Source organism: Clostridium sp. D53t1_180928_C8, assembly GCF_015667795.1.
GTDB lineage: Bacteria > Bacillota > Clostridia > Clostridiales > Clostridiaceae > Clostridium.
This window is the reverse complement of record NZ_JADPEL010000003.1, coordinates 135,193-192,863: the sequence shown is the minus strand read 5'-3', so window position 1 is coordinate 192,863 and position 57,671 is coordinate 135,193. Positions and strand designations below refer to the sequence as shown.

General features: G+C 28.3%; 65 protein-coding genes and 1 riboswitch (1 of these 66 running past the window's edge). Of the genes, 61 read left to right on the top strand and 4 right to left on the bottom strand.

The features are described from left to right. Positions 1-111: 111 nt before the first annotated feature. The 10 genes from I4V51_RS03665 (at position 112) to I4V51_RS03620 (ending at position 8,726) form a co-directional block, all read left to right on the top strand. Entirely contained in the window at positions 112-954 is an 843-nt protein-coding gene (locus I4V51_RS03665) for an energy-coupling factor transporter ATPase (protein WP_195986979.1), read from the top strand. Then, on the top strand, positions 939-1,793 hold the full coding sequence (locus tag I4V51_RS03660) for an energy-coupling factor transporter ATPase (RefSeq protein WP_195986978.1): 855 nt from the start codon (positions 939-941) through the stop codon (positions 1,791-1,793). Before I4V51_RS03665 ends, I4V51_RS03660 begins: the two co-directional genes overlap by 16 nt. 57 nt (positions 1,794-1,850) lie before the next feature. Beyond that, entirely contained in the window at positions 1,851-2,648 is a 798-nt protein-coding gene (locus tag I4V51_RS03655; protein ID WP_195986977.1) for an energy-coupling factor transporter transmembrane component T, read from the top strand. 25 nt (positions 2,649-2,673) lie between these two features. Beyond that, a complete protein-coding gene (gene truA / locus I4V51_RS03650) occupies positions 2,674-3,408 on the top strand; it encodes a tRNA pseudouridine(38-40) synthase TruA (protein ID WP_195986976.1) in 735 nt (244 codons plus the stop codon). Positions 3,409-3,570: 162 nt separating this feature from the next. Then, positions 3,571-4,005, top strand: a complete 435-nt coding sequence (rplM, locus tag I4V51_RS03645) for a 50S ribosomal protein L13 (protein ID WP_195986975.1) — start codon at positions 3,571-3,573, stop codon at positions 4,003-4,005. Between the two features lie 26 nt (positions 4,006-4,031). After that, positions 4,032-4,424: a 30S ribosomal protein S9 gene (gene rpsI, locus I4V51_RS03640; protein ID WP_195986974.1), complete on the top strand. Its 393-nt coding sequence runs from the start codon at positions 4,032-4,034 to the stop codon at positions 4,422-4,424. 273 nt (positions 4,425-4,697) lie between these two features. Next, positions 4,698-6,299: a Na/Pi cotransporter family protein gene (locus tag I4V51_RS03635; RefSeq protein WP_195987029.1), complete on the top strand. Its 1,602-nt coding sequence runs from the start codon at positions 4,698-4,700 to the stop codon at positions 6,297-6,299. Positions 6,300-6,422: 123 nt separating this feature from the next. After that, the gene (cwlD, locus tag I4V51_RS03630; RefSeq protein WP_195986973.1) at positions 6,423-7,118 is read left to right on the top strand and encodes an N-acetylmuramoyl-L-alanine amidase CwlD; all 696 of its coding nucleotides are present in this window, start codon (positions 6,423-6,425) and stop codon (positions 7,116-7,118) included. Positions 7,119-7,312: 194 nt separating this feature from the next. Next, complete coding sequence (locus I4V51_RS03625) at positions 7,313-8,155, top strand: fumarate hydratase (protein WP_195986972.1); 843 nt, start codon at positions 7,313-7,315, stop codon at positions 8,153-8,155. Positions 8,156-8,168: 13 nt separating this feature from the next. Beyond that, on the top strand, positions 8,169-8,726 hold the full coding sequence (locus I4V51_RS03620) for a Fe-S-containing hydro-lyase (RefSeq protein WP_195986971.1): 558 nt from the start codon (positions 8,169-8,171) through the stop codon (positions 8,724-8,726). 27 nt (positions 8,727-8,753) lie between these two features. Here the strand turns inward: I4V51_RS03620 and I4V51_RS03615 are convergent, their stop codons facing one another. After that, the gene (locus I4V51_RS03615; protein WP_195986970.1) at positions 8,754-9,611 is read right to left on the bottom strand and encodes a YitT family protein; all 858 of its coding nucleotides are present in this window, start codon (positions 9,609-9,611) and stop codon (positions 8,754-8,756) included. A gap of 335 nt (positions 9,612-9,946) precedes the next feature. Here I4V51_RS03615 and I4V51_RS03610 point away from each other — a divergent pair, with 335 nt between their 5' ends. From I4V51_RS03610 to ptsP, 3 genes are all read left to right on the top strand, one after another. Further along, positions 9,947-12,160, top strand: a complete 2,214-nt coding sequence (locus I4V51_RS03610) for a ribonucleoside-diphosphate reductase subunit alpha (RefSeq protein ID WP_243281391.1) — start codon at positions 9,947-9,949, stop codon at positions 12,158-12,160. A gap of 108 nt (positions 12,161-12,268) precedes the next feature. Next, positions 12,269-13,303 carry a ribonucleotide-diphosphate reductase subunit beta gene (locus I4V51_RS03605; RefSeq protein WP_195986968.1) on the top strand — a complete coding sequence of 345 codons (1,035 nt, stop codon included), beginning with the start codon at positions 12,269-12,271 and terminating at the stop codon, positions 13,301-13,303. 334 nt (positions 13,304-13,637) lie between these two features. After that, positions 13,638-15,257, top strand: a complete 1,620-nt coding sequence (ptsP, locus tag I4V51_RS03600) for a phosphoenolpyruvate--protein phosphotransferase (RefSeq protein WP_195986967.1) — start codon at positions 13,638-13,640, stop codon at positions 15,255-15,257. 77 nt (positions 15,258-15,334) lie between these two features. On the opposite strand, the gene I4V51_RS03595 is transcribed toward ptsP, so the two are convergent. Next, positions 15,335-16,054, bottom strand: a complete 720-nt coding sequence (locus I4V51_RS03595; protein ID WP_195986966.1) for a helix-turn-helix transcriptional regulator — start codon at positions 16,052-16,054, stop codon at positions 15,335-15,337. Between the two features lie 294 nt (positions 16,055-16,348). Between I4V51_RS03595 and I4V51_RS03590 the strand changes: the two genes are divergently transcribed. The 3 genes from I4V51_RS03590 (at position 16,349) to iadA (ending at position 18,661) form a co-directional block, all read left to right on the top strand. Beyond that, a complete protein-coding gene (locus I4V51_RS03590) occupies positions 16,349-16,885 on the top strand; it encodes a chromate transporter (protein WP_195986965.1) in 537 nt (178 codons plus the stop codon). Continuing rightward, positions 16,885-17,409, top strand: a complete 525-nt coding sequence (locus I4V51_RS03585; protein ID WP_195986964.1) for a chromate transporter — start codon at positions 16,885-16,887, stop codon at positions 17,407-17,409. The genes I4V51_RS03590 and I4V51_RS03585 overlap by 1 nt, the downstream gene beginning before the upstream one ends. Positions 17,410-17,488: 79 nt before the next feature. Then, positions 17,489-18,661, top strand: coding sequence for a beta-aspartyl-peptidase (iadA, locus tag I4V51_RS03580; protein ID WP_195986963.1), 1,173 nt, complete (start codon positions 17,489-17,491; stop codon positions 18,659-18,661). 37 nt (positions 18,662-18,698) lie between these two features. Here the strand turns inward: iadA and I4V51_RS03575 are convergent, their stop codons facing one another. Continuing rightward, positions 18,699-19,277: a cell wall hydrolase gene (locus I4V51_RS03575; RefSeq protein ID WP_195986962.1), complete on the bottom strand. Its 579-nt coding sequence runs from the start codon at positions 19,275-19,277 to the stop codon at positions 18,699-18,701. Between the two features lie 73 nt (positions 19,278-19,350). Next, entirely contained in the window at positions 19,351-20,373 is a 1,023-nt protein-coding gene (locus I4V51_RS03570) for a hypothetical protein (RefSeq protein ID WP_195986961.1), read from the bottom strand. Between the two features lie 246 nt (positions 20,374-20,619). On the opposite strand from I4V51_RS03570, the gene cdaA reads away from it, so the two are divergent. The 45 genes from cdaA to glmM form a co-directional block, all read left to right on the top strand. Next, on the top strand, positions 20,620-21,474 hold the full coding sequence (gene cdaA / locus I4V51_RS03565; RefSeq protein WP_195986960.1) for a diadenylate cyclase CdaA: 855 nt from the start codon (positions 20,620-20,622) through the stop codon (positions 21,472-21,474). Next, on the top strand, positions 21,444-22,703 hold the full coding sequence (locus I4V51_RS21340) for a CdaR family protein (protein WP_195986959.1): 1,260 nt from the start codon (positions 21,444-21,446) through the stop codon (positions 22,701-22,703). The genes cdaA and I4V51_RS21340 overlap by 31 nt, the downstream gene beginning before the upstream one ends. Before the next feature lie 153 nt (positions 22,704-22,856). Continuing rightward, a complete protein-coding gene (locus tag I4V51_RS03555; protein WP_195986958.1) occupies positions 22,857-24,455 on the top strand; it encodes an FAD-dependent protein in 1,599 nt (532 codons plus the stop codon). A 209-nt stretch (positions 24,456-24,664) separates the two neighbouring features. Then, entirely contained in the window at positions 24,665-25,573 is a 909-nt protein-coding gene (gene ptb, locus I4V51_RS03550) for a phosphate butyryltransferase (protein WP_195986957.1), read from the top strand. 21 nt (positions 25,574-25,594) lie between these two features. After that, positions 25,595-26,662, top strand: coding sequence for a butyrate kinase (gene buk, locus I4V51_RS03545; RefSeq protein ID WP_195986956.1), 1,068 nt, complete (start codon positions 25,595-25,597; stop codon positions 26,660-26,662). A gap of 148 nt (positions 26,663-26,810) precedes the next feature. Then, complete coding sequence (locus tag I4V51_RS03540) at positions 26,811-27,554, top strand: lytic transglycosylase domain-containing protein (RefSeq protein WP_195986955.1); 744 nt, start codon at positions 26,811-26,813, stop codon at positions 27,552-27,554. Next, entirely contained in the window at positions 27,544-27,966 is a 423-nt protein-coding gene (locus I4V51_RS03535; protein ID WP_195986954.1) for a YaaR family protein, read from the top strand. Before I4V51_RS03540 ends, I4V51_RS03535 begins: the two co-directional genes overlap by 11 nt. A 12-nt stretch (positions 27,967-27,978) precedes the next feature. After that, the gene (locus I4V51_RS03530; protein ID WP_195986953.1) at positions 27,979-28,293 is read left to right on the top strand and encodes a FliM/FliN family flagellar motor switch protein; all 315 of its coding nucleotides are present in this window, start codon (positions 27,979-27,981) and stop codon (positions 28,291-28,293) included. 127 nt (positions 28,294-28,420) lie between these two features. Further along, a complete protein-coding gene (flgM, locus tag I4V51_RS03525; protein ID WP_195986952.1) occupies positions 28,421-28,699 on the top strand; it encodes a flagellar biosynthesis anti-sigma factor FlgM in 279 nt (92 codons plus the stop codon). Continuing rightward, positions 28,696-29,100, top strand: a complete 405-nt coding sequence (locus I4V51_RS03520) for a flagellar protein FlgN (RefSeq protein WP_195986951.1) — start codon at positions 28,696-28,698, stop codon at positions 29,098-29,100. The genes flgM and I4V51_RS03520 overlap by 4 nt, the downstream gene beginning before the upstream one ends. Positions 29,101-29,122: 22 nt before the next feature. Further along, positions 29,123-30,400, top strand: coding sequence for a flagellar hook-associated protein FlgK (gene flgK / locus I4V51_RS03515; RefSeq protein WP_195986950.1), 1,278 nt, complete (start codon positions 29,123-29,125; stop codon positions 30,398-30,400). Positions 30,401-30,411: 11 nt separating this feature from the next. Then, on the top strand, positions 30,412-31,326 hold the full coding sequence (locus I4V51_RS03510) for a flagellar hook-associated protein 3 (RefSeq protein WP_195986949.1): 915 nt from the start codon (positions 30,412-30,414) through the stop codon (positions 31,324-31,326). Positions 31,327-31,338: 12 nt separating this feature from the next. Beyond that, complete coding sequence (gene fliW, locus I4V51_RS03505) at positions 31,339-31,734, top strand: flagellar assembly protein FliW (RefSeq protein ID WP_195986948.1); 396 nt, start codon at positions 31,339-31,341, stop codon at positions 31,732-31,734. After that, on the top strand, positions 31,718-31,930 hold the full coding sequence (gene csrA, locus I4V51_RS03500) for a carbon storage regulator CsrA (protein ID WP_195986947.1): 213 nt from the start codon (positions 31,718-31,720) through the stop codon (positions 31,928-31,930). The genes fliW and csrA overlap by 17 nt, the downstream gene beginning before the upstream one ends. Positions 31,931-31,941: 11 nt before the next feature. Continuing rightward, positions 31,942-32,322, top strand: a complete 381-nt coding sequence (fliS, locus tag I4V51_RS03495; protein WP_195986946.1) for a flagellar export chaperone FliS — start codon at positions 31,942-31,944, stop codon at positions 32,320-32,322. A gap of 9 nt (positions 32,323-32,331) precedes the next feature. Further along, entirely contained in the window at positions 32,332-33,894 is a 1,563-nt protein-coding gene (gene fliD, locus I4V51_RS03490) for a flagellar filament capping protein FliD (protein ID WP_195986945.1), read from the top strand. Between the two features lie 10 nt (positions 33,895-33,904). Beyond that, complete coding sequence (locus tag I4V51_RS03485; protein ID WP_195986944.1) at positions 33,905-34,228, top strand: hypothetical protein; 324 nt, start codon at positions 33,905-33,907, stop codon at positions 34,226-34,228. Between the two features lie 102 nt (positions 34,229-34,330). Continuing rightward, complete coding sequence (locus I4V51_RS21335; protein ID WP_195986943.1) at positions 34,331-35,434, top strand: flagellin; 1,104 nt, start codon at positions 34,331-34,333, stop codon at positions 35,432-35,434. Between the two features lie 233 nt (positions 35,435-35,667). Further along, a riboswitch (cyclic di-GMP riboswitch) is annotated at positions 35,668-35,751 on the top strand. Between the two features lie 281 nt (positions 35,752-36,032). Further along, positions 36,033-36,356, top strand: a complete 324-nt coding sequence (locus I4V51_RS03475) for a flagellar basal body protein (RefSeq protein WP_195986942.1) — start codon at positions 36,033-36,035, stop codon at positions 36,354-36,356. An 8-nt stretch (positions 36,357-36,364) separates the two neighbouring features. Continuing rightward, positions 36,365-36,769: a flagellar basal body rod protein FlgC gene (flgC, locus tag I4V51_RS03470; protein ID WP_195986941.1), complete on the top strand. Its 405-nt coding sequence runs from the start codon at positions 36,365-36,367 to the stop codon at positions 36,767-36,769. A gap of 12 nt (positions 36,770-36,781) precedes the next feature. Continuing rightward, positions 36,782-37,081: a flagellar hook-basal body complex protein FliE gene (fliE, locus tag I4V51_RS03465; protein ID WP_195986940.1), complete on the top strand. Its 300-nt coding sequence runs from the start codon at positions 36,782-36,784 to the stop codon at positions 37,079-37,081. Between the two features lie 24 nt (positions 37,082-37,105). After that, on the top strand, positions 37,106-38,635 hold the full coding sequence (gene fliF, locus I4V51_RS03460; RefSeq protein WP_195986939.1) for a flagellar basal-body MS-ring/collar protein FliF: 1,530 nt from the start codon (positions 37,106-37,108) through the stop codon (positions 38,633-38,635). A gap of 15 nt (positions 38,636-38,650) precedes the next feature. Next, complete coding sequence (gene fliG, locus I4V51_RS03455; protein ID WP_195986938.1) at positions 38,651-39,706, top strand: flagellar motor switch protein FliG; 1,056 nt, start codon at positions 38,651-38,653, stop codon at positions 39,704-39,706. Further along, entirely contained in the window at positions 39,699-40,451 is a 753-nt protein-coding gene (locus I4V51_RS03450; protein WP_195986937.1) for a FliH/SctL family protein, read from the top strand. The genes fliG and I4V51_RS03450 overlap by 8 nt, the downstream gene beginning before the upstream one ends. A 10-nt stretch (positions 40,452-40,461) precedes the next feature. Further along, positions 40,462-41,769 carry a flagellar protein export ATPase FliI gene (fliI, locus tag I4V51_RS03445; protein ID WP_195986936.1) on the top strand — a complete coding sequence of 436 codons (1,308 nt, stop codon included), beginning with the start codon at positions 40,462-40,464 and terminating at the stop codon, positions 41,767-41,769. A gap of 12 nt (positions 41,770-41,781) precedes the next feature. Then, a complete protein-coding gene (gene fliJ, locus I4V51_RS03440; RefSeq protein WP_195986935.1) occupies positions 41,782-42,222 on the top strand; it encodes a flagellar export protein FliJ in 441 nt (146 codons plus the stop codon). Positions 42,223-42,235: 13 nt separating this feature from the next. Continuing rightward, the gene (locus tag I4V51_RS21480; protein WP_195986934.1) at positions 42,236-43,777 is read left to right on the top strand and encodes a flagellar hook-length control protein FliK; all 1,542 of its coding nucleotides are present in this window, start codon (positions 42,236-42,238) and stop codon (positions 43,775-43,777) included. A gap of 10 nt (positions 43,778-43,787) precedes the next feature. Continuing rightward, positions 43,788-44,267, top strand: a complete 480-nt coding sequence (locus tag I4V51_RS03430; protein WP_195986933.1) for a flagellar hook capping FlgD N-terminal domain-containing protein — start codon at positions 43,788-43,790, stop codon at positions 44,265-44,267. A 32-nt stretch (positions 44,268-44,299) separates the two neighbouring features. Beyond that, the gene (locus I4V51_RS03425) at positions 44,300-45,178 is read left to right on the top strand and encodes a flagellar hook-basal body complex protein (protein WP_195986932.1); all 879 of its coding nucleotides are present in this window, start codon (positions 44,300-44,302) and stop codon (positions 45,176-45,178) included. 14 nt (positions 45,179-45,192) lie between these two features. Further along, the gene (locus tag I4V51_RS03420; protein ID WP_195986931.1) at positions 45,193-46,005 is read left to right on the top strand and encodes a MotA/TolQ/ExbB proton channel family protein; all 813 of its coding nucleotides are present in this window, start codon (positions 45,193-45,195) and stop codon (positions 46,003-46,005) included. Beyond that, positions 45,980-46,705 carry an OmpA family protein gene (locus I4V51_RS03415; protein ID WP_195986930.1) on the top strand — a complete coding sequence of 242 codons (726 nt, stop codon included), beginning with the start codon at positions 45,980-45,982 and terminating at the stop codon, positions 46,703-46,705. Before I4V51_RS03420 ends, I4V51_RS03415 begins: the two co-directional genes overlap by 26 nt. Further along, the gene (locus I4V51_RS03410) at positions 46,706-47,107 is read left to right on the top strand and encodes a flagellar biosynthetic protein FliO (protein WP_195986929.1); all 402 of its coding nucleotides are present in this window, start codon (positions 46,706-46,708) and stop codon (positions 47,105-47,107) included. It begins immediately after the preceding gene. After that, the gene (gene fliP, locus I4V51_RS03405) at positions 47,079-47,747 is read left to right on the top strand and encodes a flagellar type III secretion system pore protein FliP (RefSeq protein ID WP_195986928.1); all 669 of its coding nucleotides are present in this window, start codon (positions 47,079-47,081) and stop codon (positions 47,745-47,747) included. The genes I4V51_RS03410 and fliP overlap by 29 nt, the downstream gene beginning before the upstream one ends. A 10-nt stretch (positions 47,748-47,757) precedes the next feature. Further along, positions 47,758-48,027: a flagellar biosynthesis protein FliQ gene (fliQ, locus tag I4V51_RS03400; protein WP_195986927.1), complete on the top strand. Its 270-nt coding sequence runs from the start codon at positions 47,758-47,760 to the stop codon at positions 48,025-48,027. A 2-nt stretch (positions 48,028-48,029) separates the two neighbouring features. Then, complete coding sequence (locus I4V51_RS21065; RefSeq protein WP_243281380.1) at positions 48,030-48,791, top strand: flagellar biosynthetic protein FliR; 762 nt, start codon at positions 48,030-48,032, stop codon at positions 48,789-48,791. Positions 48,792-48,828: 37 nt separating this feature from the next. Beyond that, positions 48,829-49,890 (top strand): flagellar biosynthesis protein FlhB, encoded by a 1,062-nt coding sequence (gene flhB / locus I4V51_RS21060; protein ID WP_243281379.1) that lies wholly within the window; start codon positions 48,829-48,831, stop codon positions 49,888-49,890. A gap of 12 nt (positions 49,891-49,902) precedes the next feature. Then, complete coding sequence (flhA, locus tag I4V51_RS03390) at positions 49,903-51,951, top strand: flagellar biosynthesis protein FlhA (protein ID WP_195986926.1); 2,049 nt, start codon at positions 49,903-49,905, stop codon at positions 51,949-51,951. Positions 51,952-51,966: 15 nt separating this feature from the next. After that, the gene (locus I4V51_RS03385; RefSeq protein ID WP_279325438.1) at positions 51,967-52,683 is read left to right on the top strand and encodes a FliA/WhiG family RNA polymerase sigma factor; all 717 of its coding nucleotides are present in this window, start codon (positions 51,967-51,969) and stop codon (positions 52,681-52,683) included. A gap of 11 nt (positions 52,684-52,694) precedes the next feature. After that, a complete protein-coding gene (locus I4V51_RS03380; protein ID WP_195986925.1) occupies positions 52,695-53,453 on the top strand; it encodes a flagellar hook-basal body complex protein in 759 nt (252 codons plus the stop codon). A 9-nt stretch (positions 53,454-53,462) separates the two neighbouring features. After that, positions 53,463-54,224, top strand: a complete 762-nt coding sequence (locus I4V51_RS03375) for a flagellar hook-basal body complex protein (RefSeq protein WP_243281378.1) — start codon at positions 53,463-53,465, stop codon at positions 54,222-54,224. Between the two features lie 15 nt (positions 54,225-54,239). Further along, positions 54,240-55,133: a FliM/FliN family flagellar motor switch protein gene (locus tag I4V51_RS03370; protein WP_195986924.1), complete on the top strand. Its 894-nt coding sequence runs from the start codon at positions 54,240-54,242 to the stop codon at positions 55,131-55,133. Positions 55,134-55,135: 2 nt separating this feature from the next. Beyond that, entirely contained in the window at positions 55,136-55,399 is a 264-nt protein-coding gene (gene fliN, locus I4V51_RS03365; RefSeq protein WP_195986923.1) for a flagellar motor switch protein FliN, read from the top strand. A gap of 137 nt (positions 55,400-55,536) precedes the next feature. Further along, a complete protein-coding gene (locus tag I4V51_RS03360; protein ID WP_195986922.1) occupies positions 55,537-56,310 on the top strand; it encodes an AIM24 family protein in 774 nt (257 codons plus the stop codon). Between the two features lie 82 nt (positions 56,311-56,392). After that, positions 56,393-56,695: a YerC/YecD family TrpR-related protein gene (locus tag I4V51_RS03355; RefSeq protein WP_195986921.1), complete on the top strand. Its 303-nt coding sequence runs from the start codon at positions 56,393-56,395 to the stop codon at positions 56,693-56,695. 102 nt (positions 56,696-56,797) lie between these two features. Beyond that, positions 56,798-57,671, top strand: the 5' portion of a protein-coding gene (gene glmM / locus I4V51_RS03350) for a phosphoglucosamine mutase (protein ID WP_195986920.1). 470 nt of this gene lie beyond the right edge of the window; the window shows 874 of its 1,344 coding nt (coding positions 1-874); the start codon lies at positions 56,798-56,800; the stop codon falls past the right edge of the window.

The following is a 57,671-nucleotide window of genomic DNA, read 5'->3' as shown; positions in this document are numbered from 1 at the left end:
TATGAAATACTTGTAATTAATTGATGCTTATATATAATTAAGTTATGGAAATTTATATCAAAATTTATATAACTTAGTTATATTTAATATGTTACTAAAGGAGGGATATAAATGGAGAAAATGATAGAATGTAAAAATGTAGTATTTAAATATTCTACAGGTGAAGAAGGAATAGAAAAAATAGCTATAGATGGATTAAATTTAGAAGTTAGCAATGGTGAATTTTTAGTAATATTAGGTCATAACGGATCTGGAAAATCAACAGTGGCAAAGCATATGAATGCATTATTAACACCTACTGAAGGTACAGTTATCGTTAATGGATTAGATACATGTAATGAAAATAATATATGGGATATAAGATCTACTGCTGGAATGGTATTTCAAAATCCAGATAATCAATTAGTGGCTACTATAGTAGAAGAAGATGTAGCATTTGGTCCAGAAAATTTAGGTGTTCCACCACAAGAGATTAGGCAAAGAGTTGATGATGCATTAGAAAAGGTTGGTATGAGTGAGTATAAAAGGCATGCACCTCATTTATTATCCGGTGGACAAAAACAAAGAATTGCTATTGCTGGAATACTAGCAATGCAACCTAAATGTATAATTTTTGATGAACCAACAGCAATGCTTGATCCATCAGGAAGAAAAGAAGTAATTAATAATATTAAAGAATTAAATAAAAAACATGGAATAACTATAATTTTAATAACTCATTATATGGATGAAGCAGCAGAAGCTGATAGGGTTGTAGTAATGGATAAAGGAAAAGTTATAATTGAAGGTATTCCACGTGATGTTTTTTCACATGTTGAAACTATGAAAAAAATTGGATTAGATGTTCCACAAGTAACAGAAATATGTTATGAGCTTAGAAGGGCTGGAATAAATATAGATACTAAAATTTTAAATGTGAATGAGATGGTGAGTGCATTATGTCAATTAAAATAGAAAACTTAACACATGTATATATGCCTAAAACTCCATTTGAAAAAAAGGCTTTAGATGATGTAAGCTTAGTTATTGAAGATGGAGAGTTTTTAGCTTTAATAGGTCATACTGGATCAGGAAAATCAACTCTTATACAACATTTAAATGGTTTATTAGAACCAAGCACAGGTAAAATATTAGTTGATGATATTGATATTACTAATAAAGAAACAAAGCTTACTGATATAAGAAAGAAAATAGGGTTAGTTTTTCAATATCCTGAATATCAGTTATTTGAAGAAACTATAGAAAAAGATATAGCATTTGGACCTAATAACTTAAGTTTAACTCAAGAGGAAGTTTCAAAGAGAGTTAAAAAATCAATGGAGATGGTTGGTCTAGATTATGAAACCTATAAAGATATTTCACCATTTGACTTAAGTGGAGGACAAAAGAGAAGAGTTGCTATAGCGGGTGTTATTGCTATGGAGCCAAAGGTATTAATATTAGATGAACCTACAGCAGGTTTAGATCCTAAGGGGAGAGATGATATTCTAGAGCAAATAAGAATTCTTCATCAAGAGTATAAAATGACAATTGTTTTAGTAAGTCATAGTATGGAGGATGTTGGGAAACTTGCTGAAAGAATAGTTGTAATGAATAAAGGAAAAATAGCATTAATGGGTAAACCTTCAGAGGTATTTAGAGAAGTTGAAGTATTAGAAAATATAGGTTTAGCAGTGCCACAAGTAACTTATTTAATGAGAGCTTTAAAAGAAAAAGGATTTAATGTTTCTGATGAAATATTTACTGTTGAACAAGGATATAAAGAAATATTAAGTGTTTTATTAAAGAAATAGTAGAAATATAAATATAATTTTGTTTAATTAAAAATATGTGAAAGAGAGAAGTTTAAAATGATTAAAGATATAACTATAGGTCAATATATACCAGGTGAATCTTTTATACATAAACTAGATCCAAGAACTAAAATATTGATTTCATTTTTATTTATAATAAGTTTGTTTATTGTCAATAAGTTTATTGGATATATATTTGTTGTAGCATTTTTAGCTTTAGTAGTTTATGTTGCTAAGATATCTCCAAGATATCTTTATAAAGGATTAAAGCCTGTATTCCTTTTAATAGCATTAACAGCTATATTAAATATTTTTATGCTTAGAGATGGAAGATTAATTTTTGAGCTTGGATTTATTAAAATTTATGAATCTGGAATAAGAACTGCATTTTTCATGGCAATAAGATTAATACTTCTTATAATGGGGACATCAGTTTTAACATTAACTACATCTCCTATTGAACTGACGGATGGTATAGAAAGACTATTAAAGCCTATTGGTAAGGAAATAGCACACGAATTAGCTATGATGATGACAATAGCTTTAAGATTTATACCTACACTTATTGATGAGACTGATAAGATAATGAAAGCACAAAAAGCTAGAGGTGCTGATTTTGAAAGTGGAGGATTAGTTAAGAAGGCAAAAAGCTTAATACCTTTATTAGTACCATTATTTATTAGTTCATTTAGAAGGGCAGATGAGCTTGCTATGGCTATGGAAGCAAGATGTTATAGAGGGGGAGCAGGTAGAACTAGAATGAAGGTTTTAAAATTTACTTCTAAGGATTTTGTTGCATTTGGAGTTTTTGCACTATTATTTGCAAGTACACTTATTGTGAGATTTGTAATATAATAATTTGAATTAAAAAGGTGATAAGTTGAATAATATAAAACTAACTTTAGAATATGATGGAACTGAATATTATGGTTGGCAGAAACAAAAGGAAATGAGAACAATACAAGGACAGCTAGAAGAGGCTATCTTTATTGTTACAAAGGAAGCTTGCGAAGTAACAGGAAGCTCTAGAACCGATGCAGGAGTCCATGCAAAAGGTTTTGTTGCCAATTTTAAAACAAATAGTAAGGTGCCTCCAGAAAGGTTCAGAGAGGCACTAAATGTTAAATTACCTAATGATATAGTTGTGATTAAATCGGAAAAGGTAGAAGCTGATTTTCATGCAAGATATTGTGCAAAAGGAAAAACATATGAATACTACATATTAAATGATCAAGTACCTTCAGCATTAATTAGAAATCAAGTATATCATTATAAATATGAGTTAGATATAAAAGCTATGAAGGAAGCTGCAAAGCAATTCATTGGGACTCATGATTTTGCTGCTTTTAAAACACAAGGAAGTTCTGTAAAAGGAACTATAAGGACTATTTTTGATGTAAAAGTAGAAAAAACAGAAAAAATTATAAAAATTTCTGTAAGTGGTGATGGTTTTTTATATAATATGGTTAGAATAATAGTTGGGACCTTAATAAATGTTGGAAGAGGAAAGATTCCGGCCACTTCAATAGTAGAGATAATAAACAAAAAGGATAGAACATTAGCAGGAGATTGCGTTCCACCTAATGGATTAATATTAAAAGAAGTATATTATTAAAAATTTTTTATGAAAAATTGTTGACACGCCCGTAAGCGTGTATTATAATTTATTTTGTTTGTTAGAATAATTTATGTACGAAAGACCACGAGCCCCGAGGTCTTGACATAAATGTTATACATTAGAGTATAACGATAAATGTAAGTTCAGGGAGGGAAAAACATGAAATCATACATTGCAAAACCACAAGAAGTTGAAAGAAAATGGTATGTTGTTGATGCTGCTGGTAAGCCACTAGGAAGAGTTGCTAGCCAAGTTGCTTCAATATTAAGAGGAAAGAATAAGCCAACATTTACACCAAATGTTGACTGCGGAGATTTCGTAATAGTTATCAATGCTGAAAAGGTTGTTTTAACTGGTAAGAAGTTAGATCAAAAAATGATGAGAAAGCACAGCTTATATCCAGGTGGATTAAAAGAAACTCCATATAGAGAAGTATTAGCTAAGAAACCTGAGTTCGCTTTCGAAGAAGCTGTTAGAAGAATGCTTCCAACAGGAGTATTAGGAAGAAAAATGCTTAAGAAGTTAAAAGTATACCAAGGTGCTGAGCACGAACATGCAGCTCAACAACCAGAAGTACTTGAATTAAAGTACTAATACAGGCTCGGGAGGAGGAATAAAAAATGGCAAAAGTTCAATACATGGGTACTGGAAGAAGAAAAAAATCAGTTGCAAGAGTTAGACTTGTACCAGGAAATGGTAAAGTTGTTATCAATAATAGAGAAATCGAAACTTTCTTTGGTTTAGAAACTTTAAGAATGATAGTTAACCAACCATTAGTTTTAACTGGAACTAAGGATAAGTTTGATGTATTAGTTAACGTTCACGGTGGTGGATTCACAGGTCAAGCTGGAGCTATCAGACACGGAATAACAAGAGCTTTAATTAAATCAGACGAAAACTTAAAGTCAGAATTAAAGAAAGCTGGTTTCGTAACTAGAGATTCAAGAATGAAAGAAAGAAAGAAATACGGTCTTAAGAAAGCAAGAAAAGCATCTCAATTCTCTAAGAGATAGTTTGCATTTTTCAAGCAAAGACGTATTAAAAGCTTTGGAATATTTATTCCAAAGCTTTTTTTTATATATTTAATTAAATAAAAATAATTATGGAATAAATGGGTTTAATTTACATGAGGTATAGTCATAAAAAAAGTTATATTAAATCTATGTTAAAAATTGTTGAAATCTATTAACAAATGTTAAATTTTATTGTAAACTTAACGATGTAAAAGTTTTATAAAAGTATATAAAATATACAAGAGTGAAGGAGAATAAATCTTGGATACGTTAATGACAATAATTAAGTTATTAGGTGGATTAGGACTATTTATCTACGGAATGAAGCTGATGGGGGATGGCCTTGAGAATGCTGCAGGAGAAGGATTAAAGAAGATACTAGAAAAAGTAACTAAGAATCCTATAATTGCAGTAGTTGTAGGTGCTGTAGTTACTATGGTTATTCAAAGTAGTAGTGCTACAACTGTAATGGTAGTTGGATTTGTTAATGCAGGATTAATGAATTTAGCTCAGGCGGCTGGAATTATTATGGGGGCTAATATAGGGACAACTATTACAGCTCAATTAGTTGCATTTAAATTAGATGCAATAGCGCCAGTTTTTGTTTTTGTTGGTGCTATGATGGTAATGTTTGTAAAAGGCAAGAAAAGAAGAGAGATTGGTAACATAATATTAGGTTTTGGTATATTATTTGTTGGTATGGGTACAATGAGTGGTGCAATGAAGCCATTAACAACATTACCTGTGTTCCAAGAAATACTTACAACTGTAGGACAACATTGGTATTTAGGAGTAATAGCAGGAGCTTTAATTACAGCAGTATTACAAAGTTCATCAGCTACTACTGGTATATTAGTAGCATTAGCTACGGCTGGAGCACTAAATATTAATCAAGCTTTACCAATAATTATGGGTTGTAATATAGGGACTTGTATAACTGCAATGCTTGCAACTGTAGGTACAAATAAAACAGCACACAGAGCGGCAATGCTACATTTAATATTTAATGTTGTGGGTACTTTATTATTCTTACCAATAATAATACCAGGTTTATTAGGCGATTTTGTTTCATATTTTACAGGTGATGTAAAGAGACAGATAGCTAATGCGCATACAATATTTAATGTTGTTAATACATTAATAATGGTACCTTTAATTCCACTATTGTGTAAAATAGTAGAAAAGATAATACCTGGTGAAGATGATGAAAAGGTAGGACCTAAATATATTGATGATAGATTATTAGAAACACCAGTAATTGCAGCTGGACAAGTTCTAAAAGAAACTGTTAGAATGGCTAATAAAGCTAAATTAAGCTTAGAATTAGCTATGGATGCATTCATGAAAAATGATGAAAGCTTAGCTGAAAAAGTTTATGAAAATGAAGAAATAATTAATAACCTTGAAGAATGTATAACTACATATTTAGTTAAACTTTCTAAGTGTGAATTATCAGATAAAGAAAAGAATATAGTAGCATCTACTTTCCATATAGTAAATGATATAGAAAGAATAGGAGATCATGCTGAGAACCTTGCTGATTTAACTATTCAAAAGATAAATAAAAAATTACAATATAGTGAAGAGGCTATTGGTGAAGTAACTAACATATATGAAACAACATTAAAGGCTTTAGATATATCAATCGAAAGTTATGCTGATAGAGATGTAGCTAAAGCTAATGAAATAGCAAATGTTGAAGCAGAAATAGACAAGCAAAATAAAAGATATAGAGATCTTCATATTAAGAGATTACATGAAGGTACTTGTAATGCATATGCAGGAGCAATATTCTTAGATTTATTAAGCAACTTAGAAAGAATAGGAGATCACTCTACGAATATAGCTGAAATAGTTGTAGAGAATAATGCATAAAAAGGAAGCCGTTAAGGCTTCTTTTTTTATTTTAAAATTAAAAAATGTAAAACATATCATAAGTATAATAAGTTGAAAAGTTAAACATAATAAAAATGATATTAAAATAATGGAGGATATGTCATGAGAAAAGTAATTGTTGCTATTATTACATGTCTACTTATTATTACTTATATAGTACCGGTTAATGCATCAACTATTGATAATTCAGATAAGGTAATTTTGATTGATCCTGGTCATGGAGGAATTGATGGTGGAGCAAAATCTAAAACTGGAACTATAGAAAAGGATATAAACTTACAAATTTCATTAAAACTAAGAGATAATCTAGAGGAAAAAGGGTATAAGGTTTATATGACAAGAGATAATGATGATGGGCTTTATGAAAAAGGAAATACAGTTAAGGAAAAGAAGAGAGAAGATTTAAATAGAAGAGTTGAAATGAAAAAGGAAACAGAATGTGATATATTTGTTTCGGTTCATCAAAATATGTTTCCACAAAGCAAATGTTATGGTGCACAGGTATGGTATGCATCAAATGAAAATAGTTATAACTTAGCTACAGTTGTTCAAGAATCAATAAAGCAAACTGTTAAAGATAATAATAAGAGAGTAGCTAAACCTGCAGCAGAAGCTTATTTAATTTTAAGAGATAAGCATGAAGGAGCTTCAATATTAGTAGAATGTGGATTTCTTTCAAATCCAGATGAAGAATCAAGATTAAAGAGTAATGAGCATCAAAATTTAATAGTTGAAGGAATATCTGATGGAATTGATAAATACTTTGAGGGAGATATAGATAAGGGGACGGAATCATAGTAATTTCCTAGGAAATACATAATAATTTTATAAGATAATGCGATAAATAAATAAATAAATAAATAAATAAATAAATAAATAAAGCCGGCTTATGCCGGTTTTGTAATTTATAAAAGAGTTAAAATCTTATTGTTGTAAAAAATGTAAGAAAATAATAAACTAAAATTATATTAATAAAAAGGGGGACTATCATAGTGAGAGAAATACATATATCAGAAATTATTAATACAGTAAAAGAATTATGTATAGAATCAAATTATTATTTATCAAAGGATGTAAAGGAAGCATTAACTAATGCTAAAGCAAATGAAACATGGCCATTAGCAGAAAATGTGTTGGATCAGTTAATATTAAATTCTAATATTGCACAAAATGAGAATATGCCAATATGTCAAGATACTGGGATGGCTTGTATTTTTGTAGAAATTGGACAAGAGGTACATATAGTTGGTGGATTATTAAATGATGCTATTAATGAGGGTGTAAGAAAAGGATATGATGAAGGATTTTTAAGAAAATCAGTAGTTAAAGATCCAATAAATAGAGTTAATACAAAGGATAATACACCAGCTATTATTTATTATGATATAGTTTCAGGGGATAAGCTTAAGATTACAGTAGCTCCAAAGGGATTTGGATCAGAAAATATGAGTAGAATAAAGATGCTTAAGCCTTCAGATGGATTACAGGGGGTTAAAGACTTTATAATTGAAACTGTAAAATTAGCTGGGCCAAATCCATGCCCACCAATAATTATTGGTGTTGGAATTGGCGGAACATTTGATAAGGCAGCTTATTTAGCTAAGAAAGCATTAATTAGACCAGTAAATAAAAGGAATAATGAAAAATTTTATAGTAATTTAGAGCAGGAGTTATTAGAAACAATAAATAAATTAGGTATAGGACCACAAGGCTTTGGAGGAAAGACAACAGCCTTAGGAATAAATATAGAAACATATCCAACCCATATAGCTGGTTTACCTGTAGCAGTTAATATTAATTGTCATGCAACTCGACATAAAGAGAGAGAAATATAAGGGGGGATACAATATGATTAAAAATATAAAGACACCTTTAACAAAAGATATTACTTTAGGCTTAAAAGCAGGGGATAGTATTCTTTTAACTGGAACTATATATACGGCTAGAGATGCAGCGCATGGAAGAATGATTAGTTTATTGAATGAAGGAAAAGAACTTCCTATAAATTTAGAAAATGAAATTATATATTACGTTGGACCAACTCCTGAAAAAGAAGGAGAAGTAATAGGATCAGCAGGTCCAACAACTAGTTATAGAATGGATAGTTATGCTCCAAAGCTTTTAGATTTAGGTTTAAACGGTATGATAGGAAAAGGGGCTAGAAATGAAGAGGTAATAGATTCTATAAGAAGGAATAAGGCAATATACTTTGGAGCTATAGGAGGAGCAGGTGCTCTAATAAGTAAATGTATAATAGAATGTGAAGTTATTGCATATGATGATTTAGGTGCAGAAGCTATAAGAAAGCTAGAAGTGAAGGACATGCCTTTAGTTGTGATTATTGATACTGAAGGAAATAATTTATATGAAATAGGCAAAAGAGAATATCTAGAAAAGAATAAATAAAAAAGCGGAATAAATCCGCTTTTTTATTTATATACTCTGGAACCCCTTACCTTTAACTTCAGAAACATCAATTATAGTAATAAATGCTTTAGGGTCAATTCTAAGGATTCTATTTTTTAGACTTATCATTTGTGATGTAGTTACTGCGATATATAAAAGTTTCTTTTGATTGTGAGTATATCCACCTTCAGCCATAAGAGACGTAATTCCACGATGCATATCCTTAATAACGTAAGTAATAATATCTTCCTCTTTTTCTGTTAAAACAAGTAGTAGCTTTTTACTTGTAAATCCGTTTAAGACTTTATCTAATATAGTACTTGTAATAAACATTGATAAAAGAGTATATAGAGCTTTAGGTAAACCAAAAATAAAGGCTGCTAAAGTTACTATAATTAAATTAAAACCAAAACCAACTTTACCTATATCAAGATTTGAGTATTTTTTTCTTACGACCATAGTAATTATATCAGTACCACCTATAGAACCATTTCTAAAGAATACTAAGCCATAACCAATTCCACTTAAAACACCACCATATATACAATATAATAATGTATCATCAACTTGGACTAAAGAAGATAAAGGTTTAGTTAGCATTAAGGCTGTTGAAAAAGAAATCATTCCTATAGCTGTATAAATAGTAAATCTCTTACTTAAAAATTTATAGCTAATTATAAATAAGGGAATATTGAGTATAAATACAGTAATACCAGATGGAATATTCCATAAATATTGAATAATAAGTCCTATACCTGTTACCCCACCACTTAGTAGTTTAGCATTAGATAGGAATAGATTTACTCCTAAAGATGAAATAAAACATCCTAATATAATGACTACGACATCAACATAAAAACTTTTATTTTTAAACAAATCTTTCATAATAATACCTCTGTTATAGATATATCTATAGTTATCATAAAAATTATATATTAAAAAGTAGAGTATGTTAAGCTATTTATTAAAAAGTATGCTAAATATGAAAATAAAATTATTTTTAGGAAAGATAAGGGATAATAGTTATTTATAAATAATCATTATAGATAAATAAAGAAAAAGATAGCAATTAAATGAAATAGTATTTTTTTTTTAAGTTTTTGATTTCTAATTTGTTTTACAAGAATAAATAGTAATATTATAATTAACAATATATTGTGTGAGAAAGATAAGCATGTACAACATATAGTGGAGGAATGAAAGTGATTAATTTAGATAATATGTGCCAAAAAGCAATTGAGGAAATAGATGATTTAAAAGGAATTTATGTAAAAGAGAAACTTATTGAAAGTTGTAAAAATATAATTAGAGAATCGATGGATAGTAATGGGATTAGAGATTCTATAATTCAATCAGCATTAGAATTAACTACTGAACAAGAACCTAAATGGCAATATGTTGCATCTAAGTTATATGTATATAGATTGTATGATGAAGTCAAAAGAAATAGGGAGATAAACGTAGAGGTGGAACCATATAATAATTTTTATGAATTTATTAATGAAATGACAGATAAAAATTTATATGGAAAATATATTTTAGAGAATTATACACAAGATGAAATTAAAGAGTTAGAAAAAGAAATAAAACCAGAAAGAGATTTTATTTTCACTTATAGTGGTATAGATTTACTAACAAAAAGATATTTAATTCAAGATTATAATAGAAAACCTCTTGAGCTTCCACAACAAATGTTTATGGGAATAGCAATGCATTTAGCAATTCCGGAAAAGCAAGAAGATAGAGTTATGTGGGCAAAGAGGTTTTATGATGTTTTAAGCTCGCTTAAAGCAACTATGGCAACTCCAACAATGTCAAATGCAAGAAAGCCATTTTATCAATTGAGTTCATGTTTTATTGATACAGTAGAAGATAGCTTAAAAGGAATATATAAATCTTTAGATAATTTTGCGGAAGTTTCTAAATTTGGTGGTGGAATGGGGATTTACATAGGAAAAATAAGAGCAATAGGGTCATCAATAAGAGGATTTAAAGGTGCTTCAGGAGGAGTAATTCCATGGATAAAATTATTTAATGATACAGCAGTTGCAGTTGACCAATTAGGAGTTAGAAATGGTTCAGTTGCTATATGGTTAGATGCATGGCATAAAGAAGTACCGGAATTCTTACAATTAAGAACCAATAATGGTGATGATAGAAAAAAAGCACATGATATATTCCCAGGGCTTTGCTATCCTGATTTATTCTGGAAACTAGCAGAAGAAGATATTGATGCAAATTGGTATATGATGTGTCCTCATGAAATAAAGTCTATTAAAGGATATTCATTAGAGGATTTCTACGGTAAAGAGTGGGAAGAAAAATATTATGATTGTGTAAATGATGAAAAAATAGATAAAAGAGTTATGTCTGTTAAGGATATAGTTAGATTAATAATAAAAAGTGCGGCAGAAACAGGAACTCCATTTGCATTTTATAGAGATACAGTAAATAAAATGAACCCTAATAAGCATAAAGGAATGATATACTCTTCTAATCTTTGCACAGAAATAATGCAAAATATGAGCCCAATGGAAATTCAAGATACAACTATATGCGATGAAAATGGAGATACTATTATTATAGAAAAAACTAAAGCCGGAGATTTTGTAGTATGTAATTTATCATCTGTTGTTTTAGGAAATGTAGATGTAAATAGTGACAAAGAATTAGAGTATGTAGTTGAAACGCAAATAAGAGCTATGGATAATGTTATAGACTTAAATTATTATTCAGTACCTTTTGCTGAAGTTACTAATAAAAAATATAGAGCGATTGGACTTGGAACTAGTGGATATCATCATATGCTTGCTAATAATAAAATTCATTGGAATGAACAAAAGCATTTAGAATTTACAGATAAAGTGTATGAAAAAATTAATTATTACGCAATTAAAGCAAGTATGAATATTTCAAAAGAAAAAGGTAAATATTCATGTTTTAAAGGATCTGATTGGGATAATGGTGATTATTTTAAACTAAGAGATTATAATTCTGAAGATTGGAACAGATTAAAAGAGGATGTTAAAGAATATGGGTTAAGAAATGGATATCTTTTTGCAGTTGCACCAAATGGATCAACAGCGACGATTGCAGGAACATCGGAAGGTGTAGATCCTGTTATGGCAAGATTCTGGTTAGAAGAAAAAAAGGGAAGTATAGTTCCAAAAACTGCGCCTAATTTGAGTTGGGAAAATTTCTGGTTCTATAATTCTGCTTATAATGTAGATCAAAACCTTTGTGTAAAAATAAATGGCATTAGACAAAGACATATAGACCAAGGTCAGTCATTTAATTTATATATAACAACAGATTTTACTATGAGACAAATAATGAATTTATATATAGAAGCATGTAAATGTGGAGTTAAGTCAATTTATTATGTTAGATCAAAATCATTAGAAGTGGCAGAATGTGAAAGCTGTTCTGCTTAATTTAAAGTGCCTCAGAGAGAATGTAATATTAGTGAAGTTACAATGATAAAAGTAAATTAATATGACTCTGAGGTAAGTTAAATATAAGATAAAGTTGGGAGAATAAAAATGAATATAAATAAAAAGCCTTTATTTAATGAAAATGGTGATATCGAAGTTAGTAAGAAAAAAATGATAAATGGGAATACTACTAACTTAAATGATTTTAATAATATGAAATATGGATGGGTTGCTGATTGGTATAGGCAAGCAATGAATAATTTTTGGATTCCTGAAGAAATAAATTTATCCCAGGATTTAAAGGATTATAATAAGTTAAACGAACATGAAAAAGCAGCCTATGATAAGATTTTATCTTTCTTAATATTTTTAGATTCAATACAAACAGCTAATTTAAGCAATATAAATAATTATATAACGGCTAGTGAGGTTAATTTATGTTTAACTATTCAAGCATTCCAAGAAGCTGTACATTCTCAAAGTTATAGTTATATGCTTGATACTATATGTTCACCAGAAAAAAGAAATGAGATTTTATATCAATGGAAGGATGATAAGGTTCTTTTAGAAAGAAATAAGTTTATTGGTGAGCAATACAATAAATTTTTAGAAAATCCAACTAAAGAGAATCTTATAAAGACAATAATGGCAAATTTCATACTAGAAGGAATTTATTTTTACTCAGGTTTTATGTTCTTTTATAATCTTGAGAGAAATGGGAAAATGCCAGGTTCATCTCAAGAAATACGTTATATAAATAGAGATGAAAATACTCATCTTTGGTTATTTAGAAACTTAATTAGAGAACTTCAAGAAGAAGAGGCAGAAGTTTTTGATGATAACCTAGTTAATGAATTAAGACTTATGATGAAAATAGGTGTTGAACATGAGATTAATTGGGGGAATTATGTAATTGGAGAAAATATTCAAGGAATTAATAAAAATTTAATTGAATCATATATTAAGTATTTAGGGAATAAAAGATTAAAGGAAATAGGATTAGAACCATTATTTGAAGGTTATGATAAAAATCCAGCTACATGGGTTGACTCTTTAGCTAATGCTAATTCTGTTAAAACAGATTTCTTTGAAGCAAAATCAACGGCATATGCGAAAGCAAGTGTTTTAGTTGATGATTTGTAAATGAGAGCTCAAATTTAATAGTTGGTTGAACGAAGTTATTATGTATAATTATTAGGATATGGAATATTAAAATTTATATTTTAGGGGAAAGTTTCCACAAAAATATAAATTTTAAAAATTTTAATGATAACGTTCTAAAAAATGTGTTATAATAATTTTTGTTCGTATAAAGTTTCTATAAGATAGATTAAAAAGATTTAAAATTTATCTTTAAATAGTAATTTAAATTTATATTTTGTCACGAAATTTACATAATACTGTAGTATAGTGATGTAAGTATAAAAATATTAATAACAGTACTAAATTTATGCTTAAGTGTAGGAGGAAATTTGAAATGAAAAAAGGTATCGCTGCATCAAAAGGTTATGCAATAGGTAAAGTATTCATTCAAGAACATGAGGAAATAGTTATAACTGACGCAAAAGTTAGTGACGTAGCTGCAGAAAAGGAAAAATTAACACTTGCTTTAGAAGCATCAAAAGAACAATTAACAGCAATTAAAGAAAAGACTTTAGCTGAAATTGGTGAACATGAGGCTGCTGTTTTCGAAGCACATTTAACATTATTAGATGACCCAGAATTTACTGGAACAATGGAAGCAACAGTTGAAGGTGAAGGCCTAAATGCTATGAAAGCTGTTCAAAATGTAACAGATACATTCGTTATGATTTTCGAATCAATGGACGATGCATATATGAGAGAAAGAGCTGCTGATATTAAAGACGTATCTAAGAGAATAATCTCTAACTTAGCAGGTAAAGGTGGAAGTGCATTTGCTATAACTGAAGCAAATACAGTTGTAGTTGCTTATGATTTAACTCCATCAGATACAGCTCAATTAGACAGAACAAAAGTATGTGGTTTCTTAACTGATATTGGAGGAAGAACTTCTCACTCTGCTATCATGGCTAGAACATTAGAAATCCCAGCTGTTGTTGGTTTAGGAGACATAACTAAAACAGTTAAAAATGGTGATTCAATCATCGTTGATGGTATGGAAGGATTTGCAATAATCAATCCATCAGAAGAAGTTATTGCTGAATACCAAGCTAAGAAAGAAAAGTTCGCAGCAGAACAAGAAGAATTAAAGAAACTTATCGAAGTTAAAACTGTAACTAAATCAGGTAAAAGAATTGAAGTTTGCGGTAACATCGGTAAGCCAGAAGATATAGATCAAGTTTTAGCTAATGGTGGAGACGGTGTAGGATTATTCAGAACTGAATTCTTATACATGGACAGAGACCAAGCTCCAACTGAAGAAGAACAATTCACAGCTTACAAAACTGTTTTAGAAAAAGCTAACGGTAAGCAAGTTGTTATCAGAACATTAGATATCGGTGGAGATAAGGTATTACCTTACTTACCATTACCTGAAGAAATGAATCCATTCTTAGGATACAGAGCTATCAGATTATGTTTAGATAGAAAAGATATATTCAAGGTTCAAATCAGAGCTTTATTAAGAGCTTCTGTATACGGAAACCTATGCGTTATGTTCCCAATGATTTCTGGCTTAGAAGAATTCCAAGCTGCTAAAGAATTCGTTGAAGAATGTAGAGCAGAATTACATGCTGAAGGAGTTAAGACTTCTGAAACTACTCAATGGGGTATCATGGTTGAAATTCCAGCTGCAGCAGTTATGGCTGATGAATTAGCTAAGCATGTTGATTTCTTCTCAATAGGAACAAACGACTTAATCCAATACACATTAGCTGCAGACAGAATGAGTGAAAAGGTATCATACCTTTACAATCCAATGCACCCAGCTGTATTAAGATTAATAAAGATGACTATAGATGGAGCTCACAAACACGGTAAGTGGGTTGGAATGTGTGGAGAAATGGCAGGAGATGAAGCTGCTATCCCTACATTAGTTCAATACGGATTAGATGAGTTCTCAATGAGTGCTACATCAATCTTAGGCGCTAAGAAAATAATGTTAGAACAAGAATAATATAAATAAAAAAAGAATCGCAAATGCGATTCTTTTTTTATTTAGTATGTTAACTTAAATTAGGGTAATTAATTATGTTATTCGTACTGGCCATAAATTTTATCATATAATTCATATGATTTTTCAGCCATTAAAGCGATTTTATCTTTTAACTCTTCATAAGTAACCTTGTCTCTTTTGGATAAATTTCCCCTAACTATATTTCCTTTTGAATCGACACAATAGCTATTTGATAAATATAAACTAGCATCATATTCATTGCCAATTACCCTCATACCAACATCTTCTCCAGGAATTTCTGAATCAATAGAGCCAGCGTAGAAATGAAATCTATGTTTAGGCATTTCTTGATTTCCGATAACAAACTTAATACCTTCATAATTTAATACATTAAATTTTGATTTTTCATCATATTCATAGCCTAATTCTCGTATAGTAGAATAAAAATTTTCCTCACAAACTTTTTTATTATTATACCAAATAGCAGTATAAATTCCGTAAGTTACAACTAATACAGTAAGTACAATAAAAGATACTTTTAATATATTTTTTATAAGTTTACTTTGTAATAGTTCTTTGTCGAAATTTTTTACCATAGTCTTGTCCACTTTCATTAAAGTATCTAATGAAATTTCAAACATATCACTAATTTTTATCAATGTTTTTAAATCGGGATAACTCTTTTCATTTTCCCAATTAGATACAGTTTGTCTTGTAACATTAAATAATTTAGAAAAGTCTTCTTGAGTCATTTTTTTATCTTTTCTTATTTTAAGTATTGTCATTGCAATATTCATAAATTTTCCTCCTCAATACCAGTATTTATTCTAGATATATATAAGTCTAGCAATTGATCTTTTACATTTAATTTTTAAGTTCGCAAATTTTCTTTGCATTCTTACTTTTAAAGGGAGTGGACTATTTTAACCATATAAAATTTTAATAAGAATATAGTAACATTAATAAATAATATTTACCAATAATTATATAATTTGTTATATTAATAGTGATAAAAAAATTTCTTGTGGATAATTTAGACTTTAATTTTAGATAATAAAAGTAAATATATTATAAATTTATGAGGTGATTATATGAAAAAGATAATAGAATTATTTGTATCCATATTTAAGATTGGAGCATTTACTTTTGGTGGGGGGTATGCAATGATTCCATTAATTGAAGAAGAGGTAGTTAAAAATAAAAAGTGGTTAAGTAAAGAAGAGTTTGTTGATATTTTAGTAGTTGCTCAAAGTTTACCGGGGGCATTAGCTATAAATACATCAATATTTTTAGGGTATAGAATAAGTGGAGTAGTAGGAGCAATAACTGCATTAATGGCAGTAATATTACCTTCATTTTTTATAATATTGATAATAGCAGTATTCTTTATGCAATTTAGAGATAATTATTATGTTAATGCAGCTTTTCAGGGAATAACAGCAGCAGTACCAATGCTTGTATTGGTAGGAGCAATTAGTTTATCAAATGGGTTACCTAAAAATATTAGAACAATAGTAACGATAATTGTAGGACTAGTTGCATTAATAGCTTTTAATATTCATCCAGTAATAGTAATAATAATATCAGGAGTATATGGAGCTATATTCTTAAGGAAAAGGGTGAGCTAATGGAACTTTTAATTAGATTATATTTAGCATTTTTGAAAATAGGAACTTTTAGTTTTGGCGGAGGATATGCAATGCTACCTTTTATACAAAGGGAAATAGTAGAAAAAAACAATTGGATATCTATGTCTGAATTTACTGACATAATAGGTATATCTCAAATGACACCAGGGCCTGTAGCAATAAACTCAGCAACATTTGTTGGATATAAGGTTGGTGGAGTATTTGGAAGTATAATTGCTACTTTAGGGGTAATTACAACATCGTTTATATTAGTAACAGTAATAAATAAATTATTAGATAAATTCAAAGAGTCAAAGGTTATAAAGGCTGCATTGCTAGGAATGAGGCCTATACTTATTGCGCTTATAATATATGCATTTATTGACTTAGCAAAGGAGGCATATATAGATATAAAAAGTATAATAATAACTTTGATAATTGGACTTATATTGTTATCAAAAAAGGTTCATCCTATATTAGTAATAGTTATAGCTGCAGTATTAGGAATGATATTTTATTTATAATAATTATTATGGATAAACATAATTTAGAATACGCTATAACAAATTTAATATTTATTAGGTAATGAAGGAGGGAATTAAGATGATTACTGTTATTAAAAATATTAATGTTTATGCACCAGAAAATATGGGTAAAAAGGATATTGTCATAGTAAACGATAAAATTGAAGGAGTTTATGACAAGGTTAATATTCCCGATAATTTTGTAGAAATAGAAACAATAGATGGAGCTGGAAAGTTGATTTTTCCAGGATTTTTAGATTGTCATGTCCATATAATTGGTGGGGGAGGAGAAGGTGGATTTAAAACTAGAACTCCAGAGATATCAATTATTTCTTTGGTTGAAGCTGGGATTACAACAGTAGTAGGATGTATAGGAACAGATGGAGTATGTAGAAGTATGAGAGCATTAATTGCTAAAGCTAAAGGATTAGAAGAAGAGGGAATAACATCTTACTGTTATACAGGTTCTTATGAAATACCAGTAAAGACTATTACAGAAAGTATTAAAGGTGATTTCATGATGGTAGATAAGGTTATCGGTGTTGGAGAAGTTGCTTTATCTGATCATAGAAGTTCACAAGCTACATATGATGATTTTGTAAATACAGTAGCACAAGCGAGAGTAGGTGGAATATTATCAGGAAAAGCTGGAATTGTTAATGTTCATTTAGGTGATGGAGCAAGAAGATTAGAATATTTATTTAAAGTAATTGAAGAAACTGAAATACCAGCAACTCAACTTTTACCAACACATATTAATAGAAGTGATAAATTATTTGAGGTAGGAATCGACTATGCTAAAAATGGTGGATTCATTGATTTAACAACAAGCTCAGACCCAAGATTTTTAGAACCAGGAGAGTTAAGGGCTGGTGAAGGATTAGCACTTCTATTAAAGAAGGGAGTAGATATTAAACATATAACATTTTCTTCAGATGGAAATGGGAGTATGCCGGTATTTGATGATAGTGGTAAATTAGTTGGGCTTGGAATATGTTCAGTAAAAACACTTTATGGAGAAGTTAAGGAAAGTATAATAGAGCATAAGGTGCCTATAGAAGAAGCTATTAAGGTTATAACTTCTAATGTTGCTGAAGTTTTAAAATTAAATAATAAAGGAAGAATAGAAAGTGGTAGAGATGCTGATCTTGTTATAGTTAATAAAGAAAGTTTAGATATTGATACTGTTATTGCTAAGGGAAAGGTTGTTGTTGAAGAAGGAAAAGCAATTATTAAGCCAACTTTTGAATAATATTTAAGGGCTACCATAAAGGTAGCCCTAATTTTCATCATAATGTAAAAAATAAATGTTGTCCTATGGTTATTATATTATGCTTCTCAACACTTTGCATCCAAGTGCAAGTAGCTATATCAGGATTGTAAAAAAATACAGCATCTCCTGTAGGATCATTACCGCTTAATGCATCATATACAGCATCAAAGCATTCTTGAGTTGGTTCAACATTAATTTGGCCATCAACAATGCAAGAAAAAGCTCTAGGTTGGAATATAACACCTTCAATTGTATTTGGAAATCCAGTATTAAGAGCTCTGTTTAATATTACTGATGCAACAGCAACTTTACCCTCATAGGGCTCACCCTTACTTTCAGCATATACTACTTGAGACATTAAATAAATATCTGATTGTGTTAAATAAAGTAATTGATTATTTTCTTTAAAAACTTCTACATATTCTTCATCAGATATATTTATATAGTTATTTTTATTGTTTTCTAAATTTAATAAAGTATTTTCTATTCTTGTACTTGCGCTTACCTCAGCAGTATATAAATTTGATAAGCTTAAGTCAAGTGCTGAAAGAGACAGGGTTAGAATAATACAAAATAAGAATTTTCCAAGTTTCATAAAAAACCTCCTTTTGGAATAACCCAATCGAGATATATTTTACCCAGAAAATTTAAAATAATACAAAACATTATCAAAAAGAGTTTAATAATGATTCAAAGGAAGTTTTTACATCTTTATATTTAGAATAGGCATTATCATAATTTTTATTTATATTATCTTTGTTTTTTTCATAGCTAGAAGAAGATTTTTCATATATAACAGCAATCTTTAATGAGTTTAAATAAGTTGAATATAACTTAAAAGTATTATTTAAGCAGTTATAATAAGAAATACATCCCTCTGGTATTGAAGAATAGTTGAAATCTTTTTTTATAGTCTCAAGAGTATTTTCTTTTTCGTTAATATCATTAAGAATTACATCAAGAGATCTATTTTCCTTTCTTATTAGATTTATAGCGGGTTCTAAGTCTTCTAATATTCCAGAAAATTCATTTGTACACTTAGTTAGTCTTTCAATATATGAGTTGTATTGAGTAGTTTTTATTGCTTCTTCTCTATTTATCTTTTCTAAGGTATTTAAATATCCAATTAAATTATCTAAAAATGTTTCACTTTCTTCAGGTAATGTTAAAGAAAAACCATAAGGAGATAATTCTTCATAACTTTTTTCACAACTTTCCTTTAAAAGTAGGATTTGAGATGTAATTTCTGCTGTAGACACATTACTTGTATAAGATAAGACATCAACACAATAACTATATAATGATTCTGTATTTTCTATACATGAGATTAGTTTAGGAATAATGTCAGGGGTATTATTATTGGCTATTACCACTGCAGAAACCTTTTCTCTTAATTCTTTTAATTGTTTTAAATCATCATTTAGTATGCTATAAGCAGATTTACTATTTATAGTTACACCATTAATACATTTTTTTAATGATAAATTTATTTTAGATAACTCTGTAACATAAGGTTCAAAATCTTTTAAAACAGAATCCTTGATAATAATATCTTTGTTATCAGTAGTAGAGGAAATAGAATTATTAGGTTTATGTAATAATAACATCATAGATGAAGTTAAAAATACACAAATTAATAATGTTATGACAAAGGTTTTATTTTCAGAAAATGATTTTTTTATGTTTTCCATATATATCACATCCTTTAAGTTAATTTACAGTATTAAATATTATGAAAAAAACTTTTTCTATAATTTATATTATTATGAAAAATAAAATATACTTAAATAATTTTAAATTTCATGTTGAAAATAAAGAGTATGTAAGCTTTATAATAAATATGAAAGAATTTGGATAAATAAAAATAGAATTATAATATTTTAACAATTATGAGAATAGTGTATAATTTAATTAGAAATTTTATGGTGGTGGATTAAATGCAAAATTTTATTTCAATGATAATGAATTCACTAAAGAGCATGTCGGTTACTGCTGTTATTGATATTTTAGTAGTAGCATTTATATTTTATAAAGGGTATATGCTTATTAAAGAAACAAGGGCAGAACAGCTGTTAAAAGGAATAGCGTTTATAATAATACTAATTCCAATTAGTTCTATACTTAATTTAAGTATGTTATATTTTATATTAAGCAAGACTTTAACTATTGGAATAATATCAGTTGTTATAATATTTCAGCCAGAGATAAGGAGAGCATTAGAACATTTAGGAAGAAGTGCTTTTGAAGATAAACATGGCTTTGAAGATAGAGAACAGAGGAATATATATGTTAGTGAAATTGTAAATGCAGTTTCTAATTTAGCAGAAACAAAAACAGGTGCACTAATTGCAATTGAACAAGGAACAGGTCTTGGAGAAATAATATCCTCAGGAACTATATTAGAAGCAAAGATAACATCAAATTTATTAGAAAATATATTTGTTGTAAACACACCACTTCATGATGGTGCAACAATAATAGGAAGAGATAAAATATTAGCATCAGGATGTGTTTTACCTTTAACTAATAATAAAGAGATTAATAAAAAACTAGGAACTAGACATAGAGCAGCAATAGGGTTATCAGAAATATCTGATGCACTTGTTATAATAGTATCTGAAGAAACAGGAATTATTTCTTTAGCTATAAATGGACGTTTAACTAGAAACTATGATAAAGATAGATTAAGAACAATATTACTTAAGATAATGGAACATAGAGAAGAGAAAAATGTTAAATCTGCTGGCAAGAAGGTGAAAACGTGGATAACTGGAAAAATAAACAGAAAATAATTGTTCAATTAGTGTGTCTTTTACTATCGTTGGGATTATGGATTTATGTGACTAATATAGAAAATCCAATAAAGTCTTATGAGTTAAGTAGAGTGCCAGTAGAAATAAAAAATACTGATAGTTTAAAGGATGCAGGATTGTCATTATCGCCAAATCAAGAGTTTTATGTAAATTTAAAAATAGAAGGAAATAGTCAAGATTTATTTAGTGTAGATAAAAGTGATTTTACTATAACTGTAGATTTAAGTGAATTTGTACTTAAAAAAGGGGAAAATAAGATTGCAGTAAATATAGAAAATGCTCCAAGTACAGTTAAAGTAAAAAATAGCAATGGTTTGACAATAACAATAAATACCGAAGGATATGCTACCAAAGAAGTTCCAGTAAAATCTAAAATTGATGTTATTTCAAAGTCAAGCTATTATGTAGCAACACCTATATTTAGTCCAGAAACTATAGTGGTATCAGGTCCAGAATCTTTAGTAAATACTGTAACAAAGGTTATTGCAGAGGGTGAAGAAAGTAATGCTGTAAAGACAATAGTTAAGAATTATATTGTTACACCAGTAGATGAAAATGATAAAGAAGTTACAGGTGTTCAGTTATCACAAAAGTGGGCAGAAGCGACTATTGAAATAAATGAAGGAAGGACAATTCCAATTAAAATAAATACTACAGGAACATTAGCAAATGGGTTGAAATTGAAATCAATAAGTTCATCTACTACAGAAATAGGAATAACGGGACCAGAAGATATTTTAAGCTCTATTAATGAAATTGGAACGGAAGTTATAAATCTTTCTGAAATAAAAGATAGTACTAATATTGAAGTTGCGTTAGGAATACCAGATGGAATTCTGATTCATAATGGTGAGAATTCTATAACTGTTAATATAGTTTTGGAAAAATCACAAACAAGAGAGTTTACAATTGATTATTCAATGATTGGACAGAAAGAAGGAATAACTGTTGTTCCAGATAATACTAAGGTTACTATAACTGTTTCTGGATTTGAGGATATATTAAATAGTTTAACAGATGCAAACTTTACTGCTGAATTAGATGTATCCGAATATATTGAAGGCGGTGAATTTACTAAGAAGCCAACTGTAAATCTAGTTGGTGTAGAGAATGTAAAAATAGATACTGTAAGTGATATAAAATTGACAGTAACAAAGGACGTACCAACTAATGGTGATGTCGTAGAAGAAGAGGTACCACAACAGTAGTTAAGGGAAAGTTGGCATATGTCAACTTTCTTTTTATGTTTGTAAGAAATAAATTAAAGGTTAATTTATAACTTACCACTTAAAACTGTTAACTATCAATCTCTTGTGTTACAATATTAAAAACTAGAAATAATATTATTAAGGGTGATTTATATGACTATAAGAATTAACAACCTAAGTCTTGGGTTAGATGATGATATAAAATTATTAAAAAAGAAAGCTAGTAAGAAACTAAGAATTTCTTCAGATGAAATTAAAAATTTTAAAATCGTTAGAGAAAGTATAGATGCTAGAAATAAGGATAACATTAAATTTACATATGCAATTGAGCTTGAGCATAAGGATGAAGAAAAGTTAGTAAATAGAGTTCATGATAATGATGTAAGAATAGATAATTCAAAATATGATCCAGATGTTGAGCCAGGTGAAGAAATATTAAATCATAGACCAGTTGTTGTTGGATTAGGGCCAGCGGGATTGTTTTCAGCATTAATGTTAGCTCAAAAAGGTTATAAACCATTGGTGATAGAACGTGGAGAAGATGTTGATAAAAGAACCGAAACTGTGGATAAGTTCTGGAAAACTGGAGAGTTGAATTTAGAATCTAATGTACAGTTTGGAGAAGGTGGAGCAGGATCATTTTCAGATGGTAAGTTAACTACTAGAATTAAGGATAAAAAGTGTGATTATGTTTTAGCAGAATTAGTTAAAGCCGGAGCACCAAAAGAGATTAAATATGAGGCAAAACCACATGTAGGAACTGATATATTAAAAGATGTAGTTAAAAATATAAGAAAGCAAATTATTGCTTTAGGAGGAGAAGTTCGTTTTTCTTCTAAGCTTGAGTACATAAAAAGTAATGATGGAAAAGTGAAAAGTATAGTTGTAAATGGAGATGAAATTCCTTGTGAAGCTTTAGTTTTAGCTTTGGGACATAGTTCAAGAGATACATATGAAATGTTAAATAATATTGGAATATTCATGGAACCAAAAGCATTTGCAATTGGAGTTAGAATAGAACATCCTCAAGAGATGATAAATATAGGACAATATGGAAAGATGGCTAGTCATCCAAGATTACAAGCAGCTAGTTACAACTTAACATACCAAAGTAGAGCGTTAGGAAGAGGAGTATATTCATTTTGTATGTGTCCAGGTGGCGTTGTTGTTGCAGCAGCATCTGAAGAAAAGAGACTAGTTTCTAATGGAATGAGTTATCATGCAAGAGATAAGGAAAATTCAAATTCAGCTTTAGTTGTAACTGTTGGTCCAGAAGATTTTGAAGGAAGTTCAGTTCTAAGAGGTATGGAATTCCAAAGACATTATGAATCACTAGCATATAAAGTAGGTGGCGGAAATTATAATGCACCAGTTCAATTATTAGGTGATTTTGTTAATGATAGAAAATCAACTAAGCTTGGTGCGGTTACTCCAAGTTATGAACCAGGTTTTGAATTTGCAGATATGAGAGAATGTTTACCTTCATATGTTGTAGATGGAATAAAAGATGGAGTTAATAACTTTGATAGAAAAATTAAGGGATACGGAAGAGAAGATGCCGTTTTAACAGGTATAGAAACAAGAACTTCAGCTCCAGTGAAAATAACAAGAAATGAGAGATTAGAAAGTATTTCATTAGGTGGATTATACCCATGTGGAGAAGGTGCTGGGTTTGCAGGTGGAATTGTATCAGCAGCAGTTGATGGAATTAAAGTTGCAGAAAGAATTATAGAAAGATATAAACAACTATAATTAAATCAAAGAAAATCAGTAGTTAATATTACTGATTTTCTTTTTTTTTATAATAGTTAAAAAATTAACGTGAATTTTCTGAAAATTTAGGTTTTTGTTGAAAACTTTGATAAAATATATATAGGTAAATATTTCATTATATAAAAATATATTCAAATATTTAATTAATATGGTTACTAAATGAAGGGTTATAATAGGAGAGGTGTATTATGAGTAAGAATTTTGATGATTTATTAACAAAATTAAAAGTAGCAACAACAAAAAAGTTGGCAGTAGCAGTTGCACAAGATGAGCCAGTTTTAGAAGCTGTTAAAGCAGCAAAAGATAGAGGAATAGCAGAGGCTGTTTTAGTTGGAGATAAGGCAAAGATTGAAGACGTAGCAGCAAAAATTGATATGGATCTAAGTGATTTTGAAATAATTCATGAAGAAGATGTTAAAAAGGCAACATTAAAAGCTATACAATTAGTTTCTAGTGGTGCAGCAGATATGGTTATGAAAGGATTAGTGGATACAGCTACATTTTTAAGAAGTGTATTAAATAAAGAAGTTGGACTTAGAACAGGAAACTTAATGTCACACGTATCTGTATTTGAAATTGAAGGAATAGATAGATTAATATTATTAACAGATGCAGCTTTTAATACTTATCCAGACTTAAAACAAAAAGTTCAAATAATTAATAATTCTGTAATGGTTGCAAAAGCTTGTGGAATACAAAATCCAAAGGTTGCACCAGTTTGTGCAGTTGAGGTAGTAAATCCAGATATGCCAGCAACAGTAGATGCAGCATTATTATCTAAGATGAGTGATAGAGGACAAATCAAAGGTTGTATAGTAGATGGGCCTTTAGCATTAGATAATGCATTGTCAGAAGAGGCAGCACATCATAAAGGTGTTACAGGACCAGTAGCAGGAAAGGCGGATGTATTATTACTTCCTAATATAGATGTTGCAAATGTTATGTATAAATCATTAACTTATACAGCACAAACTAAAAATGGTGGTATATTAGTTGGAACATCAGCTCCAGTTATTTTAACTTCAAGAGCTGATAGTTTTGAAACAAAGGTAAACTCTATTGCATTAGCGGCATTAGTTTCAGAGGGTAGAAAGTAATATTAGGGGGTATTGAGAAATATGGCATATAAATTATTAATAATTAATCCAGGATCTACATCTACGAAAATAGGTGTTTATGAAGACGAAAAAGAAGTCTTTGTTGAAACTTTAAGACATTCATCAGAAGAAATAGCTAAGTATGATAGTATTTTTGAACAAAAAGGTTTTAGAAAAGAAGTAATAATGAATGTATTAAAAGATAATAACTTTGATGTTACTACATTAGATGCAGTTGTAGGTAGAGGTGGAATGCTTAAACCAATGGCTGGAGGAACTTATGAGGTAAATGATGAGTTACTGAATGATTTAAAAGTTGGAGTTCAAGGGCAACATGCTTCTAATTTAGGTGGAATTTTAGCAAATGAAATTGCAAAAGAAGTTGGAGCAAAGGCATTTATAGTTGATCCAGTTGTTGTTGACGAATTAGAAGCAGTAGCAAGAATTTCAGGAGTCCCGGAATTACCAAGAAAGAGTAAATTTCATGCTTTAAATCAAAAAGCTGTTGCTAAGAGATTTGGAAAAGAAAGCAAAAGAGGTTATGAAAATTTAAATCTTATAGTAGTTCATATGGGTGGAGGGGTTTCAGTAGGAGCTCATCAAAATGGTAGAGTTATTGATGTCAATAATGCATTAGATGGTGATGGAGCATTTTCACCAGAAAGAGCTGGCTCAGTTCCAGTTGGAGATTTAATTAAAATGTGCTTTAGTGGTGAATATACTCAAGCTGAAGTATATAGCAAGATTGTTGGTAAAGGTGGATATGTAGCATATCTTAATACTAACGATGCTAGAGATGTATTAAGAGAAAAGCAAGAAGGAAATGAATTTGCTGAATTAATTTATAATGCATTTATATATCAAGTATGTAAATCTATAGGGGAAATGGCTACAGTTCTTAAAGGAAAAGTAGATTCTATTATTTTAACTGGTGGAATAGCTTACTCACCTATAGTTGTTGCTGATATAAAAGAAAGAGTTGAATGGATTAGCAATGTAACAGTTTATCCTGGTGAAGATGAATTATTAGCATTAGCACAAGGTGCTATTAGAGTTCTTAGTGGAGAAGAACAAGCTAAATTATATTAATAATAATCTAAAGTTAAAGTGAGAAACTCTGAATGGAGTTTCTTTTTTTTATTTTAAATTATATAATATTATATTTGATAATGAAAAAAACTTAAGTTTTTTAAAAAATATCCGTATAATTAATCTAGTGAAATTTTGAGGTGATTAAATGTTAAATAACATACAAGATTTAAGTAATATATATAGTATTTTAAAACTTAACGATACTAATAATATAAAGAGTACAAATATATCAAGATTAAGCGATATGAATAGCATATCAAGTTTATTATATGATTCTTCTAATTCAACTTCGAGTGCATTTAATATAATGCTAACAAGTTTATTAAAGTCTATAAGTGAGAAAAATAAAGTTGAATGTAGGGATTTAGAAAAAGTATCATTAGAAGGTATGTTAAGTAAATATATTAATGGGGTTAAAAGTAGCGGAATTATAAATTCAAATAATTATATGATATCAAATATTAATAGTTTGAATGTTGATGAAAGAATAAAAAATTCTATACAATTATATTCAAATAAATATAGTGTAGATCCTAACTTGGTAAAGGCTATAATAAAAGTAGAATCAGACTTTAATCCTAATTTAGTATCGTCAGCAGGTGCAAAGGGTCTTATGCAACTTATGCCAGAAATTTGCGAAGAATTAGGCATTAAAGATCAATTTAATATAGAACAAAATATAGAAGGTGGAGTAAGACATATAAAAGGATATATAGATAAATATAATGGTAATATTGAAATGGCACTTATTGCTTATAATGGAGGACCTACTAGAATGATAAATAGAGGTGTTAAGTCTATAGAAGATATATATAAGATGCCAAAAGAAACTCAAAGTTATGTGCCTAAAGTAATGAATTATTATAGAGGATTAATAAATGGAAATTAGAAGTGTACAAGCGAACAAAACTATAGATATAAAAGATAAAGTTATTTTTAATAAAGGTGATTTTACTGAAAGTTTTATGAAATCTTATAAATCTGTAACTAAAGAAGAGTTAGAAAATTATATAAAAGATATTAAGAAAAAAGGTAATAAATTAATATTAACAAAGAGTTATAGTGATATTAAAAGTTATAAATTAACTATTAAAAATTATTTAAAGGCAGTAGTTGATTATACGTATATATTAAATAAGAATATAGGATTTTGGGAAAATCAATATTATTCTACAGTAGAGGTTATAAATGAAAAGCTTGAGAGTTTAACTAATGAAGTGTTAAGTGGAGAAAAGGAAAATTTAGATATATCATCGACAATAGATAATATACAAGGTCTATTAATAGATATATATAAATAAAGGAGAATAAATATGGAAACAGTTGTTAAGGAAAGTTTGTATGAAGTAGAATTTGAATCTTTAGAGATAAAAGAGTTAGAGAAATTTGAAAATAAAGATGCAATATTAAATGCAAAGTTAGATATTAGTGTAACTTTAGGAAAGTGTAAAAAGAGCATTAAAGATATACTAAATTTAAAAAATGGTGACATAATATGTTTAGATAAAGTTATAGATGAAGATTTAGATATAAAGGTTAATGATAAATGTATTGCTAAAGGTGAAAGTATAAGAATAGAAGAAAAAATATCGGTTAGAATAATAGAATTTAAAAAAAGTGAAAATTAGCTTAAAAGAGAGAGTGCAATCAGTTAAGTGCATTCTTTTTTATTTTAAATAAAGACTAAATAAATTAAAGAGCAAGTCGATAATTATATTTAGAGATAAGTTAGAAGATATGAAATGGAGGTAGATTATGAAAGTTAATTCTATACAAGTAAATACTATTATAAATTTATATAATAGGCAAAATCAGCATATAAAGCCGGAATCAACTAGTAAAGTCTATAAAGATAAAGTAGTTATATCTGATGATGCAAAGTATTTAAGTAAAATTAATAATGATAATGAAAATATAAATTTAGATAAGGTAAATGAGATAAAGAAAAAAATTAAAGAAGGAATATATGATGTAAATTCAAGAAATATAGCTAAAAAAATGCTTAATGGAATAAAAGGAGAAAAAGATAAATGAATTCACAGTTGAAATTAGTTATTTTTGAGGAGAAAAAATCATTGAAATATTTATTAGATTTATTAGAGGAACAATATAGATTAATTTTAGATAAAGATATAATTGGGCTAGAAAAAATTACAAATCAAATAGAGGATGCAGGAAGAAATATTGCAACTATTGAGATAAATAGAAGAAAGATTATTAAAGAAGAGGAGTTTAAAATATTTATAGATAATACAGAGGATCAGCATATAAAGGATGTTTATAGAGAAATAAAAAATATTCTTAGGAGTTTAGAGCTGCAAAATAATACTAATAATACATTGTTAAAGAAAAAATTACTTTTTACAACTAAAATGATAAATGTAATAAAGCCTTCAAAAGGTATAGGTACATATAATTCATACGGTAAAGTTTGAAGAACGTAGGGAGGGAAAGGTTATGGCTGGATTACTTGGAACACTTAATACAGCAAAGTCAGGAATGGCTGTAAGTCAAATTGCAATACAAACAACTTCACATAATATAACAAATATTAAAACACCGGGATATTCAAGGCAAAGGATATCACAAACTGCAAGTAGACCATATAGTCAACCAGGAGGAAATAGTAGCACTTATGCAGGACAAATAGGAACTGGTGCTAAGGTTAGTGATATAACTAGAATAAGAAATAGTTTTTATGATTATCAATTTAGAAGTGAAAGTCATAAATATGGAGATACAAGTATAAAGTACGACTATTATAAAAATATGGAAAGTATATTTAATAAACCTTCAGCAAGTGAAATATCAACATCATTAAATAGCTTTTTTAATGGATGGGATGAGTTAGCTAAGGATCCAGAAAGTACAGGGGCAAAAAGTGTTGTAATAGAAAATGCTAAATATTTAGCTAACACTATTAATAATGTTTACGGGAAGTTAAGTAGTTTAGAGGAGAGCTTAGGATCTCAATCAGAATCTATATTAAAAGAAATAAACTCAATGGTTTCGGAAATTAGAGATCTTGATAAAAATATTAAAGTTATAGAGGGATCTGGTAAAAGTCCAAATGATTTATTAGATGAAAGAGATAGAATATTAGATGATTTGAGCTTTAAGATTAATATTAGTGATAATGATGTAGAGAAGATTATAAAAGATTCGTTTGACAATAATGGAAAGATAAAATTAGATGACTTAGTTAATTCAGGGATAGATATATCAGGTGAGTTACAAGGAGCTATTACTATGGGAAGAGAGTTGGCAAAGTATAAGGAAAGTTTAACTGTTTTTGCAAATACTATTACAAGCAAGGTAAATGAGGTTGCAGGACAAGAGATATTTGTTCAAAGTGGAAGCAAAATTATAGGGGTTAATCAAGATATTGATTTAGATTTAGATAAGCTTAAGATAACAGGACAAAAAGCTAGTGAATTATATGACTTGAAGAATGAAAAAGTAAATATTAATGGAAAAGAAATGAGCATAAATACATTTTATAATAATATGGTTCAAGATTTAGGAGAATCATCTCAAGCAGTTATAAGAGATGAAAGTAATCAAAGTAAGCTCTTATCAGACATAGATAAATCCCGAAGTAGTGTTTCAGGAGTATCTTTGGATGAAGAAATGATAAATTTAGTGCAACTCCAACATGTTTATAATGCAAGTGCAAAAGTAATTTCAACAATTGATTCTTTATTAGATGTTGTTGTAAATGGATTAATTAGATAGGAGAAACAACGATGAGAGTAACTAATGGAAATATGATGAGTAGTTATTTAAGGGATGTTCAAACTAATCTTCAAAGTATGGATAAATTAAACACTCAATTAAATACAGGAAAACAGGTTAATAAAATATCAGACAATCCTCTTAAGGCTATAAAGATAATGAATTTGAATAACGAGTTAGTAGATATTGAAAAATATAATTATAATATTGATGAAATTACAGGTTGGTTAGATATGACGGATTCTTCCTTAGATAATATAGGAACTCTTACTAGTGAAATAAAAACACTTTTAACTTCTATAAGTGGGGCTTATGGTAAAGATGAAATTAAAGCAATTCAAACTGAGGTTAATGAAAAAATTAAACAAGTTGGGAAAACTTTCAATACTACTTATGCTGGAAAGCATATATTTGGAGGCGTTATAACTGATGAAGCACCAATTAAAATTACTACTTATAAAAATGGTAGTGTATCTTTAAGCCTTAAAGATGAAGATGTTAATAGACTAAATGCTAATTTAAGTACATCTGTATCTAGTGGAATAAATATTGACTATAATTTAAATCTTAATAAGGCAAGTAATGGTGGTAGTGCTTTTGAAATGTTTAACAAATTATCTAATGCTTTAAATACAGAAGAACTAGATATAGAAGTTATAAATGACTTATCTGGAAGATTAGATTCTTATTTAAGTGATGTATTAAATAATAGATCTATAGTTGGTGCAAAAACTAATACCATTCAAAGTATTAAGGATTCTAATGATGAAAATTTATTAGAAATTAAGGGGATTCTTTCTAACATTCAAGATGTTGATTTTGCAACAAAGTATATCGAGTTAAAGGAAGCTGAAATGATATATACAGCGAGTTTAAAAGTTAGCTCTAAATTATTTAATAGTAGTATATTAGATTACTTAAGATAGGGGATAATAATTATGGAAGTAATGTTTAAAAAAGGAATACCAGGATTTGAACAACTTAAAAGTTTTATTATAAGGGATTTAGAAGAGAATGAAAAATTTAAAGTTTTAATATCAAATGAAAGTGATATTAGTTTTATAACAATAAATCCATTTGATGTTTACGAGGATTATGAAATAGATTTAAATGATGAAATTATAAAAGATTTAGAAGTTGAAAAACCAGAAGATATTCTTATTTTAAGTATAATAACTATTGGTAAAAGCTTAAAAGAGAGTACTATGAATTTGCAAGCACCTTTAGTTATTAATATTGTTAATAATCTAGGAAAACAATACATAATTCAAAATGGTAAATATAAAACTAAGCATCCTTTAATAAGGAGAGATAAAAATGTTGGTAATTACTAGAAAAAAAGATGAATCTATATTAATTGGTGATGATATAGAAATTAAGATAGTTAAGGTTGATGATGGAAGTGTTAAGCTAGCTATTTCCGCACCTAGAGATATTAGTATTCTTAGAAAAGAAATATTTGATAGGGTTAAGGAAGAAAATAAGGAAGCTTTAAGTGGTGATTTAGATATTTTAAAGCTACTTAAGTAGGGAGGATAATTATGTATAACGGAAATCCATATAATGCATACAAACAAAATATGGTTAATACGGCATCTAATGAGAAGTTGCTTTTAATGCTTGTTGATGGTGCAGTTAAATATACTAAAATAGCAAGGCTTGCTATTGAGAATAAAGATATTCAAAGGGCACATAAGGAACTTACTAGAGTTCAAGATATTTTTACTGAACTTATGGTAACTATTGATAAAAATGCAGGACAAGTATATGAGAATATGTATAATATTTATGATTTTATTAAAAGTAGATTAGTACAAGCTAATCTAAAAAAGGATATAAAGATTATTGATGAGATTCTGCCTCTTATTGAAAATGTAAGAGATACTTGGCATGAGATAAGTAAAAAAGCTAAAGGGTTATAGGGGGAGTATATGACTACTATTAATTCTAATAGAATAACAGGTTTAGCTACTGGTATGGATATTGATGAAACTGTTAAAAATATGCTTACTGGTGAGCAAAATAAAATTAATAAAGCTGAGCAGAAGAAACAAACTCAGAAATGGCAACAGGAAAGTTACAGGGATATTATTAAAGATGTTAAAGGACTTTATGATAAGTATTTTACAGCAACTTCTGTTGATAATATTTTAAGTAGTAAGGTTTTTGCAACTGTTAATGTTAGTAGCTCTGACAATAATATTATTAGTGCAGTTGCTGGTGCTGGAGCAGAGAATATATATTATAACTTTCAAGTAAATAACATTGCAGAAGCACCAAGAATGGTTAGCAATACAACTAAGGAACTTACTAGGTCAACTAAATTAAGTGAGTTGGGATTAGAGAGTATTATAAATGACAAGGGTGAAGAATTAGCGAAGGAAATTAGTTTTAAATTTAATTATGGTAAAGATAAGAATACTAAAGTTATTACTATCAATTCTGATGATACTATAGAAAGTCTTACCAATAAGATTAATGATGCTAGTAATAGTGAGATAAAAGCTTCATTTAGTCAGATGACAGGTAAGTTTACCGTTGAGTCTAAGATGACTGGTGAAATTAGTACGTTAAAAGTCATAGATGTTGAGAAAGGTATTGATGGAAGTTTTATAGATAGTAATACTGAAAGTTCTGGGGCATTATTATTTTTAGGTATTAATGGATTAGAAACAAGTGGCCATAATTCAGAAGTAATAGTAAAAGATAGTATTGGTAATGAAATTAAGAGGCTTAAGGAAGCAAAAAATACTTTTACTATTGATTATATTACTTATGAGCTACATGGAACAAGTAAGAGTGATAAGGATGTAATTTTAACTTCTATTAAAGATACAAAGTCTACTAGTAATAAGGTTAAGGCTTTTATTGAAGAATATAATAAGGTGATTGACAATATCTATGGTTTAGTGACAGAGAAAAAAAATAATGATTATGCACCTCTTACAAAAGCTCAAAAAGAAGAAATGACAGAAGAGGAAATTGAAAAATGGGAAAAGAAAGCTAAGGTTGGTATTCTTAGAAATGATAGTGAATTAAGAAGATTTATTGATGAAATAAAAGGTTCTGTTTATGGGAAAATAGGAGATTCAGGAATTAATTTAAGTGATATTGGAATAACATCAACTTCAGATTACAATAAGCCTGGGCAACTTTCTTTAGATGAAGAAAAATTTGCAAAGGCATTAGCGGAAAAAGGAAACCTAGTTTATAGGGTTACTACTGGTGCTTTTGAAAAAATTAAGAAAGCTACTTACAGCTATGCAGGAAGTTCAGATAGTATATTCGCTAAGAAGGCTGGTATAGATAAGACTTCTACTGCAACTAATAATTTATATTCAGAACAAATTAGAAAACAAGAGGAATATATTAAAGAACTAACAACTAGAATGCAAAAGAAACAGGAAGCTTTATATCTTAAATTTTCTAATTTAGAATCGAGTATGAATACTTTAAATTCTCAAATGAATTATTTAGTTAGTAGTCTAAGTTAGGATGGTATAAATGATAGACAAATATAGAAGTGTTTCAGAAGAGATATTAAAGATAGTTAGTAGTAAAGAAGTTAATGATTATAGATTAAAAGAGAAATTAAAGGAAAGACAAGCAATTATTGATGGTTTAGAAGAAGAGAAGCTTAGGTTATTTAGGGATAAGTATAAGAATTGTGGACTTTATGAATTAGATAAAGAAATTAGTATTATGCTTGTTGAAAAAATTAAAGCAGTTAAGAAAGAGTTAGATGATTATAGCACTAAGAAGCTGGTTAATACAGCGTATGTTAATGCAAATAGAAATAGTTTAAATATTTTTTATAAAAAAGTGTAAAGTATTAGGAAATTAAGTCGATATATAATATTGTAGGACGAAGAAGTTCTAAATTAAAAGACAAGGATGTCAAATAACAAAAACTAGGGAGAGTGTAAAACTATGAGAATTAATACAAACTTAAATGCTATGACAGCATTAAATCAATCAACAAAAAATACAGCTTTAGCTGGAACATCTATGGGAAAAATATCTTCAGGACAAAGAATTAATAAAGCTGGAGATGATGCAGCAGGATTAGCTATTTCAGAAAAAATGAGAAGTCAAATTAGAGGATTAGATCAAGCATCTAAGAATACTCAAGATGGTATATCATTAGTTCAAACAGCAGAAGGGGCTATGGAGGAAATTGGAAACATAGCACAAAGAATGAGAGAATTATCTGTTCAAGCAGCAAATGATACTAACCAAGAATCTGATAGAACTAAAATACAAGAAGAAATGAATCAATTAAAGGAACAAATAGATAATATAGCTGGATCTACTAAATTTAATGGAGAAAGTTTATTATCAGGTGGTGGAAGCACTGCAGCTATAGTTAGTGGTAAAGGTGTTGAAAGTATAACATTTAATAAAGACTATAGTACAGCTGCTAAAATAACAACTACAGGAAGTTCAGCAACTGATTTAAAAGTAACAATAACAGATGGATCTACGACATATACACAAAGTGCTAAAGTTGCAGATGCAAAGAATGGTGTATTGAAATTAGAGGATTTAGGAATAGAAGTAAAATTAAAATCAGGAGAAGCGCTAGATGCAGCTGCAATTGCAGATAGTACAGCAATAACTGCTGGTGGAAATACTAAGAATATAAATATACAAACAGGAGCTAATACAACTTCTGATGAAACTATTAAGATAACTTTAGATAAAGCAGATTCAACTACTTTAGGAATAAATAAATTAAAAGTAGATAATGCTACAAATGCTAAAGCTGCTATAGATGCGTTAGATGGTGCATTAGAAAGTATAAACAAATCAAGAGCTAAATTAGGAGCTATGCAAAATAGATTAGAATATACAAATAGTAACTTAACTACAACAAATGAAAATTTAACAGCAGCAGAATCAAGAATTAGAGATGTTGATGTTGCAAAAGAAATGATGAATTTATCTAAGTTAAATTTATTAAATCAAGCATCACAAGCAATGATGATTCAAGCAAAATCACAACCAGAAGGTGTAATGCAATTATTAAGATAGTTTATAATATCTTAGAATATAAGGGTAAAGCGAAGGCTTTATCCTTTATTAGTATATAAGAGTAAATTTGCTCTATATGTTTTACAATAAAAGTTTTTATTTAAATCAAATAGGAATAATAAATAAGGTAAAAATAAAAATATAAACAAAGATGTTTAATAATGACAAAATATGTAGAAAAATAGTACAAAAAGGTATATAATAGGAACGCGTGATATAAAATGCAAATAAAATTATATATTAGGCAAAACTAGAGAAATCTAGTGACGCAAAGCTATAGGGGCTAAAACGTACAGTCAAGCCAGCCAGTTGCCGAAGAGTAAGTAAACTTTTTGTTTTATAAGTTCTGTTTTAATAATTATAAATTCGTTATAAACATGTATTTTCTATCTTATAGACATTTAATTTATTAATGTATAGATTGAATGTTTTATAAGTGATGCAAAAACGATTATATTATAAATGGATACTTTAAATTATACTACCATCTTCGGAGGGTAGTATTTTTGTTTTTTAGGATAAATAAGAAAGATTATAAATATAAAGTTAATTTAAATATTAATGGATTTATATCTAATATAGAGGAGGATAATTAAAAATGGAAATATATAACCTTATAAGAAATGGATTAGATGCAGTTGATATTAGAGGAAATACTATTGCTAATAATATTGCAAATGTTAATACTCCAGGATATAAGCGTAAATATGTTAGCTTTGAAGAAGCTTTGGATAGAGTAAATTCAAAACAGAATATAGAAGTTAAAGAAGATAAGTCTACATCTATGAGAGTTGATGGCAATAATGTTGATTTAGAAAGTGAAAAAGTAAATCAAGCGGCTAATACATTAATGTATCACAGTTTAGTAAGTATAACAAATTTAAAATTATCAATGGCTAAAAGTGTAATAACAGGAAGGTAGAGAAGAATATGAGTTTATTTAGTGGAATGAGAATTAGTGCTAGTGGTTTATCTGCAGAAAGATTGAGGTTAGATGTTATATCATCAAATATTGCAAATTCAAGAAGTACAAGAACAGAAAAGGGAGGAGCTTATATAAGAAAAACAGCTGTCTTTTCAGAAAACTATGATAATAAATTAGGAATGTTAGGAGTAAAAGCAACAGCAATAAAAGAGGATACTTCAGAAATGAAGTTAGAGTATAATCCAACTCATCCAGATGCAAATGAGGAGGGGTATGTAGAATATCCAAATGTAGATTTATTAGTTGAAATGGCAGATTTGATTTCTGCATCAAGATCCTATGAATCAAATGTAGATACATTAAATGCTCAAAAGAACATGATTTCAAAGGCTTTAGAAATAGGGAAGTAGTAGGTGGAGAAAATGAATATACAATCAATAGGAACAAGTTCTATATTAAACAATAGAGGTTTAAATGAAATAAATTCAGAAAAAGAATTAAGGACAAGTTTTTCTAATGTTTTGAGTGATGCAATAAATAAAGTAAATGATAAAGAAGTAAATGCAAATAATAAAATAGAAGCTTTAATAAAGGGTCAGGATGTTAGTATGCATGAGGTTATGATTGCTATGCAGGAATCACAACTTTCTCTTCAAGCTCTTATAGAAGTAAGAAATAAGACTGTTGAAGCATATCAAGAAATAAGTAAACTCCAACTGTAAAATAACAGCTAAGAGGTATAAGAAATGCAGAAATTTAAAGAAGTCATAACAAAAATAACAGATGGATTTAGAAATTTAGATAAAAGTAAAAAAATTGCTATTGGAATAGGGATAGTTGCAATAATATTAGCAGTTGTATTTAGTATTAGCTATACAGCTAAAAATAAATATGGAGTTTTATATTCTGGCTTAGATAGTATTGATGCAGCTAATGTTGCAAAATCATTAGAAGACTCAGGTGTAGATACTAAGATAGAAGGAGATATAATTTACGTTCCAAAAGAACAGGTAGATAAATTAAGAATAGAGTTATCAGCATTAATAACTAATGGATCAAAAGGTTTTGAGCTTATGGATGAAGGATCAAGTCTATCAATGACAGATGAAGAATTTCAAATAAAAAAATTAAGAATGCTTCAAGGTGAATTAGAAAAGACTATAAAGACTTTCAAACCAATAGATGATGCAAGAGTACATATTACACAAGGTCAAGAGTCAGTATTTAGCAAAGAAAGCACTAAAGGAAAAGCAGCAATATATGTTTCATTGAAATTGGGGCAGGAATTAGAGGAAAATCAAATAAAATCAATAATATCATTGGTATCTGCAAGTAGTACTAATATTCCTAAACAGAATATTGAAGTAATAGATCAAAATATGAACTTACTTTCAGAAGGTATTTATGATGAAGAAGGTAATTCAATAAATTATGTTGGATTAAATTCTTCTAGAAGTGCAGAAAAAGAAATAAGCTCAGAATTAGAGAAGTCAGTAGTATCAATGTTAGAGGCCATATTTGGTAAAGATAAAGTTAAGGTAACGGTTAATGCAAGTTTAAACTTTGATACTGTTGAAAAAAATGAATTGAAAATAGATCCGGAAAAGGTAATTAAATCAGAGAGTAGAACTGAAAACACCACGTCTAATGGAGCTAAAACAGGTTCGCCAGTTGATAATAATATGAGTAATACAGGTAATAGAAGTAATGAAAACTCAATATCTAAAGAAGAAAAAATTGAATACGAAGTTGGAAAAACAGAAACTAAAGTTATAACAACCGCTGGAGAGATAAAAAAGATAACAGCAGCAGTAGCAATAGATGGAGTAGTTTCTGAGGATGTAATACATAATGTTGAAAGAATGGTTTCATCAGCACTTGGAATAAATGCTGACAAGGGAGATAGGTTAACAGTTGTATCTATGGAATTTAATAATGGTAATCAGGATATATTTACTGATAATGTGGGAGAAAAATTGGTATTACCAAAACAGTTAATTAAATATATAGTAATTTCAGTCATTATAGTTCCTTTAGTAATTATTATTTTAGTTATTATAACATTAAGGAAAAAAGCAACTAAAAATACTTCAATAGAAGAAAATGAAGATCCTAGTGACATAATAAGTAAGATAGTTAAGGAAAAGGAAGCTAAATTAGAAAAAGAAATTGCAATGGAAGAAAGTGAATTAAGCTTAGAAGATGAAATAAGATTAATTGTTTCTAAGAATACTGATGAAACAACTGAATTAATAAAAACTTGGTTAAATGACTAGAGGTAGGTGATAAAGATGTATAAGGAAACTTTAAACAGAGGAAATGCTTATGATTTAGGAGATATTAATAATGAAGGAATAAGTGGAGCTAAAAAAGTAGCAGTCTTACTAATGACTTTAGGAAATGATTTATCGTCTAATATACTTAAAAATTTGTCTGATAAACAAGTTCAAAAAATTGGAGTAGAGATAGCAAATTTACATAAGGTCACAGCTGAAGAGAGAAGGAAGATACTTAGAGAGTTTTTAGAAGTTAGAAAAAGTAAAGATTTTTCTATGGAAGGTGGGATTGACTATGCTAGGGCTTTATTTCAAGGTGCGTTTGACGATTCTAAGGCAAATAAATTAATAGAGGGAATAAAATATGAGACGTCTACACAAGCATTTGCTTCAGCGAGAAAGGCAGATATAAATCAGATATTGTCATGTATAGAAGGAGAAAGTTCACAAACTATTGCAATAATATTATCAAATTTACAGGCAGAAAAATCAGCACAAATAATATGTAAATTAGAAGAAAACCTACAAAAAGAAGTTGCTTTAAAGCTTGGAACTATATCCAATATATCTCCTATTGTAATTAAAGCAGTAGATAGTGCATTGGAGAAGAAATTATTTGACATAGGTGAAGATAAGATTGAGGCATCTAATGGATTTGATAGTTTACTGGATATTTTAACAAAGGTAGATGGAAAAACAGAAAAGAGTATTATTAGCTTTTTAGAAGCAAAAAATAATATGCTTGCAGAAAGAGTTAAAGCAAATATGTTTGTATTTGAAGATATTGTAAAGCTTGATGATAGATCAGTTCAAAAGATATTAAAAGAAGTAAATCTAAAGGATGTTGCTATTGCACTTAAGGGGGTTAATCAGGATATATCAAATATTATTTTAAGAAATCAATCAAGTAGAGCTGCAGATGCATTAAGAGAAGAAGTAAACTTACTTGGAGCAGTTAAAATATCACAAGTTGAAGAAGCTAAGCGTAATATAGTAAAGGTTATAAGAAGATTAGAGCAAGAAAAGGTAATAAGTACAAGCAATGAATTGGAGGAAGAGTTTGTTGTCTAATGCTAATAAGATACTGAGAAGTGATGATATACATATAAAAGGAAAAGTAAGTTTAAGGATGTTACCTAATGATTACTTATTAAACACTCCAGATAGATTATTTCAACAAAAAGAAGATATAGAAAAAAAAATAATTGATGCAAAAGAAGAGTATACGAAAATAGTAAAAGAAATGGAGCAAAAAAAACAAGCTATTATAGATGAGGCTAATGATAATTCAAAAGTAATAGAAAAAAGAGCGTATGAATTAGGATATGAACAGGGTTTGAAAAATGGTTATGAGGATGGTTACAAAGAGTCATACCAGCAGAATATAGAGAAGGCAATTAAAGAAAGTGAAGCTATAAAGCAAGAAGGATATAATACATTATTAAATATAAAAAGTGAGGCAAAACAATATATTAAGGATAATAAAAGATACATATTAGATATTTGTATATCAATAGCAGAGCAAGTTCTTAGAGAAAAATTTGAAGATATAAAATTAATGGATACTATGATTGAAAATATAATTGCTGAATATGACTTAAAGAAGGACTTAATTGTAAAAGTAAATCCAATTTATAAAGAGAAACTTGAAAATAGTATAAAAGTTAGAATGAGAGAGTTAAAGCTATCTCAAAAGGTTTTTATTATTTCTGATTCAACCATAGAAAAGGGAAATGCTGAAATTGAAAGTGGAAATGGAAAGCTAATAGTAGGTATAGACAGCGTTTTAGATAAGGTAAGGGAAGAGCTACTATAGTGGGGGGAATATGATATCTATAGATTTTAATAAAATAATGGAAAAGATAAGCAATATAACTCCATATGTATCAGAGGGAAAAGTTAAAAAGGTAATAGGCCTTACTATTGAGGTTGATGGACTTAAAACATCAGTTGGAGAGTTATGTACAATATATAATCAAAATAATAGTCCTATAAGTTGTGAAGTTGTGGGATTTAGAGAAAATGAAATAATACTTATGCCTTTAGGTGAGTTAGTTGGAATTGGACCAGGATGTAGAGTTATAGCTAGTGGTAATCCATGTAGTGTTAAATGTAACAATGATTTATTAGGAAAAGTAATAGATGCTTTGGGAAATCCAATAGATGAAAGTTCAATTTGTGAAGGGGAAAGATATAGTTTGTTTAATAAGCCTCCAGATCCTATTAAAAGGGAAAGAATTAAAAATATAATGCCAACAGGAATAAAAGCAATTGATGGATTTATTACTTGTGGAGAAGGTCAAAGGATTGGGATATTTGCAGGTAGTGGTGTTGGAAAAAGTACAACTTTGGGAATGATAGCTAAAGCTGCAGAAGCAGATGTTAATGTCATTGCATTAATAGGTGAAAGAGGACGAGAAGTATTAGATTTTATTGAAAGAGATTTAGGAACAGAAGGTATGAAAAAGTCTGTAGTGGTTTGTGCAACATCGGATAAACCACCACTTGTAAGACTAAAAGGTGCATTAACAGCAACATCAATTGCAGAGTATTTTAGAGATCAGGGTAAAAAAGTAATACTTATGATGGATTCTGTTACTAGATTTGCAATGGCTCAAAGAGAAGTTGGACTTGCTATTGGAGAACCACCAGCTCAAAAAGGGTATACTCCATCAGTATTTGCAGAACTTCCTAAGCTTATGGAAAGAACAGGACTTGCAGAAAGGGGGTCCATAACAGCATTTTATACTGTCTTAGTGGATGGTGATGATTTTAATGAACCAATTGCTGATGCTGTAAGAGGAATTCTTGATGGACATATAGTTTTATCTAGAGAGCTTGCTCACAAAAATCATTACCCAGCAATAGATGTTTCAAATAGTGTAAGTCGTCTTATGAATGATATATGTGATGATGAACATAAAACATCTGCATCTTATGGACGGGATATAATTGCCACTTATAAGGAGGCTGAGGATTTAATAAATATTGGTGCATATGAACATGGATCTAATATAAAAATAGATAAGTCAATTGAATATATTGATAAGATTAATAATTTTTTAAAGCAAGGTATAAATGAAAAGAGTTCCTTTGAAGAAAATATAAATAGTTTAAAAAATATATTTAGATAAGGTGGAAGGTATGTGGAGAATTTTAATTTTAGGCTTCAAAAGGTCTTAGATATTAAATTTAAAAATGAAGAGGAAAGTAAAGTTAAGTACTCTAAGGCTCAAAGAGAAAAAAGAGCAGTAGAGGAAGAACTTGAAATTTTAAAGTCGAATTATAAAAGGTATTCTGATGAAATTAATATTGAAGATATAGTAACAAGAAAGATAACATCTAATTATTTAAATACTTTATCAAATATTATCAGTATTAAAAGTTCAGAATTAAATAAAAAACAAGTTATATTAAATGAAGCTAGAATTGATTTATTAAATAAGCAAATTGAAAGAAAGTCTTTAGAAAAGTTAAAGAAGAATAAATATATTTTGCACAAGAAAGAAGAAAACCAAAAAGAGCAGAATATTAATGATGAATTTGGAATTTATTCATATTTAAGAAGAAAGTCTGAAGATATATAGGAGATTGATAGTTGTGAGGATAGGTAGGTCATTAGCACTATCATCTAGTAATCAAAATAGTGCAAACATAATAAAAAATAAAAGTGAAGATAAGTTCTTATCGATATTAGATTCGGATGTAAAATCTGATATGGATTTAGAAGAAAATAAGGATGATATTAATACTAATGAAGAGTTAATATTATTTATCGGGTCATTATCTAATAGTATAAAAATTAATGAAAATATTGAATCAAATGAAATAAGCAACGGGAGTATTAGCGATTTAACTAGAGAGTCTATTAACTTTAATAAAAATGAAAAGTTTAGTTTAAGTATTGAGCTAGATGATATCTATAATCGGAATATTAATGAATTCGGTGAAAAATTGGTAGCTCCAGAAGATAAGTTACGTAAAAATTATTTAGTTCAAGAAATAGGTAAGTGTATAAACAATGAATCTATAGGTAAATTAATAGAATTACAAAATAAAGGAAAAGATTTATTGATAAATGGAAAATTAAATTCAATTATTAAAGAAACAAATGAAATAAGTAACGAGAATATTAGTGATTTAACTAGAGAGTCTATTGACTTTAATAAAAATGAAAAGTTTAGTTTAAGTATTCAGCTAGATGATATCTACAATAATAATATTAATGAATTTAGTGAAAGACTGGTAGGTTTAGAAGATAAGTTAAATAGAAATTATTTAGTTCGAGAAATAAGTAAGTTTATAAATAAGGAATCTATGGGGGAAGTAATAGAATTACCTTGTAATGAGGTTAAGGATAAGGTGATTAACCAGATAGATACTAATAATGAGGTTGGTGAAGTAGAGTTAGATTATAAAATGATGAATATTTTAGATAAGTTTAAAAATAACAATACTAAATCTAATATTGGAGAAGAAGTTTCATTAAGAATTAAAGATATAAAAAGAATTGATTTATTAGACACAATAAATTCTAATACGTATAAAGCTGATAATACAAAGAGAGAATTAGATTTAATGAAAAATATTAGAATAGGTAGCTTTAAGGTTAAAGAGAATAACGATTTAGATACCAATATTGAATCTAATATATCAAATAATATTTTTATTTTTAGTGCTGAGGATAAACTTAATACTAATGAAGTAAAACCTCAATTTATTAGAAAAGAATATTTTTCAGAAGATGTAATTCAAATTGTGAAGTACTTAAAAAACAATGGTGTAGAAGAATTAACTGTAAAAATAAATCCTAAGGATTTAGGGGAAGTAAATATAAAGATTTTAAAATCTAAAAATGAAGAAAAATTAGTTATTACGCTAGCAAAGGATGAAACCTTTAGTTTAGTAAAGGAGAATATAAATGAAATAAAAAATCATTTAAGCAGTTTAGAAATTAACATTAAGAAAATAGATGTTGAAACAACAATTGATAATCTAAAAAATTTTTCTGAAAATTTAAATCAAAATTTTAATAGAAATAATACAAAAGAACAAAAGAGAAATAGACAATCTAATAAACAAGAGAATGAGATTGAAAACAAATTAGAAAATAATAATTTAAATATTGATTTGTTAATATAGGAAGGAAATTATGGAGGCAATAAGACAAAGAAACAACAATGTAGTTGGTAAAACTGAAAATGGAACAATTGTATATGATTCAGGAGAAAAAAATGATAAGGATATTTTCTTAAAGATGTTAGTTGGACAAATGACTAATCAAGATCCATTTAATACTAAAGATCCATCACAATATATTACTCAATTAGCTCAATTTAATACTTTAGAACAAATGATTTCTTTAAATGATTCTATGAGATATTTAGTTAATTTAAATAATGCAATATTATCAAATACTGCATTAGGATCGGCTTCAGTATTAATAGGAAAAAGTGTAGAAGTATCAAATCTAGATGAGTCAGGAAAGTATGAGAATTGTTCTGGAAAAGTAAAAAGTGTAGCAATAAAAGATGGGCAAGTCTTTTTAGAAGTTAAGTTAGATAATACAGGGGAAATAAAAGACTTTGAATATTCATCATTAGTTAAAGTTAATGATAATAAAGAATATTAATAAAAAAGTAGGGGAAAAGGGAGATAGCAAAAATGTTAAAATCAATGTATTCAGGAATAAGTGGAATGAAATCAAATCAAACTAAAATGGATGTAGTGGGTAATAATATAGCTAATTCTAGTACTACAGCATTTAAAAAGTCGAGTGTAAGATTTAGTGATACATTAAATAAAACAGTAATATATTCAAGTCAGCCAAGTAAAAATGTAGGTGGAGTAAATCCAGGGCATGTTGGTATAGGAGTAAAGGTTAGTTCTATAGCTAAAAACATGTTACAGGGGTCATTACAACAAACAGGAATTCCAAGTGATTTATCAATAGATGGAGAAGGATTCTTCATAGCTCAAATAGATAAAAGTAATAAGGGAAAAGATGAAAATATTATTACAGAAGGATATACAAGAGATGGTTCATTTACTTTAGATAAGGATGGCCATTTAGTAACATCAGCAGGATATTATATATTAAATACAGTAAACGAACCAGTAAATATACCTACAGTTGTAGATAAAAATGGAGATGCAGTTAAAGAAGGAACAGAAGGATCTAAAAGAGTATTGTCTTATAACATTTCAAGGGAAGGAAGAATATCATACGTTGTTGAAGATGGTACGAAGGTTGATAGCTCTCAAACATTAAAAATTGCAACCTTTGTAAATAAAAATGGATTAGAACCTTCAAGTGGTAATATTTATCTAGAATCTTCTAATTCAGGAGCGCCAGAATATAATATTGGTGATAATAAGACAAAGCATGGTCTTATAACTCAAGGAGCTTTAGAAATGTCTAACGTTGATTTGTCAGAGGAATTTACAGACATGATAGTTACAACTAGAGCATTTCAAGCTTCAAGTAAAGTAATAACAACAAGTGATGAATTATTACAAGAAATAATAAATCTTAAAAGATAAATAAGAGGTTAAAAATGAAAAGAAACGATATATTAACACCTATAGGAATATTATTAGGGATAAGCTTTATTATATTTGCTATATCACAAGGAAATGTTGGAGTTAAAAGATTTTACGATTTAGTTTCAATAATGATAACGGTTGGAGGATCATTTTCGGCTCTGCTTATTACATATTCGATAGATGAAATAATGATGTTCATATTTATGACTAAAAAATTATTTAGAACATCATCAATATCAAAGGGAGATGTTATAAAAGAATTTAAAAAAATATCTATAAAATCAAGAAAAGATGGTTTTTTAGCAATAGAAAGTAATATTCAAGAAATTAAAGATGATTTTATGAAGACAGGCTTAGAGTTAGTTGTTGATGGAGTAGAAGCTGATTTAATAGTTGATATTTTAAATAGTAATATTTCAGAAGTAGAAAATAGATATAGTAAAGCAGGAAAAATATATAAAACGTGGGGCTCTTATGCACCGGCGTTTGGAATGATAGGTACATTAGTAGGACTTATTCAAATGTTATCACAGCTTGATAATCCAGATACTATAGCTAGTGGTATGGCAGCTGCTCTTATAACAACATTTTATGGTGCATTATTAGCAAATTTAATTTTAAATCCTTTAGGGTTTAACCTTGAAAATAAGGGGGAGAGAGAAGCTGAAAATAGGGAGATGATGTTAGTAGGTATTCTAAGTATAAAAAATGGTGATTCAACAAGAATTTTAGAAGAAAAGTTGGCAAGTTTTTTAAATGAAAAAGAAAAGGTTAAGTACTTAAAAGGTGGAAATGTAAATGGATCAGAAAAGAAAGCAGCGTAGAAAAAGGAAAAGGGATGATATCAATACAAGTGCTTGGATGGATACATATGCAGATACAATTACGCTACTATTAACATTTTTTATTCTTTTATATTCATTTTCTACTACAGATAATGAAAGGTTAAAGTTAATTGCAGCAGCTCTTAAAGGTGAAATAACTGGTGTGCCGACAAAGCTAAAGGATGTTCCCAATATAGATAAGAAGGATTCTGAACAAGGTATTGGGGAAAAAAGTCCATATGATGTACTAGTGGATGAGGTTACTGAAATAATAAATAAAAATGCACTAACAGATGTAGTAAAGATAAGAGAAGAAGATGCAGGTGTTGTACTTCAATTAAGTGACAGTATACTTTTTGATTTAGGACAAGCTGAAATGAAAAGTGATAGTACAGCAGTATTAGATGTTATAAGTAATATACTTCCTAATATTAGTAATGAAATTATGGTGCAAGGACATACAGATAATGTTCCTATAAGTTCAGCAAAATATAAGTCAAATTGGGAGTTATCAACGGCAAGAGCAGTTAATGTTATTAGGTATTTTATAGAAGTTAAGGGCTTTAATCCAACCAGATTTTCTGCTACTGGATATGGAGAGTATAGGCCGTTAGTAGATAATTCAACAGATGAAAATAGAGCTATTAATAGAAGAGTTGATATATTAATAGTTCAGAAGAAAGATATAACAGGGGAATAGATGGATAAGACATTTTTAGAATTCATAATTAATTTAATAGTGTTAATTCCTATTATTTTATTACTAATAGTAATTTCATTAAGACTTAGTAAAAAAAGTCTAGATAAATTGACTTTAGGTTCATATGTTAAAGTAATTGAAAGATTTAATTTAACTAAAGATATAAATCTATATGTAATTAAAATGGGAACAACAGGATGTGTACTAGTTTCTTCAAATAATAATATACAAGTAATAAAAGAATTAAACGAAAATGAAGTAGAAGAAATAATAAATATGAAAAATAATAAAAGCAATTCTATAGCATTAAAAGGTATAAATGAATTATGGGTAAGCAACATATTAAATAATAATTTTACAAGGAAAAAAGATAATGGATATACTAAGTCAGATTTTAAATAATAGTTCAGAATTAACTCCAAACATGCAAGTATTTTTATTAATGACGATACTTATGTTCTTACCAACAATAATATTTATGATGACAAGCTTTGTAAGAATAATAATTACATTTTCATTTATAAAATCAGCATTAGGTGCTCAACAATCTATTCCAAATCAAATATTAGTGGGACTAGCTCTGTGTATAACTATGTTTATTATGAGTCCAGTTGTGGATAAGATAACACAAAATGCTATACAACCGTATATAAATAAAGAAATAACTATTGAAGAGGCATATACAGAAGCAAAGAAACCAGTGGTAGAATTTTTATTAAAACAAACTAGGGATGAAGATTTAGAGTTATTCTTAAAAAATTCATCAATAGATGTTAAGAATTTAAATAAAGAAGATTTACCAATAAATGTAGTAGTACCTGCTTTTGCAATAAGTGAATTAAAAACAGCATTTCAGATAGGATTTATAATATATATACCTTTTCTAGTAATAGATTTAATAGTAGCTAGTACTCTTATGTCAATGGGAATGTTTATGCTTCCACCGGCAATGATTTCACTTCCATTTAAATTACTTTTATTTGTAATGGTAGATGGATGGAACTTATTAGTTAAATCTTTAATAGAAAGTTTTTTAAGATAGGAGAGATATAATGAGTGAAATAGTGATAATGACAATAGTAAAAAAAGCATTAGTTGTAGGTCTTATGATAGGAGGCCCAATACTTGCTATATCTTTAGTAGTTGGACTTATAATAAGTATTTTTCAAGCGACAACACAGATTCAAGAGCAAACATTGACATTTGTACCTAAGTTAATAGCAATTATTTTAATACTAGTCATAGGTGGGCCTTGGATGTTAAATAAACTTGTGATACTTACTACTGAATTATTTCAAAGTATATCTACTGTAGTTAAATAATTATGATATACGTTTTTTTTAGAATAACAGCATTCTTTTTAGCTATTAGTATTATATTTCCTAGTGGAACTCCTCGTTTATTTAAGATATGTTTTTCATTTTTATTATCTTTAATGATAGCTTTAAATATAGAGATAAATAGTATAGTTGAAAACTTTTATGAGTTAATAAAGTATGGTACTTTTGAAACAATTAATGGATTAGTTTTAGGATACATAGTTAACATGTGTTTTTATAGTTTAAAGATGGCTGGAAATTTAATAGATATTCAATTAGGGTTATCTATGGCAAGTACATATGACCCAAATACTCAGACACAGTCTACAATTATGGAAAAATTAATGTATTTTATAGGGATAGTAGTATTTTTCAATATAAATGCTCATCATATTTTAATAAATTCTATACAGAATAGTTTTGAGATAATTCCAGTTGGATACTCAATATTAGATTTTAACATTTCATATATATTAAGAGTTTTTGTAGAGTATTTTATTATGGGAATAAAGATAGCTAGTCCAATTATAGTTGTGTTAATAATAACTGATTTAATAACGGGAATAATATCTAGAAGTATATCAGGTTTAAATGTAATGATTATAGGAATGCCACTTAAAATGTTAGTTGGAATATTGTTTTTTATGAGTTCATTGCCATTTATATTAAATACTATGAAAGATATTATTAAGCAATTAAAAAATGTACTTGAAGGAACATTAGTATTTCAGGATCAAATAATTGCATTTATAAATACATTATTTTAAATGAAGTTAAAGAGATAAGGGAGAGATAAGTTTGTCATTGTCAGATAAGACAGAACAACCTACCGCTAAGAAAAAGAAGGATGAGCGGAAAAAAGGGAATGTAGCAAAAAGTAAAGAGGTTTCAAATGCGTTTACTTTAATTGGAGCAGTACTTTGTGTTTTTATGATGAGTGCTAAGGTTATAAATAAACTAAAAGTATTTATAGCTTCTTCATTAAAATTAGATTTTAGTATTGACTTAAATTATAAAATGGCACATGAAATATTTATAAGTGGGATATTTAAATTTATTGAAATATTTTTGCCGCTTGGGTTAATTGTAATTGCATTAGGAATTATAGCAAATATTATGCAAAGTGGTTTGATATTTAATAAAGATGCATTAAAACCTAAGTTTTCAAAGCTAAATCCAATTAAGGGATTTAAAAATATGTTTTCTCAAAAAGCTTTTGTAACTTTTATAAAAAATACTATATTACTAATTTTATTATCATATATAGGATTTTCTTTTGTTAAGAAAAACTATTTAAATATATTAAAAATAGGAGATGTATACTTTCCATATTTGTTATATTTTATATTTGATATTGTAAAGCAATTATTTATGATAGCAATAGGAATTGCTATAGTTATAGGAATTGTAGACTTTGCTTATCAATTATATTCTTATAAAAAGGGAATGAAAATGACTAAGCAAGAGGTAAAAGAGGAATATAAACAAGCAGAAGGGGATCCAATTGTAAAATCTCAAATTAAGCAAAAACAAAGACAATTGTCGTCTCAAAGGATGATTCAAAATTCAAAAGATGCAACTGTTATTATTACAAATCCTACTCATATTTCTATAGCTATTAGATATGAAAGAGATATAGATTCTGCGCCAATTGTTATTGCGAAAGGAGCGGATATTTTAGCTATGAAGATAAGAGAAATAGCTAAAGAGAATGATATACCTATAGTTGAAAATAAACCACTAGCTAGAATTATGTATAAAGAGGTTGATATAGATCAAGAAGTGCCTGCAGATATGTACCAAGCAGTAGCTGAAGTATTAGTTGCAGTATATAAAATAAAAAATAGATATAAAAGAAATAAGTAAAGGAATTAAGGAATGAGAAATTTTAAAAATAAATTTGATATATTAGTTGCCTTCGGTGTAATGGGAATAATTTTAATGATTATAATACCATTGCCTTCATTTATGTTAGATATGCTATTAGTATTAAATATAACTTTATCAATTTTAATTTTACTTATGACACTTTTTTCAACTAGTATACTTCAATTATCAATATTTCCAACCTTATTATTGGTAACAACTCTTTTTAGATTAGGGCTTAATATTTCTTCTACAAGACTTATCTTAGGGGAAGGTTATGCAGGAAATATAATTGAATCATTTGGTAGTTTTGTTGTAAGAGGAAATTATGTTGTAGGAGTAATTATATTTTTAATAATTATAATAATTCAATTTGTAGTTATTACTAATGGATCAGGAAGAGTATCTGAAGTTTCTGCAAGGTTTACATTAGATGCTATGCCAGGAAAACAAATGAGCATAGATGCAGATTTAAATGCTGGAATGATTGATGAAAAGACAGCCAGGAAAAGAAGAAGAGAACTACAACAAGAAGCTGACTTTTATGGTTCCATGGATGGAGCATCTAAATTTGTTAAGGGAGATGCTATTGCAGGTATTATAGTAACTATAATAAATATATTTGGTGGAATTATAATTGGAGTTATGATGCTTGATATGGATTTTTCTCAAGCTATTCAAACATATATAAGATTAACAATAGGGGATGGGCTTGTAAGTCAGATACCAGCATTACTTATCTCAACTGCAGCTGGTATTTTAGTAACAAGAGCAGATAGTGAGGAAAGCTTTGCAAGCTTAGCTGGTCAGCAGTTAACATCTATTCCAAAGGCAATAATGATAACTGGAGTAGTACTATTTATATTAGGAGTTATGCCAGGGTTACCTACTATATCATTTTTTACACTTGGTTTAGGGTGTGTTTTAATTAGTATCACATTAAAGAAAAGCAAAGTTAGGGAGAGAGACAAAGATAAGTTAGAAAATTTAGAGGTAGAAGAATCTGCAGTAACAAATGAAGTAGAAGATGTAAGTGAATTACTTAATATTGAAGCTTTAGAGGTGGAAATTGGATATGGTCTTATACCGCTAGCAGACGAAGATAGCGGTGGTGATTTACTACAAAGAATAGCATCAATAAGAAGACAATGTGCTATTGATATGGGAATAATAGTACAACCTATACGAATAAGAGATAATCTTCAATTAGATCCAAATGAATATTGCATAAAAATAAAGGGAAATAAAGTTGCTACATATAAGCTTATGCCAACAATGGTTCTATGCATGGATCCAATGGGATTAGGGTTAGAGTTAGACGGAATAAAAGCTATAGAACCTAGTTTTGGATTAGAAGCATTATGGATAAGTAAAGATAATATTGAAGAAGCAGAATTAAGAGGATATACAATAGTAGATCCTTCAACTATATTAGTTACTCATCTATTAGAGATAGTTAAAGAAAAATCTCATGAACTTATGGGAAGGGAAGAAGTTAAAGTAATAATTGATGCAACAAAAGAAAAATATAGTGTAGTAGTAGATGAACTTATTCCAGATTTAATGACTTTAGGTGAAGTTCAAAAAGTATTACAAAACTTACTTAGAGAAAAAGTATCAATAAAAGATAGGGTAACAATTTTAGAAACTTTAGCTGATAATGCAATTAATACTAAAGATATAGAACTTTTAACTGAATATGTCAGAATGGCATTAAATAAGAGTATATCAGCTTCACTTGTAGACGAAAATAATTATATAACTGTAGCAACTCTATCTAATGATGTTGAAAGACTGATATCTAATAACTTACAAAAGTCTGTTAATGGAACATATCCAGCAGTAGATCCAGAAAGTACAAATAAGATATTTAATAGTATAAAAGATATAAGTGAGAATGTTAATTTTTATAATAACAGGCCAATTATTTTAGTTTCACCTAAAATAAGAGCACCATTTAGAAAGCTTGTTGAAATGGTATTTCCTAATATTGCAATATTATCATTAAATGAAATACCAAATGATGTTCAAATAAGAGCACAAGCAGTAGTTAACATATAATAGGAGGAGTTTAAATTGGTTAATGACCATAAGGAACAATACATATTAGAAAATATGAGTTTAGTGAAATATATAGCATCAAAATACTTTACTAAAAATATTGGAATTGAATATGAAGATCTAGTTAGCTATGGAACAATGGGTCTTATCGATGCAACAAATACTTATAAGAATGATAGAAATTGCAAGTTTTCAACTTATGCATCACTTAAAATAAGAGCCGCTATTATAGATGAGATAAGAAGAAGTTCTCCAATTTCAAGAAGTGATGTGTCAAAGATAAATGAGTACAATGCAGCTGTAGAAATATTACAGAATAACTTGTTAAGGGAACCTACTGATTTGGAAATATCAAAATATTTAAATTTATCAATAAATGAAGTTAAAAAGATTGATAGTAACATAAACTTAATGACTAAGGTATCTTTAGATTCTTTTATTTTTCAAGGAAGTAATGATGTTAAGGTGATAGATACAATAAAGGAAGATGATAAATTATTACCAGATAATATAGTTGAAGAAGAAGAAAAATTAGAAATACTTACAAAAGCGATTAATATGTTAAAAGAAAAGGATAAACTTGTTTTATCTTTATACTATTATGAAGAGCTTACTTTAAAAGAAATTGGTAGAGTTTTAGAAGTATCAGAATCTAGGGTATCTCAATTACATAGTAGAGCAATAGTAAATTTGAGAAATACAATTAATAAATTAAATTATAATATAGCTTAAGGAGGTATAATATGCTAAGAGGTATGTATTCATCAGTATCAGCTATGATAAATTTACAAAGTAGTCAAAATGTAATAACTAATAATATTGCAAATTTAAACACTACAGGATATAAGTCAGAGACACTAGTATCTAAAACATTTGATGATGTTTTAATAAGTAATAATGATAAATATGTAAATGGAAAGGGAACTAAACAAGAATTAGGAGTATTAAATCCTGGCGTTAAAATAGATGAAGTAGGAACTAATTATAATCAAGGAACATTAGTAGAAACTGATAATGAAACCGATTTTGCACTAAATGGAAAGGGATTTTTTACTGTAAGAGATACTAAAGGGATGAGATATTATACGAGAGATGGCGTGTTTAATGTTAATAGTGAAGGATATCTTGTTAATAGTTTAGGCTATGAAGTTTTAAATTCTAATAATCAATCTATATATGTAGGAAATAGTAAAATATTAATGGATAGCAACAATAATATTATTTTAGATTCTGGAGTTACACATAAGTTTAATATAGTTGGATTTGATGATTATAGTATTTTAAATAAAATTGGACGGAATCTTTATACTGGAGAGAATGCTAGAGTAAGTAATAATTATGAAGTAAGAAATAAACATAAAGAATCTTCTAATGTAGATATCATAGATGTAACATCGGCTTTAATGTCAAATTTAAGAGCTTTTGAAGCTAATCAAAAAGTTGTACAAGTTATGGATTCTACTTTAAGTAAAATAGCAACTGAGATAGGAACAGTTAGGTAGGTGAAGTAAATGTATGGAATGTTAAATGTTAGTAAAACTGGGATGAGCGCTAATCAAAATAAGATTAATATTATATCTAATAATATTGTTAATGTTAATACTACTGGATATAAGAAGTTAGATATGGAATTTCAAGATTTAGTAAGAGAAAGATTATATAAAGATTCTTATCCTACTAATGATAGAAATGCTACTGTAGGTACTGGTGCTAAAACTAGTAATGAATTTAGAAACTTTACTCAAGGTAGCTTAAAGAAAACTAATATCTCTACTGATATTGCTATAGACGGAGAAGGATTTTTTAGAGTTATTAGAAACGATAATACTTATGCATATACAAGAAATGGAGAGTTTAATGTAGATGCTAATGGAAGAATTGTTGATGATAATGGAAATATACTTGATATACAATTTGAAAATGATAAAAATTATTTAAACTCAAAAATTACTTCGAAAAATCTAATGGTTAATAAAAGAGGGGAAGTGTTTTCAAATTATAAAAAGATTGGAAATGTAAATCTGTATGTAACAAAGGGAAAGGACGATTTTGTATATTTAGGAGATAGTTTATTTGTTCCTAAAGAAAACACACAAATGACAATGATTAATAGTTCTAATATAATGCAAGGTCATGCTGAGATGTCTAATGTAGACATCAAACAAGAAATGATAGATTTAATATCTGTACAAAGAGCATTTCAGCTGAATAGTAAGGGAGTTAGTGTAGCTGATGAAATGTGGTCAATGATAAATAATTTACAATCAAGATAAGAAAGAGGATGGACTATGGAAGATATTAAATTATATGACTTCAAGAAAAGTGAAAAATTCTCTATTGAAAATATAAGAAATTTAGCGCTTATGTGTGAAGAGTTTTGTAAAACTTCAAATATGCAAATTAATTATGAAACAAAAAATGAAAGCTTTAAGATGATTATAAATAGTTGTGCTCAGACTACATATGGTGAGTTTGTTGAAGCAATAAAAGGTGATTCTGTTGTTATAGAATATAGCATTTTACCTGTTGTTGAAAACTTAACTTTATTTATAGATAAAGTTGTTGTATTAAGTATAGTTGATTTACTATTAGGTGGCAATGGAAAAGTACAAATGATAGATAGGGAGCCAACTAATATTGATTTAGAATTACTTAAATACTTATTTGAAAACTTATTAAAGAGAATATATATTCCGCATTCTTATGAAAAAATTGATATTTCAAAGATACATACTAATAAAGTTCAATATCAAAATCTTACTAATAATGATATGATATTTAACTCACAGATAAATATATATTTAGAAAATGAAATAATTGGATGCATGAGGATTTGTATACCATATGAAAATATGAAAGAAGTAGTAGATAGCTTTGAAAATGTAAAAATGATGGATTATGAGTCAACAGAAAGTGAAAAAAGAAATGATATAATATCTAATGAAATTTTTCAATTTGTAAAAGATGTTGAAGTAGATATTTGTGCAAATCTTGGAAGTGCAAAAGTTAGTATTAGGGATTTACTTAATTTAGAAGTAGGCGATGTTATTCTTTTGGATCAAAGAATAAATGAGGATATTATTGTCAGCGTAGGTGATGCTAAGACTTATAAGGCAAAACCTGGCGTTTTAGGAATACAAAAAGGTGTAGAAATAACTGATATAATTAATAGGGAGATATAGATATGAATGAGAATATAGCTAGAATATTAGATATACCAATAGAGATAACAGCAGTTTTAGGAAGAACCAAGATGGCGTTAAGTGAGATATTAGAATTAGGAAAAGGGTCTTTAATAGAACTTGATACTTTAAATAATCAAGAAGTTGAAATACTTGTAAATGGTAAAAAGATAGCTTATGGTCAAGTTGTTATCGCACAACAAAATTTTGGAATAAAAATTACTAGTGTCTTGGAGTCAGAAGAGTTAGTAAATAGTCTTAGATAGTATTAAATCTTATGAAGTGGCAAGTAATAAGTTTAGAAGTTAATATTTAAACTTATTACTTGCCATTTATAATTGTTTAATCTTTGTTTAATATGGATAGAATTTATGGTATGGAATATTAGTTATATGGAGGAATTATGAGAAGTAGTATTGAAATGAAAAATAAGTTAACTTTAATAGCTCAATTAGGTGATGAAACTAAATTTCAGATCTTAAAATATAATGAGCTTATTGGAATAAATGACGTAGAGTGTATAACAAATATTAAAGCTATACAAAATAGTGGACAAAGACTTAAACAGCTAAGAATATTGTTAAATGAAAGTTCTGCCAAAATACAAAATAATGAATTGAGTTATATGAAGGGATATATTGAAAGAAGTGATATATTACATGAATATAAAGGAATTAAAAAATTAATATTTGAATCTAAGCAGTTAATAGCAAATAAAGATAAAACAATATTTAAAGGTACAGGTGAGATTTTATTAAAAACTACTTTTAGTGAATTTACATTGATAGAATTAGTTGATGAAGAAATAATAATTAATGATTCTATGTTTTGTGCATCTGATGAAGAAGTAAGTATTATTGAAGAAAAAGGTGATGGTAAAGAAATAAGAATTAATGGAAGTGGAATTGTTGCATTGAAACTACCAGTTTCAGAAAAAGAAATAATAAGATGTAAGTTGTTTAATGATAAATTAACAGTAAATGAAGATTTAGTTATTCTAAGAAGTAGTAGCATAAAAATAAAATATGAAAAATATGGTAGATTAATAAATGATGAAGTTATAGAGGAGATTAATACTGTTTATTACGGAATAGGAGAACTATGGTTATTACCAACTAGAAGTACATATGATAAATATGGTAAAATAAATTGTTGTTTAGAAGAAGATTATGAATAACCTAAGAAAAATATAGATTACACCTTAAATTTAGTGTGCTAAAGTGTTAAAATAAGGATGTATAGAAAATAGGAGTGATAATATGGGTCTAAAAGATTTAGATTTTAATGATGACTTAGATATGCTATTTAAGGCAATTTTAGAATTAAAAAATATAGATGAATGTTACATGTTTTTTGAGGATATTGCTACCATTACAGAATTGAAAGCTATATCTCAAAGAATTCAAGTAGCTAATATGCTTAAGGAGAAAAAAGTTTACACAGAGATAGCAGAAGCAACAGGTGCTAGTACAGCAACTATAAGTAGAGTCAATAAGTGTCTTAATTATGGTCAGGGTGGATATAATATAGTATTAGATAGAATTAATACTAAGAATAAATAAGTGTAAACCAAGGTAAATGCTAGCTTACATGCTATTGTAAAAAATCGGAATAAAGGATATACTATAAGAGTTAAATTGAAATAAATAAGCGAGGTATTATATATGAGTAGAATGTTCGGGACAGATGGTGTTAGGGGAGTAGCTAATACAGAGTTAACAGCAGAATTAGCTTACAGTTTAGGTAGAGCAGGTGCATTTGTTTTAACAGAAGGAACACATAAACCAAAGATTCTCGTTGCTAAAGATACTAGAATATCAGGAGATATGTTAGAAGCAGCTTTAGTAGCAGGTATTCTTTCAGTTGGGGCAGAAGCAGTAATTTTAGGCGTAGTTCCAACACCAGCAGTAGCTCATTTAACAAGAAAATATAATGCAGATGCAGGAGTTATGATTTCAGCATCTCATAATCCAGTTGAATATAATGGTATTAAGTTCTTTGATGGAAGAGGATATAAATTATCAGATGAATTAGAAGATCAAATACAAGCAGTAATAGAAGAGAATTTTGAGGGTGTTCCAAGTCCTGTTGGAGGAGCAGTTGGAAGATCATATACTGAAGAAACTGCATTAAGAGAGTATATAGATTATGCAATGAGCACAATTACAACAGATTTAAAAGGTCTTAGAGTTGCATTAGATTGTGCAAATGGTGCTGCTTACAAGGCTGCAGTTAAAGCGTTTAGAGCTTTAGGTGCTAGGGTATATGTTATAAATGATAATCCAGATGGAAATAACATAAATGAAAATTGTGGTTCAACTCATATGGAAGAGTTAATGGATTATGTTGTAAGAAAGAATTGTGATATTGGATTTGCCTTTGATGGAGATGCAGATAGATGTTTAGCTGTTGATGAAAAAGGAAATATGATAAATGGTGATTTCTTATTAACAATATGTGCAAAAGCTTTAAAAGAATCAGGAAAATTAAATGATGATACTTTAGTAGTAACAGTAATGAGTAATTTAGGATTAGATA

Coding starts and splice junctions, on each gene's coding strand:
- I4V51_RS03665 (WP_195986979.1), top strand. CDS start 112: ATGGAGAAAATGATAGAATGTAAAAATGTAGTATTTAAATATTCTACA.
- I4V51_RS03660 (WP_195986978.1), top strand. CDS start 939: ATGTCAATTAAAATAGAAAACTTAACACATGTATATATGCCTAAAACT.
- I4V51_RS03655 (WP_195986977.1), top strand. CDS start 1,851: ATGATTAAAGATATAACTATAGGTCAATATATACCAGGTGAATCTTTT.
- rplM (WP_195986975.1), top strand. CDS start 3,571: ATGAAATCATACATTGCAAAACCACAAGAAGTTGAAAGAAAATGGTAT.
- rpsI (WP_195986974.1), top strand. CDS start 4,032: ATGGCAAAAGTTCAATACATGGGTACTGGAAGAAGAAAAAAATCAGTT.
- I4V51_RS03635 (WP_195987029.1), top strand. CDS start 4,698: ATGACAATAATTAAGTTATTAGGTGGATTAGGACTATTTATCTACGGA.
- cwlD (WP_195986973.1), top strand. CDS start 6,423: ATGAGAAAAGTAATTGTTGCTATTATTACATGTCTACTTATTATTACT.
- I4V51_RS03620 (WP_195986971.1), top strand. CDS start 8,169: ATGATTAAAAATATAAAGACACCTTTAACAAAAGATATTACTTTAGGC.
- I4V51_RS03615 (WP_195986970.1), bottom strand. CDS start 9,611: ATGAAAGATTTGTTTAAAAATAAAAGTTTTTATGTTGATGTCGTAGTC.
- I4V51_RS03610 (WP_243281391.1), top strand. CDS start 9,947: ATGTGCCAAAAAGCAATTGAGGAAATAGATGATTTAAAAGGAATTTAT.
- I4V51_RS03605 (WP_195986968.1), top strand. CDS start 12,269: ATGAATATAAATAAAAAGCCTTTATTTAATGAAAATGGTGATATCGAA.
- ptsP (WP_195986967.1), top strand. CDS start 13,638: ATGAAAAAAGGTATCGCTGCATCAAAAGGTTATGCAATAGGTAAAGTA.
- I4V51_RS03595 (WP_195986966.1), bottom strand. CDS start 16,054: ATGAATATTGCAATGACAATACTTAAAATAAGAAAAGATAAAAAAATG.
- I4V51_RS03590 (WP_195986965.1), top strand. CDS start 16,349: ATGAAAAAGATAATAGAATTATTTGTATCCATATTTAAGATTGGAGCA.
- I4V51_RS03585 (WP_195986964.1), top strand. CDS start 16,885: ATGGAACTTTTAATTAGATTATATTTAGCATTTTTGAAAATAGGAACT.
- iadA (WP_195986963.1), top strand. CDS start 17,489: ATGATTACTGTTATTAAAAATATTAATGTTTATGCACCAGAAAATATG.
- I4V51_RS03575 (WP_195986962.1), bottom strand. CDS start 19,277: ATGAAACTTGGAAAATTCTTATTTTGTATTATTCTAACCCTGTCTCTT.
- I4V51_RS03570 (WP_195986961.1), bottom strand. CDS start 20,373: ATGGAAAACATAAAAAAATCATTTTCTGAAAATAAAACCTTTGTCATA.
- cdaA (WP_195986960.1), top strand. CDS start 20,620: ATGCAAAATTTTATTTCAATGATAATGAATTCACTAAAGAGCATGTCG.
- I4V51_RS03555 (WP_195986958.1), top strand. CDS start 22,857: ATGACTATAAGAATTAACAACCTAAGTCTTGGGTTAGATGATGATATA.
- ptb (WP_195986957.1), top strand. CDS start 24,665: ATGAGTAAGAATTTTGATGATTTATTAACAAAATTAAAAGTAGCAACA.
- buk (WP_195986956.1), top strand. CDS start 25,595: ATGGCATATAAATTATTAATAATTAATCCAGGATCTACATCTACGAAA.
- I4V51_RS03540 (WP_195986955.1), top strand. CDS start 26,811: ATGTTAAATAACATACAAGATTTAAGTAATATATATAGTATTTTAAAA.
- I4V51_RS03535 (WP_195986954.1), top strand. CDS start 27,544: ATGGAAATTAGAAGTGTACAAGCGAACAAAACTATAGATATAAAAGAT.
- I4V51_RS03530 (WP_195986953.1), top strand. CDS start 27,979: ATGGAAACAGTTGTTAAGGAAAGTTTGTATGAAGTAGAATTTGAATCT.
- flgM (WP_195986952.1), top strand. CDS start 28,421: ATGAAAGTTAATTCTATACAAGTAAATACTATTATAAATTTATATAAT.
- I4V51_RS03520 (WP_195986951.1), top strand. CDS start 28,696: ATGAATTCACAGTTGAAATTAGTTATTTTTGAGGAGAAAAAATCATTG.
- flgK (WP_195986950.1), top strand. CDS start 29,123: ATGGCTGGATTACTTGGAACACTTAATACAGCAAAGTCAGGAATGGCT.
- I4V51_RS03510 (WP_195986949.1), top strand. CDS start 30,412: ATGAGAGTAACTAATGGAAATATGATGAGTAGTTATTTAAGGGATGTT.
- fliW (WP_195986948.1), top strand. CDS start 31,339: ATGGAAGTAATGTTTAAAAAAGGAATACCAGGATTTGAACAACTTAAA.
- csrA (WP_195986947.1), top strand. CDS start 31,718: ATGTTGGTAATTACTAGAAAAAAAGATGAATCTATATTAATTGGTGAT.
- fliS (WP_195986946.1), top strand. CDS start 31,942: ATGTATAACGGAAATCCATATAATGCATACAAACAAAATATGGTTAAT.
- fliD (WP_195986945.1), top strand. CDS start 32,332: ATGACTACTATTAATTCTAATAGAATAACAGGTTTAGCTACTGGTATG.
- I4V51_RS03485 (WP_195986944.1), top strand. CDS start 33,905: ATGATAGACAAATATAGAAGTGTTTCAGAAGAGATATTAAAGATAGTT.
- I4V51_RS21335 (WP_195986943.1), top strand. CDS start 34,331: ATGAGAATTAATACAAACTTAAATGCTATGACAGCATTAAATCAATCA.
- I4V51_RS03475 (WP_195986942.1), top strand. CDS start 36,033: ATGGAAATATATAACCTTATAAGAAATGGATTAGATGCAGTTGATATT.
- flgC (WP_195986941.1), top strand. CDS start 36,365: ATGAGTTTATTTAGTGGAATGAGAATTAGTGCTAGTGGTTTATCTGCA.
- fliE (WP_195986940.1), top strand. CDS start 36,782: ATGAATATACAATCAATAGGAACAAGTTCTATATTAAACAATAGAGGT.
- fliF (WP_195986939.1), top strand. CDS start 37,106: ATGCAGAAATTTAAAGAAGTCATAACAAAAATAACAGATGGATTTAGA.
- fliG (WP_195986938.1), top strand. CDS start 38,651: ATGTATAAGGAAACTTTAAACAGAGGAAATGCTTATGATTTAGGAGAT.
- fliI (WP_195986936.1), top strand. CDS start 40,462: ATGATATCTATAGATTTTAATAAAATAATGGAAAAGATAAGCAATATA.
- I4V51_RS03430 (WP_195986933.1), top strand. CDS start 43,788: ATGGAGGCAATAAGACAAAGAAACAACAATGTAGTTGGTAAAACTGAA.
- I4V51_RS03425 (WP_195986932.1), top strand. CDS start 44,300: ATGTTAAAATCAATGTATTCAGGAATAAGTGGAATGAAATCAAATCAA.
- I4V51_RS03420 (WP_195986931.1), top strand. CDS start 45,193: ATGAAAAGAAACGATATATTAACACCTATAGGAATATTATTAGGGATA.
- I4V51_RS03415 (WP_195986930.1), top strand. CDS start 45,980: ATGGATCAGAAAAGAAAGCAGCGTAGAAAAAGGAAAAGGGATGATATC.
- I4V51_RS03410 (WP_195986929.1), top strand. CDS start 46,706: ATGGATAAGACATTTTTAGAATTCATAATTAATTTAATAGTGTTAATT.
- fliP (WP_195986928.1), top strand. CDS start 47,079: ATGGATATACTAAGTCAGATTTTAAATAATAGTTCAGAATTAACTCCA.
- fliQ (WP_195986927.1), top strand. CDS start 47,758: ATGAGTGAAATAGTGATAATGACAATAGTAAAAAAAGCATTAGTTGTA.
- I4V51_RS21065 (WP_243281380.1), top strand. CDS start 48,030: ATGATATACGTTTTTTTTAGAATAACAGCATTCTTTTTAGCTATTAGT.
- flhA (WP_195986926.1), top strand. CDS start 49,903: ATGAGAAATTTTAAAAATAAATTTGATATATTAGTTGCCTTCGGTGTA.
- I4V51_RS03380 (WP_195986925.1), top strand. CDS start 52,695: ATGCTAAGAGGTATGTATTCATCAGTATCAGCTATGATAAATTTACAA.
- I4V51_RS03375 (WP_243281378.1), top strand. CDS start 53,463: ATGTATGGAATGTTAAATGTTAGTAAAACTGGGATGAGCGCTAATCAA.
- I4V51_RS03370 (WP_195986924.1), top strand. CDS start 54,240: ATGGAAGATATTAAATTATATGACTTCAAGAAAAGTGAAAAATTCTCT.
- fliN (WP_195986923.1), top strand. CDS start 55,136: ATGAATGAGAATATAGCTAGAATATTAGATATACCAATAGAGATAACA.
- I4V51_RS03360 (WP_195986922.1), top strand. CDS start 55,537: ATGAGAAGTAGTATTGAAATGAAAAATAAGTTAACTTTAATAGCTCAA.
- I4V51_RS03355 (WP_195986921.1), top strand. CDS start 56,393: ATGGGTCTAAAAGATTTAGATTTTAATGATGACTTAGATATGCTATTT.